Raw genomic sequence first — 56,797 nt, forward strand, 5'->3', positions numbered from 1 at the left:
GCATCGTGGCGTTCGCTCAGGCTCCTCTCGAGCCCGAGATCGGCACGGATCCGCTGCTCGCGGATGTAGCGTGGTCTTGGCTGATCGACGCGCTCGCGTCCCACGGCGCGACGCATCACTCCGCATCCGGAACCTCCACGAAGACCTTGTCCAGGGGCTTCGGCGGGCTGGCCGCGGAAGGAGACGGCGCGCAGATCGAACTCCGTGCGTCGTGGTCGCCGACCGGACCGCTCGCCCCGCATGCCGAGGCATGGGCGGAGCTGGTCGGAATGCTGGCGGGACTGCCGCCCGGCTCAGAGGACATCGCCGTGTTCGGCGCCAGGAGAAACATCCGTGACTGACTACGTCGTCATCGACAACGACGAGGACTTCGTCGCCGCGGTCCAGACTCTCGCCGCAGGAAGCGGCCCCGTCGCCGTAGACGTGGAACGCGCCTCCGGCTTCCGTTACTCACAGCGGGCCTACCTGGTGCAGGCCTTCCGACGCGACGCCGGGGCGTTCCTGTTCGATCCGATCGCGATCAGCTCGTTCGCTCCGCTGCAGGAGGCCATCGGCGGTGAGGAGTGGGTGTTCCACGCCGCCAGCCAGGATCTGCCGTCCCTGCACGAGCTGGGGCTGGAGCCCGCGAGCGTGTTCGACACCGAGCTCGCCGCGCGTCTTCTCGGCTATGAGCGCGTGGGCCTCGCGGCCGTCGTCGAGCGCGCTCTGGGCATCGTGCTGGCCAAGGAGCACTCGGCCGCGGACTGGTCGACCAGGCCGCTGCCGAACGCCTGGCTCGAATACGCCGAGCTCGATGTGCTGCACCTCGTGGATGTGCGCGACTTCATCGCCGCCGAGCTCGCAGCGGCCGACAAGACGGCGTTCGCCGCCGAGGAGTTCGAAGCGACGCGCGTGCGCCTGCCCAAGCCTCCGCGTGAGGAGCCGTGGCGGCGCCTGAGCGGCCTGCACCAGGTGCGCGGTGCGAGGAATCTCGCTGTGGCCCGCGAGCTCTGGCTGGCCAGGGAGGACTTCGCCCGCGAATCCGATGTCTCCCCCGGTCGTCTCGTCCCCGATCGCGCGCTGATCGCCGCCGTGCAGGCGAACCCGCAGAACAAGGGCGCCCTCGCCGCCGTCTCGGCGTTCACCGGTCGCGCCAGTCGCAGCCAGTTGGACCGGTGGTGGGCGGCGATCGAGCGCGGACGCGAGCGCACCGACCTGCCGCGTGAGCGGGTGCCCAGCGACGCTCCCCCGCCGCCGCGCGCGTGGGCCGATCGCAACCCCGAAGCGGACATCCGGCTGAAGGGCGCACGTGCCGCCGTCGAGGCCCGTGCGGAAGAGCTCGGGATGCCCACGGAGAACCTGCTCACCCCGGACACGCTGCGCAGGATCGCGTGGGAGCCGCCGTCGGAGATCGATGCCGCATCGATCGGTTCCGCCCTCGCCGCACGCGATGCCAGACCCTGGCAGATTGAGGAAACCGCACAGCGGATCGCGGATGCTTTTGTGGAAGCCGCGCAAACGACCGACGAGGCGCCCGGAGACGCTTCGTAGGTTCAGCCCAACCGATTCATACTCCGTTCCGTGACCCCACCTAGGCTGAGGGGACACCCCTGGAATGCGCAGACCGCGATGACACTCGGTCTCACAAAATAGGGAACCGCGTTCCTCAGGACGTGCGAAACTGTAAGTCCGGCGTGCGTTGGCTGCCGGCAGAACAACGGAGGCCTTGTCCGCGCAGCGGACGGGGCATTGGAGGCAGAGTGGCCGAGATCTCGGACGTCTTCTTCGTCGATGGAGTGCGCACCCCCTTCGGGCGCGCCGGCGAGAAGGGCATGTACTGGAACACCCGCGCGGACGACCTGGCCGTCAAGGCCACGATCGGCCTGATGGAGCGGAACACGAACGTCCCGCTGGACCGGATCGACGACGTCGCCATCGCCGCGACGTCGCAGACCGGTGACCAGGGACTCACCCTTGGCCGTTCGGTGGCGATCCTCGCCGGACTCCCCCAGACCGTGCCAGGCCTGGCCGTCGAGCGGATGTGCGCCGGCGCGATGACCAGCGTCACCACGATGGGCGCATCGATCGGCGTCGGCATGTACGACCTCGCCCTCGCGGGCGGCGTCGAGCACATGGGCCACCACCCGATCGGCGGCAACGCCGACCCCAATCCGCGGTTCGTCGCCGAGAAGATGGTCGACCCGGGAGCCCTGAACATGGGCGTCACCGCGGAGCGCATCTTCGATCGCTTCCCGCACCTCACCAAGGAGCGCTCGGACCGCTTCGGCATGCTGAGCCAGCACAAGGTGCAGGCCGCGTACGACGCCGGCAAGATCCAGCCCGACCTCGTGCCGGTCGCGATCAAGGGTGCCGACGGCGCCTGGGGTCTTGCCACCGAGGACGAGGGCCGCCGGCCGCAGACCACGATGGAGGACCTGGCAGCGCTGAAGACGCCGTTCCGCCCGCACGGGCGCGTCACGGCCGGAACCTCCTCGCCGCTCACCGACGGCGCGACCATGTCGCTGCTCGCCGGCGGCGGAGCCGTCAAGGAACTGGGTCTCACCCCGAAGATGCGCATGGTCTCGTTCGCGTTCGCCGGCGTCCAGCCGGAGATCATGGGCATCGGTCCGATCCCTTCCACCGAGAAGGCGCTCAAGAAGGCCGGCCTGACGATCTCCGACATCGGCCTCTTCGAACTGAACGAGGCGTTCGCGATCCAGGTCATCTCCCTGCTCGACCACTTCGGCATGGCCGACGACGACCCTCGTGTCAACCAGTGGGGCGGTGCGATCGCGCTCGGTCACCCGCTCGCTGCGAGTGGCGTGCGCCTGATGATCCAGCTCGCCGCGCAGTTCGCCGAGCGTCCCGACGTCCGTTACGGCCTCACCGCCATGTGCGTGGGGCTCGGCCAGGGCGGCTCGGTCATCTGGGAGAACCCCTACTTCGACGGCAAGAAGCGGAAGTGAGTGCCGGAATGACGAACTACGACGCGATCGACTTCTCGCCCATCATGGCCCTCACCGAGGGCGAGGTCGTCACGCACTCCCCCGTGCGTGACGTACGCCTGCCCTCCGGCAAGGTGCTCGCCCTCATCACGCTGGACAACGGCCGCGACCACACCCGCCCGAACACGCTGGGACCTGCCACGCTCACCGAGCTCGGCGAGACGCTCGCCGGACTGCGTGCTCGCGCAACGGCCGGCGAGATCGACGCGGTGGGCATCACCGGGAAGCAGTACATCCTCGCCGCCGGTGCCGACCTCTCCGACATCAGCCAGGTCGGATCCCGCGACAACGCGCGCCTCATCGCGCAGCTCGGCCACAAGGTGCTCGGTTCGCTGAGCACCCTCGGCGTGCCGTCGTTCGCATTCGTGAACGGCCTCGCGCTCGGCGGTGGCGTCGAGATCGCGCTGAACTCGAACTACCGCACGGTCGATTCGTCGGCCGCGGCCATCGCGCTGCCCGAGGTGTTCCTCGGAATCATCCCCGGCTGGGGCGGGGCGTACCTGCTGCCGAACCTCATCGGCATCGAGAACGCGCTCGAGGTCGTGATCTCGAACCCGCTCAAGCAGAACCGCATGCTCAAGCCGCAGCAGGCTTTCGAGATCGGCATGATGGACGCGATCTTCCCTGCCGCGAACTTCCTCGAGGATTCGCTGCGCTGGGCCGACGCGGTGCTTGGCGGCAAGAAGGTCGACCGCAAGAACGAGCCGGGCAAGATCGAGCGGCTCACCAAGTGGCCGATCGCCATCAAGATGGCCCGCGGCATGCTCGAGTCCAAGATCGGCACCGTGCCCCGTTCGCCGTATGTCGCGCTCGACCTGCTCGACAAGGCGAAGAGCGGCTCCCGCGAGGAGGGCTTCGCCCGCGAGGACGAGGCGCTCGCCGATCTCGTCACGGGCGACCAGTTCGCCGCGTCGATGTACGCCTTCGACCTCGTGCAGAAGCGTGCGAAGCGCCCGGTCGGCGCGCCCGACAAGACGCTCGCCAAGAAGGTCACCAAGGTCGGCATCATCGGTGCGGGTCTCATGGCCAGCCAGTTCGCGCTGCTGTTCGTGCGCAAGCTGCAGGTGCCGGTGCTCATCACCGATCTCGACCAGGCGCGCGTGGACAAGGGCGTCGCCTACATCCACGACGAGATCGGCAAGCTCGAGGCCAAGGGCCGCCTGGACGCGGACAGCGCGAACAAGTTGCGCGGCCTGGTCACCGGCACGACCGACAAGTCCCTCTACGCGGACTGCGACTTCGTCATCGAGGCCGTGTTCGAGGAGGTCGGCGTCAAGCAGGCGGTGTTCGGCGAGATCGAGAAGATCGTCGCCGAGGACGCGATCCTCGCGACCAACACCTCGTCGCTCTCCGTCGAGGAGATCGGCTCGAAGCTCGCGCACCCCGAGCGACTGGTCGGCTTCCACTTCTTCAACCCGGTCGCGGTCATGCCGCTCATCGAGATCGTGAAGACGCCGGCGACCACAGATGCCGCCCTGTCGACCGCTTTCGTGGTCGCGAAGGGCCTGGGCAAGAACGCCGTGCTCACCGCCGACGCCCCCGGCTTCGTGGTGAACCGCCTGCTCGCCAAGGTCATGGGCGAGGCCGCCCGTGCCGTGTACGAGGGCACACCCGTCGCCGACGTCGAGAAGGCCTTCGGTCCGCTCGGACTGCCCATGGGGCCGTTCCAGCTCATCGATCTGGTCGGCTGGAAGGTCGCCGCGCACGTGCAGGACACCATGGTGCACGCGTTCCCGGATCGCTTCTACGCGAACGAGAATTTCCATGCCCTGGCGGATCTGGCCGAGGTCGTCGAGAAGGACAAGGGCGGCCGTGTGACCGGCTTCACCAAGGCCGCGGACAAGCTCGTGAAGCAGGCCGCCGGTTCCACCCCGACGCCGGCCGCGGAGATCCTCCGGCGCGTGCAGGACGGGCTCGCGCACGAAATCAGGCTCATGCTCGACGAGGGCGTGGTGCCGGAGGTCGAGGACATCGACCTGTGCCTCATCCTCGGCGCGGGCTGGCCGTTCATCGACGGTGGGGCCTCGCCATACCTCGACCGCGAAGGCGCCTCGGAGCGCGTGTTCGGCGCGACGTTCCACACACCCGTGATCCGCGGGATCGCGAACGCCTGAGAGTTGCGCGACCGATCCGCACGACGAAGGCCGTCTCCCGAGGGAGGCGGCCTTCGTCGCTTGTTCAGGCCTGTTCCGGCCTCGGATCCGCCTCACCCCGTCGCGGCCAGTACGACATCGCGCGTTCGGCGAGGGCCGTGATCGTGAGAGACGGGTTGACGCCGGGGTTCGCCGGGACCGCAGATCCGTCCACGACCGACAGCCCGGGATGCCCCCACACGCGGTGGTACGGATCGACGACGCCGCGCTCAGGCGCATCCGAGAGCACCGCCCCGCCGAGGAAGTGAGCGGTGAGCGGGATCCCGAAGACCTCGGGCCAGGATCCGCGCGCGGACGCCGGGACGCCGGTCTCCCGCGTCATGCGGGCGGCGATCGCCTCGGCCGCGCGATGCGCCTCGGGCAGATGGCTCGGGTTCGGGGCGCCGTGGCCCTGGGCGCTCGTCAGCACATCGCGCCCGAATCGACGCCGCAGGGAGAGCGTGAGCGAGTTGTCGGCGGTCTGCATGACGAGTGCGATGATGCCGCGCTCGCTCCAGCGACGCAGCGTCCCGAGTCGGAACTGTCGGATCGGATGACCCGCGACGGCTCCGAGGAGCGCGCCCAGGCGGCGATGCAGCGGCGCGTCGCCCGGCACGAGGACGGTCGCGAGCGCCCCCATGAGGTTGGATCCGGGGCCGTACCGCACGTTCTCCACGTGCGTGCGATCGTCGACGTGGAATGACGTCGTGATGGCCACGCCGTGGGCGAAGCCGGCCTTTTCCGGCACCGCGGTCGAGACTGCGCCGTCCAGCGCCTCCGAGTTGGTGCGTGTGAGCCGGCCGAGCGCATCCGGGATCCGCGGCAGCGCGCCCGAGGCCTTCATCCGGTGCAGCAGCTGCTGCGTCCCCCAGGTGCCCGCCGCCAGCACGACCCGCTCCGCGGTCACGGTGCGCCGTCGGCCCCGACTCCAGCCGCCGCTGGGGCGAGTGGTGACCGAGAAGCCTCCTCCGGCGAGCTCGCGGACCTCGACGACCGTGCGCAGCGGCTCAATCACCGCGCCACGACGCTCCGCGAGCGCGAGGTAGTTCTTCATGAGGGTGTTCTTCGCGCCGACGCGGCAGCCCACCATGCAGTTCCCGCACAACGTGCAGCCGGTGCGTGCGGGGCCTTCGCCGCCGAAGAACGGATCCGGCACGGTCTCGCCCGGCGCGCCGAAGTACACGCCGACCGGCGCTCGGCGGAATGTCTTCGCGACGCCCAGATCCTCGGCTGCACCTGCCATGATCCGTTCGACCGGGCCGGTGTGCGGGTAGTGCTCCACGACACCGAGCATGCGCTTGGCCGTGACGTAGTGCGGCGCGAGCTCGTCCCGCCATGGCGCGATACCGGACCACTGCGGGTCCTCGAAGAAGCCGTCGCCGGGCTGATACAGCGTGTTCGCGTAGTTCAGGGATCCGCCACCGACACCGGCCCCTGCGAGGATCATGACGTGCGGCAGCCGGTGGATGCGCTGCACGCCGAAGCACCCGAACGCGGGAGCCCACAGGTAACGGCGGACGTTCCAGTTCGTCTTGGCGAAGTCCTCGTCCTCGAAGCGACGCCCCGCCTCGTATACGCGGACCCGGTACCCCTTCTCCACCAGCCGGAGCGCGGCGACGGAGCCGCCGAAGCCGGACCCGATCACGATGACGTCCTCGTCGAAGTCGCTCATGCCGCTTCTCCCTTCGGGACCATCACGGTCAGCGACGCCGGACGCACCCGGATGGTGCACTCCCGCTCCGCGATCCGCTCTCCGTCTGCGTAGACCACGAGATCCGGCGCGGAGACGGTGATCTCGCGCACCCGGCGATGCGTCACTTCCGACCGCATCAGATGCCGTCCGCGTAACAGCAGGGGGAACAGTGTGAGCAGCCGGGCGCGACGCAGCGGCGCCACGTGCACGACGTCCAGCAGGCCGTCGTCGGGGCGCGCATCGGGGCAGATCGGCATGCCGCCGCCATAGCTGACGGTGTTGCCCACGGCGACCAGTGTGCCGGGGGCGTCTCTCGGATCCTCGCCCTCGCAGGCCAGCCGGAACCGGGTCGGCCGCAGGCGGGCGACCTCGATCAGGATCGCCAGGTAGTAGCGCGCGGCACCGCGGGGCCAGCGCAGCAGGTTCGTGCGATCACTGACCTTGGCATCGAAGCCGAGCGCCGCCACCGTGAGGAACGGCGTGGTCCGGCCGGCTGCCACGATCTCGCCGACGTCGATGCGACGAGGAACTCCGTGCAGCGCGAGCAGCGCGGCGCCGCCCGGGTCGTGTCTCGGCACTCCCAGGGCGCGAGCGAGGTCGTTGCCCGTGCCGGCGGGAACGAGCACCATCGGCATCTCCGTGCCTGCGAGCTCGGGCAGGATCTCCGACACGGTGCCGTCTCCGCCGACCACGACGAGCGCCTCCGGGCGTGCCGCGACGGCGACCCCGATCAGACGGCGCGTGTCCGCGGGCGAGGATCCGATGTGCACGACGACCTCGGCACCCGCGTCCCGCAGCGCAGCGACGGCCGCATCCGCCGCGGAGGCGCCGCGCCCCTTGCCGGAGCGCGGGTTCACGATCAGCGCGATCCTCGGCATGCCTCAGGCTCCCGCGGGTGACACGGGAACCGGCGTCGCCGCGCCGAGCACGGCGCCGGGATTCATGATCCCCGCGGGATCGAGCTCGCGTTTGACAGCCGCGAGGATCCGGATGCCCGTCTGACCGATCTCGTCCGCGAGCCACGGCGCGTGATCGCGCCCCACCGCGTGGTGGTGGCTGATCGTGCCGCCGGCCGCCATGATCGCGTCACCGGCACGATGCTTGATGTCGACCCATGCCTCCAGCACATCGACGCCGCGCGGGGCCAGCACGGTGAAATACAGCGATGCCCCGCTCGGGTACACGTGCGAGACGTGGCACATCACGAACGACCTGCGCCCCGCCTCGGCGAACCCGGTCTTGAGCGCCGCCGTGACCGCATCGCGCAAGCCCGCGAGCCGGGACCACGTCGTCGCCGTCTCCAGCGTCTCGCAGAACACGCCCGCATCCAGCAGCGCATCGCGCAGGTACGGCCCGTCGAAGCGGGTGCGCAGCCAGTCCTCCGACGCGCCCTCGCCCTGCGAGGTGCCGCCGGCTGCCTGCAGCAGTGCGGCCGTGCGTGCGCGTCGTACCGCCAGGTCGTCGCCCTCGAACACGGTGACCGCGCTCGCGCCCTTGGCGAGGGCCTTGCCGATCTTCCCCACCTGGGCGAGGCTCACGCTGGTCTCGGCCTCGTCGGACAGGCGGATCACGGTGGGTCCGCCGCCGTGCTGCGCCACCGCCCGCAGGGCTGCGGCTCCGGTCGCGAAGTCGGGGAACGTCCACGACTCCATCACGCGTTCGGCCGGTATCGGGTGCACGCGAACCGTGACTTCGGTGATGACGCCGTAGATGCCCTCGGATCCGAGGAAGAGGCGGGTGAGGTCCGGCCCCGCGGCGCTGCCCGGTGACCGCCCCAGCGCGATGTCACCGGTCGGAGTGGCGACCCTGATCCCGGTGACCATCGTGTCGAACCGTCCGTGGCCGGCCGAGTTCTGCCCTGACGAGCGCGCGGCGGCGAATCCGCCGATCGTCGCGTAGCGGAAGCTTTGCGGATAATGCCCGAGCTCCATCCCGTGCTGCGCCAGGAGCCGCTCCGCCTCCGGCCCGGTGGTTCCAGCGGCGAGCACCGCCTCCGCGCTCACGGCGTCGTAGCCGAGCAGCCCGGACATCCTGCCGAGATCCAGGCTCACGACGCACCGGTGCACACCGCGCTCGGGGTCGAGTGCTCCGACGACGCTCGTCCCACCGCCGAACGGGATGACGGCGATGTCGCGCTCCGCAGCCAGCCGCAGACATGCCACGACCTCATCGTGACCGCCGGGGCGCAGCACAGCATCGGGCGCGTCCTGGTCCTCTTCGCGGCGGCGCAGCAGGTCCGGTGTGGACCGGCCGCCGGCATGCCGGATGCGGGACTCTGCATCCGCCCGGACGTTGTCGATGCCGATCGCGGCGGCGAACACCTCCGCGTCGGCCGAGGTGAAGGCGGACGCACTCAGACGCACATCGGCGAGGGCGATCGCCGTCCGCGGGCGACGAATGCGACCGAGCAGGAGCGGCAGCAGCGACCGTACGGCGAACGGCAGATCCTCGGCCTTTTCGGGATCTCCCCAGCCGTTCCAGCGCATCGGCGTCGCCGGGTCGGTCGGATCGTCGGCGCCACTGCCGCTCAGGTTGGTCATGCGTTACAGTGTGACAGATCATGACAAAACGTCAACCCGCGTTCGAAGCCGCCCTGCCGAGCTGGGACCCGACGCAGACCAGAATTCTCGAGGCCGCAGAGGCGCTCATCGCCACACGCGGCGTGCGTGGCGTGACGATCGCCGAGCTCGCCCGGCGCGCGGGGGTGAGCCGTCCTACCGTCTATCGCCACTGGTCCGACGCCGACGACGTGGTCCGCGCAGCGCTGCTGCGCCGCGTGGCCGGCATGCTCGAGCAGTTCCCCGCGCCCGCGACGACCCGCACCGCGATCGTCGACACGTGTTGCGCTTCTCCGCGCTGTTCCGCTCGGATCAGGTCTACCGGCACCTGCTGGCGGAGGAGCCGGAGGCGTTCACGCGTTACACCCTCGAACGTGTCGGATCCAGTCAGCGTGCGATCCTCGCCTGGATCGCGATGTCGATCGGCGCCGCACAGGACGAGGGATCCGTCCGCCGCGACGATCCGCAGGCGATGGCAGTGATGCTGCTGCTGATCGCACAGTCCGCGCTGCTCTCGCACGGGACCGTGAGCGAACTGATCGACGAGCGCTCCTTCGAGCGAGAACTGCGCGCCGCCATCGACGGCCTGTTGCGGCCATGAGCAGTTCTTCCGGGCTGAACGCGCGACGACGGGGCGAGGAACTGATCCGCTCCGCCGAGGATCGCGTCGACCTGCTCGTCGTCGGCGGCGGCATCACCGGGGTCGGGGTGGCCCTGGATGCGGCGAGCCGAGGGCTGTCCGTCGTTCTCATCGAGGCGGAAGACCTCGCCTTCGGCACGAGCCGGTTCAGCTCGAAGCTCGTGCACGGCGGGCTGCGCTACCTCGCGACTGGCGACGTCGCCACGGCGAGGGAGAGCGCGATCGAGCGCCATCTGCTGATGACCAGGATCGCGCCCCATCTCATCCGCCCGATGGCGCAACTGCTGCCGTTCGCCCCCGCCGTCAGTCCGAAGCAGCGACTGACGGGCGCTGTGGGGTTCGCGCTCGGAGATCTGCTCCGGCTGCGCGCCCGCACGCCGCACGCCGTGCTGCCTGCACCGCGCCTCATCACCGCGCGCACCGCGGCGCGGCTGACGCCTGCGCTGCAGACGGAGCGACTGCGAGGAGCGGTCCTCGCCGCCGACGGTCAGCTCGTCGACGACGCGCGCCTGGTCGTCGCCGTCGCGCGCACCGCTGCATCCCTCGGGGCCCGGATCCTCACGCGGGTGCGAGCGCTCGCGCTGCGCCAGGACGGCGCATCCGTCGCGGACACCCTCAGCGGAGAGCGGTTCGAGATCCGCGCCCGCGCGGTGGTGAACGCGACGGGCGTCTGGGCCGGCGAACTCGACGACACCATCCGCATGCGGCCGAGCCGGGGCACGCATCTCGTGCTCGACGCCGCGGTGCTCGGCGATCCCTCCGCGGCGCTCACGGTTCCGCATCCCGGATCCGTCAGTCGCTTCGTCTTCGCCCTGCCGCAGCAGCTCGGCCGCGTCGTGGTCGGTCTCACCGACGAGGACGCACCAGGGCCGGTGCCACGGACGGCGGTGCCCACGGAGCCGGAGATCGCGTTCCTCCTCGAGGTGCTCAACCGCGCGCTCACCACCCCGATCAGGCGCGACCAGGTGCGCGGCGCGTACGCGGGGCTGCGGCCGCTCGTCGACAGCGGCGGATCCTCCACTGCGGACATCTCTCGACGCCATCTCGTAGCCGTCTCCGAGAGCGGTTTCGTGAACGTGCTCGGAGGAAAGCTCACCACCTATCGCCGCATGGCAGAGGATGCGGTCGATCGAGCAGTCGCGATCGCAGGTCTCCCCGCGGGGCCGTGCCGCACCGCCACGCTGCCTCTCGTCGGCGCGATTGCGGCTCCTTCGCGCCCCTCGGACGATCTGGACTGGCGCTACGGAGCCGAGGCCGGCCTGGTGCTGGCCCGCGCACGTTGCGCGGATCCGCGGGAGCGCATCGCCGCACGCATCGACGTGACGCGCGGCGAGGTCGAGTTCGCAGTGCGTGCGGAGGGCGCACTCTCCGCGGACGACGTGCTGGAGCGGCGCACCCGCATCGGACTGGTGGACGACGACCGCGCCCTCGCCCAGGGCGCGGTCGAGTCCCTCGTCGCAGAGACGCTCGCGGATCCCGACTGAATCGCTCGCAGTGCGCGCCGCGGTATCGCGATGGACGCGAGCCTCTCCGCGCGCTAGTCTTTGAACATGTTCAGTTCATCCGCGGACAACGCCTCGAAACCCCTCACCCCGAAGGCCGAGGCGACGAGAGCACGGATCCGAGCGGCCGCCATGGCCTCGTTCGTCGAGCGCGGGTATCCGGACACGACCATCCGCCTGATCGCCAAGGAGGCAGGCGTCTCCGTCGGGAACGCCTACTACTACTTCCCCTCCAAGGAGCATCTGGTCCAGGAGCTCTACGACCAGCAGCAGCGGGACCACGGGGCGATGGCGCGCCCGCGGCTCGAGGGTGTGACCGGGCTCGTCGATCGCCTGCGCGTCTTCTTCGAGACCGGCCTGGAGACCGTCGGCGCGTATCGCGCTGTCGCCCCCGGATTCCTCAGCGCCATGGTCTCCCCCGACTCCCCGATCAATCCGCTCTCCGTGGAGTCGTCCCCCGCGCGTGAGATGACGATCGACCTGCTCCGCGAGGTCGTGGACGGCGCGTCGCATCGCGTGCCGGAGGACATCGCCGATCGCCTGCCCGCAGCGATCTTCCCGATGTATCTCGCGTTGATCCTGCGATGGACCTACGACGAATCGCCCGGCCAGACGAAGACAAGCCGCCTGCTGGACACCGGGCTCAAGCTGTTCGCCGTGGCCCTGCCGTTCCTCCGCGTGCCCGGCGTCCGCGGCGTCACTCGCGACCTCCTCGACCAGATCGCCGACGTGCGGCCGTGAGCGACGAGCGGGTGGCTTCGCCTCGGACCGCCGAGAAGCCCATGGCGTTCGAATCGGGAGAATTCGCCAGCGGGGCGGCACGTGCCGTTGCGCTGCACCTGGTCCTGTTCGCGATCACCTCAGTACTGTGCAGCCTCGCCATCAGCGTGACGAGGATGATCGTCGAGCCTCATCACGCAGGCTCCGGCTTCTCGGGCGCATTCGGGCTTGTGATGCTGGTCATGCTCTACGCGGTGCCTATCAGTCTCATCGCCACACTGATCGGTGTACTCCCGGCCTGCCTGCTGGGTCTCGGAATGGTGCGCATTTCGGCGTTCCGCACCCACCTTCTGGCCTGGTGCGCGTTCGGCATCGTCTTCTGCAGTGCGGTGTCCGTCGCGGTGACCCACATCCTGCACGTGGACCAATTGACACCGTTGCCTGCCTTCGTCATCGCCGGTTTCGTGTCCGGCGCGACGGCGATCCCGTTGGCCTGGGCGAGAACGGCATCGCTCGCGCTGCGCAAGGATCGCGGGCTCAAGCCGCTGCGGTGGTTCCGGCGACGGACACGGGTCTCGGTCGGTGTCGACACCGAGTCGCCAGGATCTGCTCCGTACAGCGACCGCTGACGCCGCGACCTCTGGTCTCCTTCAGAGCCGCCGGCGCTCCTCGGCACCGCGCTCTGCACGGACGCCCGTCACGATCTCGACCGTCCCTGTGTGCAGCGGCACTTCACCCGAGGGGCGCGCGATCGGCACGCGGGTGCCGAGCACCTGCGCGACCACGTCCTGCGCGATCTTGCCGGCGGTGAGACCCGCGTCCTCGAGGATCTGGTCGCGGCTGGCGTGGTCGAGGTACTCGTCGGGCAGACCCAGCTCGTCGACGGCGGTGTCGATGCCAGCCTCGCGGAGCACCTGCCGCACGCGCGTGCCGACACCGCCCACACGGATGCCGTCCTCGAGGGTGATGACGAGGCGGTGCCGGGCGGCGAGCTCGACCACTGAGGGCTGCACCGGGATCGCCCAACGAGGGTCGATCACGGTCGCGCCGATCCCCTGGGCCTTGAGCCGTTCCGCCACGTCGAGCGCCAGCGTCGCGAACGGGCCGATCCCGATGAGCAGCACGTCCTCGTCCTCATCACGGGACAACACGTCCACGCCATCGTGCAGGCGCTCGAGCGCCGGGATCTCGGGGGTCACCGCACCCTTCGGGAAGCGGATCACGGTCGGCGCGTCGTCGACGGCCACCGCCTCCTCGAGCTCCTCGCGCAGGCGCTCGGCGTCACGGGGCGCCGCGATGCGGATCCCCGGCACGATCTGCAGCATGGACAGGTCCCACAGACCGTGGTGGCTCGGGCCATCGGGCCCGGTGACGCCCGCCCGGTCCAGCACGAACGTCACCCCGGCGCGGTGCAGTCCGACGTCCATCAGCACCTGGTCGAACGCGCGGCCCATGAACGTGGCGTAGAGCGCAACCACCGGATGCAGACCGCCGTAGGCGAGCCCCGCGGCCGCGGTCACCGCGTGCTGCTCTGCGATGCCGACATCGTAGACGCGGTCGGGGAACCGCTCCGCGAACGGCGCGAGACCCGTGGGCCGCAGCATCGCCGCCGTCATCGCGATGACCTTCGGGGTGCGCGAACCGACGTCGACCAGCGCGTCGGCGAACACGTCGGTCCAGCCGGTGCCGCTCGCCGAGAGGGGGGCCCCGGTCTTCGGATCGATCTTGTTGACCGCGTGGAACTGATCCGCCTCGTCATCGAGCGCGGGCTGATAGCCCCGGCCCTTCTCGGTGATGACGTGCACGATGACCGGCGCGCCATAGTCCTTCGCGAGCTGCAGCGTCTCGAGGAGAGAGGGGATGTCATGCCCGTCGATGGGACCGAGGTACTTGATGTCGAGGTTGGAGTACAACTCCTCGTTGTTCGAGAAGCGCGAGAGGAAGCCGTGCGTCCCACCGCGCACTCCGCGGTAGAACGCGCGCCCGACCGGGCCGAACGCGCGGAAGAACCGATCCGACTTGCGGTGCAGGTCGCGGTACACCCCCGCCGTGCGCACCCGGTTCATGTATCGGGCCATACCGCCGATCGTCGGCGCGTAGGAGCGCCCGTTGTCGTTCACGACGATGACCAGGTTGCGCTCGTTGTCATCGGAGATGTTGTTGAGCGCCTCCCACGTCATGCCGCCGGTGAGCGCGCCGTCGCCGACGACCGCGACGACGTGACGGTCCCCGCGACCCGTCGCGGTGAAGGCGCGGGAGATCCCGTCGGCCCAGCTCAGCGAGCTCGAGGCGTGCGAGGACTCGACCACGTCGTGGGCGCTCTCCGAGCGCTGCGGGTAGCCGGCCAGTCCCCCGCGCGACCGCAGAGCGGAGAAGTCCTGACGCCCGGTGAGCAGCTTGTGCACGTACGACTGATGCCCGGTGTCGAAGATGATCGGGTCATCCGGGGAGGAGAACACCCGGTGCAGGGCGATGGTGAGCTCCACGACTCCGAGGTTCGGCCCCAGGTGTCCGCCGGTGCGGGCGACGTTCTCGATCAGGAATGAGCGGACCTCCGCGGCCAGCTCGACGAGCTGTTCGGGGGTGAGCCGATCGAGGTCGCGGGGACCGGAGATGCCGGAAAGGATCGCCACCGTGTCTGCCTCCTGAAGCCAATCGTGCGCGACGAGTCAGAACCCGCAGCACCGAGCCAGCCTACCGAGCAATGCTGCCGGACCGCTGGACATCCGCCGCATCCGGGCCGACGTAGCGCCCGATCGGACGCAACCGCAACGGCGCGCGCCTGTACTCGTCCAGCGCATGCCCGCACCAGCCGGCGGAGCGAGCAACAGCGAAAACGGTCTCCCCGGCGTCCGCGGGCATCTCCCAGGCCAGCGCCATCACGGCCAGCGCGAGATCGACCGTGGGATGAAGACCGGTCCGGGAATGCACGACGGCGGTGACTTGATCGGCCACGTGCAACGCCGCTTCGGCCTGCGGATCCGCCGTCTCCCGCAACAGGCGCAGCAGCAGCCTCGCCCGCGGGTCGCCGTCCGGGTAGAGCAGCTGACCGAATCCGGGGATCCCCGCTCCGCCCAGGCGTGTCGCGGTCGCCACCGCGGCCGCAGGATCCGCGCCGTCCTGCACCTGCCGCAGGAGGGCGTGCACGGCGGCGCTCACGGCGCCGTGCAGGGCCGAGTCGAGCGCACCGAACCCGGCCGCCACGACGGCGTAGGGATGGGCTCGCGCCGACGCTGCGGCCCGCGCGGCGAGGGTCGATACCGCCATGTCGTGGTCGACGAGGAGCACGAGTGCGGCGTCCAGCACCCGCACGCGGGCCGGCGTCGCCGGCAGCGCGGTGAGCCGGGGCCAGAGCCGCGCTGCCACCGGTCCACCCGTCGTCCCGCTGGTCGACGCCCCACCGTCGTTCTCCTGACCGACACCGAGCAGCGGGAGCGCATCCACGAGTCCGGCGACGAGACGCGTCGCGACGCGTGCCACGGTCTCCGCACGGAGGTCGTAGCGCTCCGGGTCCTCCGCCGCGAGAGCCGCGACCGCCGCGAGCAGTCGGCTGAACGCCCCGGCAGCGGGCGGAAGGGCTGCGACCACGCGGCTCGGCGCTGCGCTCCCGGACCCTTCCAGCGGCAACGCGTCCCGCTGCGGCAGGTCCGTGCGCGCGAAGAGCCACCGTACGATCGCGTCGAACCTCGGCGACTCGCCCTCCCCTGCGACCAGCTGGTCGATCGGGACCCCGCGGATCCAGAGCTCGCCGTCCTCGATCAGCGCGATGTCCGTGTCGATGACCGCCAGCGGGCTCCCGTCGGCCCCGGCCGGGCGTGCCGCGCCGTGCGAGGGCGATGTCGCCCGGCGGCGGGCACGGGCGAAGCGCTCGACCTCGAGCGGGTCGAACAACGAGCCGTGCGCCCCGCGCTCGCGCGCGATCAGGCCCCGAGAGACATACGCGTAGAGCGTCTCCGTCCGCACACCGAGGCGAGCCGCCGTCTGCGCCGCCGTGAGTACGTCCATCGCGGGCTCCTTCATTGATCCGATCAACATTGACGATATCCGGATCCATTAGCCATCGTGAGCGAAGAGCCGCCATCCGCGACTCGCCAGAGAGGAGCCGACATGGCCATCACCATCGATCGCAACGACACGCATCTCATCGATGTCCCGCGAGGACTCACCAACGTCGTCGTCGCGGAGACCACGATCGGCGACGTCCGCGGCGCGGAGGGCTTCTTCCAGTACCGCGGCGTCTCGGGTGTGGAGCTGGCCGCCGAAGCCCGATTCGAGGACGCCTGGAGGCTGGTCGCACTCGGCGAGCTGCCCCAGAGCGGAGCGGACGCCGCAGAATTCCGCGCCCGCACCGCCACGACGCGAACGATCCCCGAACACCTGCACGGACCGCTGTCGGCGATCGCGGTCTCGGGTCTGGATCCCATGGCCCAATTGCGCACCGCGCTCGCTCTCGTCTCCGCCGCGGACGGACGGCGCGCGCTCTACGACGAGACCGACGAGGAGCGCGTCGACGACACGATCCGTCTCGCCGCCGTCGCGCCGTCCCTGATCGCGGCACTGCACCGGTGGAGCCAGGGACAGGATCCGATCGCGCCGGACGCGGAGCTCGACCCCGTCTCCGACTACTTGCGCATGCTCACGGGCGCCGCACCCGACGCCCGCCTCTCCATTGCCCTCGCCACGTATCTGACGGCGGCGATCGATCACGGCTTCAACGCGTCAACGTTCACGGCGCGGGTCATCGCGTCCACCGGCGCCGACCTCGCCTCGTGCGTCGGCGGTGCACTCGGCGCGCTCTCCGGGCCGCTGCACGGAGGCGCACCCGCGCGCACGCTCGACATGCTGGACGAGATCGGGACACCCGATCGTGCGGACGCCTGGGTGCGCGAGCGCGTGCAGAACGGCCGGCGGATCATGGGGTTCGGGCACGCGGTGTATCGCACGGAGGATCCCCGCTCGCGCTTGCTGCGCGGCGTCGCTCAGCGGTTGCGCACCGACGGACTCGCGTCGGACCGCGTCGACCTCGCCGTGACGGTGGAGCAGACCGTGCTGCGGGTGCTGGACGAGCTCAAGCCAGGCCGCGCCCTGCGCACGAACGTCGAACTCTACGCCGCAGTCGTCATGGAGGCGTGCGGGATTCCGCGCGAGCTGTTCACTCCGACGTTCGCATCGGCACGCCTGATCGGCTGGGGCGCGCACGCCTGCGAGCAGGTGCAGGACGGCAAGATCCTCCGCCCCTCGTCCCGCTACATCGGAGCGTCGTCACACTCTCGTTGATCGCCACCGACCCCGGGTCTATGCTCGGCGGCAGGCGGGCACGGGGACGCGAGCGATCGTCCCCGTGCGCCCGAAGGACCGGACCCGAACGGCCCGCCGGTGCGCTTGGACATTCCGCGATCGTGGATCCGAGGAGACGAACGTGAACGCGCAGACACCGGCATCCCGCGGCACCGCGCGGCGAAGGACGATCGTCGTCATTGCAGGCGCTGCTGCCATCGCACTGCTCGTGGTCATCGCCTGGATCGTGTGGCGGCCGGCGGGCGGGGCCGCTCCCGCCGCGATCGCGTCGTCCGCACGTCCGGACGTCCAGAACGCACGGGTCGACTCGATCATCCGAGAGGCCATGAAGGCCGACAGTCTCAAGGCGGTGATCGTGCGGGTCACGATCGATGGCAAGGTCGTCTCGATGCAGGCGTACGGCGACTCGATGACCGGCGTCCCCGCCACCACCGACATGCATTTCCGCAACGGTGCGGTGGCGTTCGAGTACGTCTCCACGTTGTTGCTGGAGTACGTCGACGAGGGGAAGATCACCCTCGACGACACGGTCGACAAGTGGATGCCCAGCCTGCCCGAGGCGAACAAGGTCACGCTCAGGATGCTGACGAACCAGACCACCGGATATCCCGACTTCGAGACGGATCCGGAGTGGACCGCGGCCTACAACGCCGACCCGTTCCACGAGTTCACGTTCGACGAGCGATTGAAGGACGCGTTCAATCGCCCTCTGCAATTCGAGCCCGGCACAAACTGGAGCTACGCGCACACCAACTTCATGATCCTCGGCCACATCCTCTCCATGATCGGAGGAGCTCCCCTCGACCAGCTGCTGCAGAAGAAGGTCCTCGGCCCGATGGGTCTGACGCAGACGGCGGCGTACAGCACGGCGACCGTGCCGGAGCCGGTGCTGCATGCGTACAGCTCCGAACGCCGCGTGGCCCTCGGCATCCCTCCGTCGATGCCGTTCACGGAGGAGTCGACGTTCTGGAACCCCGCCTGGGGCACGCCGATCGGAGCGGCCGAGACGACCACGATCACCGACATGGCGACGACCGCGGTCGCCGTCGGCACCGGCAAGCTGCTCTCACCGAAGAGCTTCCACGAGATGACCGATTCGACGTTGATCGGTTTCGGCACACCGCTCCCGGTCTGCGCCGGGTCGTGCTTCACCCAGGTCACCGGTTACAACTACGGGCTCGGGGTGGTGCGATCCGGATCCTGGCAACTGCAGAATCCTCTGCTGAGCGGCTACAGCGCCACAGAGGCGTATCTGCCCTCGAAGAAGATCGCGATCGCGGTGGCGACGACGTTCCTGCCGGGTGCCTTTGACGCGAACGGCATCTACGACAACTCGAGCGACCGGCTGTTCCGGCAGATCGCCACAGAACTCGCCCCGGACGACCCGCCGCCGACGCTTCCGGCGAAGAAGAGCTGACGAGATACACGAACGGGGCCGGCTCCCGAAGGAACCGGCCCCGTTGTGGTGCGCGTGGATCAGACCAGCGAACGCAGCACGTACTGCAGGATGCCGCCGTTGCGGTAGTAGTCGGCCTCACCGGGGGTGTCGATGCGCACCACCGCGTCGAACTCGACCGTCTGCTTGCCCTCCGGAGAGAACTCGCTCGGGGTCGCGGTGACCTTGACAGTCTTCGGCGTGGTGCCCTCGTTGAGCTCCTCGAGGCCCGCGATCGAGACGATCTCGGTGCCGTCGAGGCCCAGCGACTCCCAGGACTCGCCCGCGGGGAACTGCAGCGGGACGACGCCCATGCCGATGAGGTTGGAGCGGTGGATGCGCTCGAAGCTCTCCGTGATGACGGCCTTCACGCCGAGGAGGTTGGTGCCCTTCGCCGCCCAGTCACGGGAGGATCCGGATCCGTACTCCTTGCCGCCGAAGATCACCAGCGGGGTGCCCTGGGCCTGGTAGTTCGTGGAGGCGTCGAAGATGTACGCCTGCGGGCCGCCGGGCTGGGTGAAGTCGCGGGTGTATCCGCCCTCGATCTGCTCGCCGCCGTTGACGGCCTTGACCAGCGCGTTCTTCAGTCGGATGTTCGCGAACGTGCCGCGGATCATGACCTCGTGGTTGCCGCGACGGGAGCCGTAGGAGTTGAAGTCCTTCTGCGCCACGCCGTGCTCGGTGAGGTACTGGGCGGCGGGCGTGCCCGCCTTGATGTTGCCGGCCGGGGAGATGTGGTCGGTGGTGACCGAGTCGCCCAGAGTCGCCAGCACACGAGCACCCGAGATGTCGGTGACCGGAGCCGGGGTCGCCTGCATGCCGTCGAAGTACGGCGCCTTGCGCACGTAGGTCGAGTCGGCGTCCCACTCGAAGACCGGACCGGTCGGCGTGGGCAGGCTCGTCCAGCGCTCGTCGCCGTCGAACACCGTGGCGTACTGCTTGATGAACTGGTCGCGCGAGATCGACGAATCGATGATCTGCTGCACCTCAGCGGGGTCGGGCCAGACGTCCTTGAGGAACACGTCGTTGCCCTCGCCGTCGGTGCCCAGCGCCTGGGTGTCGAAGTCGAAGTTCATCGACCCGGCCAGGGCGTAGGCGACGACCAGCGGCGGGCTGGCGAGGTAGTTCATCTTCACGTCGGGGCTGATCCGGCCCTCGAAGTTGCGGTTGCCGGAGAGGACGGCGGTGACGGCGAGGTCGTGCTCGTTGATCGCGGCCGAGACCTCGTCGATCAGCGGGCCCGAGTTTCCGATGCAGATCGTGCAGCCGTAGCCGACCGTGTAGAAGCCGAGGCCCTCGAGGTCCTTGTCGAGACCGGACTTCTCGTAGTAGTCGGTGACGACCTTGGAGCCCGGGCCGAGCGTGGTCTTGACCCACGGCTTCTGCTTCAGGCCCTTGGCGAGGGCGTTGCGGGCGAGAAGGCCGGCGGCGATCATGACGGACGGGTTCGAGGTGTTGGTGCACGAAGTGATCGCGGCCAGCGTCACGGCGCCGTTGTCGAGGATGTACTTCTGCCCGTCCGGCGTCTTGACCTTGACCGGCTTGGACGCGGCCTTCGGGGACCCCGAGGACAGCGTGGGGATCTCGTTGGTCTCGACCTCTTCCCCCGGGACGGATCCCGGGTCCGACGCCGGGAAGGATCCGGAGTCGTTGATGTCGATCGGACCCGTGACGTAGTTCAGGATGTCCTTCTCGAACTGCGCCTTCGACTCGGACAGCAGGATCCGGTCCTGCGGGCGCTTCGGTCCGGCGATCGAGGGCACGACCGTAGAGAGGTCGAGCTCGAGGTACTCGCTGAAGCTGGGCTCCTTGGCTGCGTCGTGCCAGAGCGACTGCTGCTTGGCGTAGGCCTCGACGAGGGCCACGGCCTGCTCGTCGCGACCGGTCAGGCGCAGGTAGTCGAGGGTGACGTCGTCGATCGGGAAGATCGCGGCGGTGGAGCCGAACTCCGGCGACATGTTGCCGATCGTGGCGCGGTTGGCGAGGGGCACCGAGGCGACGCCGGCGCCGTAGAACTCGACGAACTTGCCGACCACGCCGTGCTTGCGGAGCATGTCGGTGATCGTCAGCACGACGTCGGTCGCGGTGACGCCGGCGGGGATCGCGCCGGTCAGCTTGAAGCCGACGACGCGCGGGATCAGCATCGACACGGGCTGGCCGAGCATGGCGGCCTCGGCCTCGATGCCGCCGACGCCCCAGCCCAGCACGCCCAGGCCGTTGACCATGGTGGTGTGCGAGTCGGTGCCGACGCAGGTGTCGGGGTAGGCGCGCAGCACGCCGTCGACGGAGCGGTCGTAGACGACCTTCGCCAGGTGCTCGATGTTCACCTGGTGCACGATTCCGGTGCCCGGCGGGACGACCTTGAAGTCGTCGAAGGCGGTCTGGCCCCAGCGCAGGAACTGGTACCGCTCGCCGTTGCGCTCGTACTCGATCTCGACGTTGCGCTCGATCGCGTCCGGGCGGCCGAACAGGTCGGCGATCACGGAGTGGTCGATGACCATCTCGGCCGGGGACAGCGGGTTGATCTTGTTCGGGTCGCCGCCGAGGGCGGTGACGGCCTCGCGCATGGTGGCGAGGTCGACGATGCAGGGCACGCCGGTGAAGTCCTGCATGACCACGCGCGCCGGCGTGAACTGGATCTCGGTGTCAGGCTGGGCCGCCGGGTCCCAGGATCCGAGAGCCTCGATCTGCGCCTTCGTCACATTCGCGCCATCCTCGGTGCGAAGCAGGTTCTCCAGGAGGACCTTGAGGCTGAACGGGAGCTTCTCGTATCCGGGGACCGTGTCGATCCGGAAGATCTCGTAGTCGGTGCTGCCGACCGTCAGGGTGCTCTTGGCACCGAAGCTGTTCACCGTGGACACGGATCCGTCTCCTTCTGTTCGGATGGAAGCGACAGTCGACACCATCTTGCTCGCCCGCTCCCCCGCGCGGCTAGCAAGGCGGGCCTTACCAGTCTGCTCTCGCGGACGGGCGAGCGAAAGGTGCTGATTTATCTTGACGTCAAGATAAATCTAGCACGGTGCGGGCGGCGCCGACTCACCCCTGACGCGTGTCGGCGTCCTGCTTCGGCGGGTACAGCGCACGCACCAGCAACCACGTCACAGCGACCATCGGCGCGAACAGCGGGAGCCCCATCACGAGCTTGAGCGTGCCCAGCGCCTGCACGTTGCCGGAGAAGTACAGCGGCAGCTGCACGGCCAGGCGCGCGAAGAACAGGGCGGCCCACGCGATCGTGATCCAGAAGAAGGCGCGGCGCTTGCGCTTGTCCGTTCGCCAGCCGCGCACGTCGCCCATGAGGAATCCGGCGGCGAGGCCGATGAGCGCCCATCCGATGAGGGCCGAGACGAGCAGCACCGTGCCGTAGAGCGCGTTGGTGAAGAAGCCGGGCACGAAGTTGTCCTGGCCACGCCCCGTCCACAGTGCGAGTCCTGCGGCGACCGCGACGGCGACGAGCCCGCCGAGCGCCGAAGCGGCCGGCGAACGCTGCAGCAGGCGGACCACGGAGAAGATCGCGGCGAGCCCGACCGACACGATCAGCGAGAGCCAGAGCGGATCCGGTCGAAGTGTGTAGATGATGAGAAATGCAGCGCTGGGCAGCACGGACTCGAGCACTCCGCGCCAGCCTCCCATCGCGCTCCACACGACGTGCCCCGTGCTGGCACCGGAGTTCGGATCGATGCCGAGACGCTGCGCGGCGCCGCCGAGCGCGGCCCCGAGGCTCTGCGCGGCATCGGGCGCCGGGGGCGGCGCGTACCGATCCTCGGGAGCACCCTCGGACCCGCGCTCCGCGTCGTCCGGCCGCGACGTGCTCACGCCGTGCCGGGGGCCGCGGGCATGCGCAGGGGGATGAGATCGCGCGGGGGCATGGGGGCTCCGCCGCGCACCACGACGATCGAGCGGAACAGGTCCTCGACGGCAGCGGCCGCAGTCTCGTCGGATGCCGCGGCTCCGCCGATCACGCCCCGCAGGAACCAGCGCGGACCGTCGACGCCCACGAACCGGGCGAGACGCGTGACAGCTGCGTCGCCGGCGACAGCGGGGATCTCCGCCAGCAGTTCGGCACCCAGGGCGCCTTCACGCTCGGTGACGGTGCCGCCCTGCTGCGAGATCTGCTCCTGGATCTGCGCGCGCGTCTCGTCCCACAGCCCACTCGAGCGGGGCGCCGCGAACGGCTGCACCTGCAGGGTCGAGTCGGCGTAGTCGAGGCCCACGGCGACGATGCGCTGCGTCTGCTCCTCCACTTCGAGGCGGAGGTTCAGCCCCTCACGCGGAAGGATCTTGATGGCGCCGAGGTCGATGTAGGGACGGACCGGGTTGGCCTCGCTCTCGTCGAACGGGCCGTCGACCGCGCGGTCGCGGACGGGCGCCTCCGAGGCGTCCTCCACGGGCTCGATCCCGGACGTGGTGTCGTCGCTCATGCGTTCTCCTGGCTCTGGGTCTGATAGCCGGTGGATCCGAATCCGCCTGCTCCGCGCACCGATTCGTCCAGTGCGTCGACCGGGATGAACCGGGCTCGGGTGACGGGCATGACGATCAGCTGGGCGATCCGATCACCGACCGCGACATCGTACGCCGCATTGCTGTCGGTGTTCAGCAGGCTCACCTTGATCTCCCCGCGATAGCCGGCGTCCACGGTGCCCGGGGCGTTGACGACGGTGATGCCGTGCTTGGCCGCGAGACCGCTGCGCGGGACGACGAACGCGGCGAAACCCTCGGGAAGCGCGATGCTCACGCCGGTGCCGACCAGCGCGCGCTGCCCGGGCTCGAGCCGCAGCGCCTCGGTCGAGACGAGGTCGGCTCCGGCGTCGCCGGGGTGGGCGTAGACGGGAAGCTGGGGCGCGATAATGGGAACGTCCACGGATTCGGTCACGGAAAGAGGCTAATGCAGAACGCAGCACGCGATGCCGGGACCGCCTCGACGGCCACCCGCTACCGCGAACGTCTCGCGCCGAGTCTGTGGCTGTTCCTCGCCGCGGCCCTCGGCGGCCCCATGCTCGCGCTGGTGTTCGTGCCGGCCGGATCGGGCGTCGCGCTGATCATCGGCATCGCCGCGACCGTCGCGATCATCGTCCTGATGATCGCCGGGTCGCCGCGCGTGGCGGTGGAGAAGAACGTACTACGCGCCGGCCGGGCCTGGATCGATGCCTCCTGGCTGGGCGAGCCGGAGGTCCGCACCGGGGATGATGCGCGTCAGGCGCGCGGCCCCGGCCTTACCGCCCGCGGCTGGCATCTGATCCGCGGCGGCATCGACGGCGTGGTGATCGTGCCGAATACGGATCCGGCAGACCCGGCGCCGAGCTGGACGATCTCCTCGCGCACGCCGGACCGGTTGGCCGCTGCGATCGACGCCGCTCGCGCCGCGGCGAACCCGCAGGCCTGAGCAGAAACCCGCACGACTCCGCCGTCTCGGATCCGCTTTCGCTGACGGCGGACGCCCGTGAACGCAGAACGCGCCCGGAACCGAGAAGGTCCGGGCGCGAGCAGCGAAGGGGAATCAGGCCGCGCATTCCTTGCAGATGGGGCCTGCCTTGTCCTCGTGGTCCAGCTGCGAACGGTGCTTCACGAGGAAGCAGCTGACACAGGTGAACTCGTCCTCCTGCGGGGGCAGCACCACGACGTCGAGCTCGACGTCGGAGAGGTCGGCTCCCGGAAGGTCGAATCCGCCCGGGTTGTCCGAATCCTCAGCGTCGATCGATCCCGACAGCTTGTCGGGGACGCGCTCCTTGAGAGCCTCGATCGACTCGCTCTCGTCTTCGTTCTTGCGCGGAGCGTCGTAATCGGTTGCCATGGGTTTGGATCTCCAGTCTCATCCTGCGAGCGGCTTGGCATCCTGCGTGTGCCGGGCGCCGGGGGTGTTCGGCGGCCCATAGTTTGCATGACGCGCGTGCAAATCGCAAATGCCGCTCTGTCTGCGCATCAGAACTCACGGCACGCCCGCGATATTCCCGGCGGCGCGCACACCGCATGACACCATGAACCGACACTCATTCTGAGGGGCTGAAGCCATGGAACACGTCACGATCGTCGGCGCGGAAGACGACGTCCTCGTTCTCGCCACCGAATCGGGAGAGCGATTCGCCCTCCCGATCGACGAGGTGCTGCGCGCCGAACTGCGCCGGGCCAAGGCCGGTCGCGAGGAGAAGGCTCCTCCGCTGGCTGCGAGTCCCCGCGAGATCCAGTCGCACATCCGCGCCGGGTTGTCCGCGACTGAGGTCGCCGAACTCCTCGGGGTGGACCTGGAAGTGGTGCAGCGCTTCGAGAGCCCCGTGCTCGCCGAGCGCGAGCACATCGTCGGTCAGGCCCTCGCCGTTCCTGTGCTGATCGGCAGCGAGGTCGAGCCCGATGCACAGCCGACGTTCGGCGTCGCGATCCGCGCCAAGCTCTCGGAGCTGGCGGCTGCCGACGAGCGGTGGGCGAGCTGGAAGGACGACACCGGCTGGGTCATCAAGCTCGAGTTCACCGCGAACGACGTCGAGCACGATGCGCGATGGTCGTTCGATCCGCGCCGCAGCGCGCTGGCGCCGCTCAATGCGGACGCCACGCAGCTGTCCCGCCAGGGCGCTCTGCCGGAGGGGCTGATCCCCCGTCTGCGCGCACTCGACAAGGACCGCTCGTCGCCGTACAAGGACGACACCCGATTCGATTCGGGCGCGTTCGGCCCGCGCCTGGTGCCCGCCCCCGCCGAGCCCGTCGAGGCGGAGGAGGACGGCGCGACCGTCGCACAGGAGCCCCGGTCTGCGCGGCACCCTCAGACCGCATCCAATGCCCAGGAGGCGGCGACGCGCAGCGCGTCCTTCGCGCCTGCGACGCCATCCGACACGGCTGACCTGCTGGAGGCCCTGCGCCGCCGGCGCGGTCAGCGCGAGGTCCGTCCCACTGTCGAGTACGAGCCCGAGGAGTCCCGCCCGCTCGCCTTGTTCGAGGCCCTCGAGCCCGGATACGAGCCGGAGCCTGAGCAGTCGACGACCGCCCCCGTCTCGATCGACGGCGACTCCACCCCGCGCCGACGCCGGCGTGAGATGCCGTCCTGGGACGAGATCGTGTTCGGAGCCCGCAGCGACGACTGACCACGGCTGCACGCACTGATCGGCCCCGGTCGATCAGCGCGCGAAGGCGCCGAACCGGAGCGACGGCACGCGCAGCTCCTCCGGGCTGAGCGATCCGTGCTGACCGATCATGCCCTGTGAACGCTGATCCTCAGCGGTCCCGTCGTACAGCGCCCAAAGGCCACGGGCGGGTACCACGAGATCGCCGATCCGCTCCTGTGCCTCAGCGATCGGAGCGGATCCGAACAGGCCGCCGTCGATCGCCTGCGCGCGCGTGAGCACGTCCGCAGCGCCCTCGACCCCCGCGGCCCAGGCCGCAGCGATCTCGTCGCGCCTGGCCGGATCCTCCACGTAGACGTGCAGCATGCGCGGCTCCCCCGCGATCGCTGCGACCCCGTCATGCAGGCGGCTGCGCTCGTCGAGGATGAGATGCCTGGTGCGCGGCACGTCGACCATGCCGTGGTCGGCGGTGATCAGCATGCCCACGCCGTCGGGCGTCCCGGCGGGGATCGCCGCATCCAGCTCCTCGAGCGCGCGGACCCATTCCGCTGAGGCCATGCCGTGCTTGTGTCCGGCCTTGTCCGCCTCCGGGAGGTAGCAGTACACGAGTGACCCCTCGTGCTCCTCGGCGAGGCTCAGGGCCAATGCGACGCGCTCCGCCGCCGTGCGGGCGGAGCGGAACTCGGCACCTCGCAGGGTCGCCGCGGAGAAGCCGCTGCCGGCATACTCGGCCAGGCCCACGGCGAACGCCGGACGTCCTGCCGCGGTTGCGGTCTCGAACACGGTCGGCGTGCGCTGCCATTCGGTCGGATCGACGCGCGCCTTCTCCCAGCCTGCAAGTTGGTTGACGAGCACGCCGGTGCGCGGGTCTCTGACCTCGTAGCCGACCAGACCGTGCCGGCCCGGATCCACGCCGGTCAGCAGGCTCGTGAGGGCGGCCGCGGTCGTGGACGGGAAGACGCTGAAGAGCACGTCCTTCTTCGCCATGGCCCCTGCCAGGCGGCGGGCATGGCCCGCATGCGCGCGCAGCGGGATCGCGCCCAGCCCGTCCATGACGACCAGTACCGCCGACCGCACCCCCGGCAGCACGCCGTCGCGGCCGTCCAGAGCGTTGAACAGGTCGTGCGCCACCCCGGTGATGCTCCGGAGTGAGGGCGGGATCGCCGGTAGCATGAGGGTCATCCGAGTCAGTCTCGCACAGAGCCCGGCACGGATCCGGCGTCGAGAACCGCTCCGCCGCCGCCCGAAACCCGCAGGAAGCCCATGCCCCGCACGACCACGCCGCCCGAGCCGATCGAAGAGCGCATCCAGGACATCGATCTCTCGAGCGAGATGCAGGGATCGTTCCTGGAGTACGCCTACTCGGTCATCTACTCCCGCGCGCTGCCGGATGCGCGCGACGGCCTCAAGCCGGTGCAGCGCCGGATCCTGTTCCAGATGGCGGAGATGGGCCTGCGCCCCGACCGCGGCCACGTCAAGAGCGCCCGCGTCGTGGGCGACGTGATGGGCAAGCTGCACCCGCACGGCGACTCCGCGATCTACGACGCTCTGGTGCGTCTCGCGCAGCCCTTCGCGCTGCGCCTGCCCCTCGTGGACGGACACGGCAACTTCGGCTCCCTGGACGACGGTCCCGCCGCCTCCCGCTACACCGAGGCGCGCCTCGCCCCCTCCTCTCTCGCGTTGACCGAGAGCCTGGACGAGGACGTCGTCGACTTCGTCCCGAACTACGACGGCCAGTTCCAGCAGCCCTCCGTGCTGCCCGCCGCCTTCCCGAACCTGCTCGTCAACGGCGCGAGCGGCATCGCGGTCGGCATGGCCACCAACATGGCGCCGCACAACCTCATCGAGGTCGTCGCGGCAGCCATCCACCTCCTCGAGCACCCGGAGGCCACCACCGAGGAGCTCATGGAGTTCGTCCCGGGCCCCGACTTCCCCTCGGGCGGCATCGTGATGGGCCTCGACGGTGTCCGCGACGCCTACGCGAACGGTCGCGGCGCGTTCAAGGTGCGGGGCAAGGTCTCCATCGAGCCGCTCGGGCCGCGTCGCACCGGCATCGTGGTCACCGAGCTGCCCTACATGGTCGGGCCCGAACGGGTGATCGAGAAGATCCGCGACGCCGTGCAGGCGAAGAAGCTCCAGGGCATCAGCGATGTCAACGATCTGACCGACCGCAATCACGGTCTGCGGATCCAGATCGGCATCAAGACGGGCTTCGACCCGAATGCGGTGCTGGAGCAGCTGTACCGGCTGACGCCGATCGAGGATTCCTTCAGCATCAACAACGTCGCCCTCGTCGACGGGCAGCCGCGCACGCTCGGACTCAAGGAGCTGCTCAGCGTCTACGTGCGGCACCGTCTCGAGGTCGTCACGCGCCGCAGCCGGTACCGCCTGGCCCGCCGCGAGGAGCGCCTGCACCTCGTCGAGGGCCTCCTCATCGCGATCCTCGACATCGACGAGGTCATCCAGGTCATCCGCTCCTCCGACGACTCGGAGCAGGCCCGCAGCCGCCTGCAGAGCGTCTTCGACCTCAGCGAGCGGCAGGCCGAGTACATCCTCGAGCTGCGCCTGCGTCGGCTCACCAAGTTCTCCCGCATCGAGCTGGAGACCGAGCGCGACGCGCTCCTCGCGGAGATCGCGGCGCTGCAGGAGCTGCTCGGCAGCGAGGCCCTGCTGCGCGGCCAGGTCGCGACCGAGCTCGATGCGGCGGCCGAGGCCTACGGCACCCCGCGGCGCACCCTGCTGCTCAATGCCGCGCCGCCCAAGGCACGCGCCGCCAAGGGCCCTGTGGACACGCAGATCGCCGACGCGCCGACCGTCGTGGTCCTGTCCACCACCGGCCGCGCCGTGCGGGTGGATCTCGAGCCCGGTCAGGAGCTCTCCCCCGCCTCCCGGCGCAGCAAGCACGATGCGATCCTCGCCACTTTGGACACCACCACCCGCACCGAGATCGGTGCGGTCACCACGGCGGGCCGGGTCCTGCGCTTCACCGCGATGGACCTGCCGTCCGTGCCGTCCGCCTCGGTGCACCTCGCCGCGGGCGTGCCGCTGCGCGACTACATCGGGCTGCTCGACAAGAGTGAGCGGATCCTCGCGCTCGTGCGCTTCGACGATGACACGCCGATCGCGCTGGGCACGCGCACCGGCGTCGTGAAGCGGGTCGTGCCGTCTTCCCTCCCCGTGAAGCCCGAGCTCGAGATCATCGGCTTGAAGCCCGGCGACGCGGTCGTCGGCGCGGGCGCGGCCCCCGACGACGCCGAACTCGTGTTCGTCACGAGCGACGCCCAGCTGCTGCACTTCGCCGCGTCGGGAGTGCGCCCCCAGGGAGCACCCGCGGGTGGCATGGCCGGCATCAAGCTCGGCGCCAAGGCCGAGGTGATCGCCTTCTCCGTGCTCGCCGCCGATGCGGAGGCGATCGTGGTGACCGTGTCCGGCGCGACCGGGATGATCGCCGGCACCGACGCGGGCCGCGCGAAGTCGTCCCGGTTCTCCGAGTTCCCCGGCAAGGGGCGCGCCACCGGCGGTGTCCGCGCGCACGCCTTCCTCAAGGGCGAGGACCGGCTGATGCTGGCCTGGGTCGGCACGGAGCCCGCGCTCGCGGTCGGCCCGGACGGATCGGCCCGGGCTCTACCAGAGGCCGGCGCCAAGCGCGACGGATCCGGACAGCCCATCGACGGCGTGATCGGGTCGATCGGCGGTGTGCTCGGCGCCTGATGGCCGGGTGCCGTCGCCTACAGCCGCAGCGCGAGCGCGTTGGCCGTGAGGCCGGCCGCCGTGCCGCACAGCACGACGGTGTCGCCCGTGCCGACGCGGCCGGATTCCAGGGCACGGGTCAGCATGAACGGCACCGACGCCGACACCATGTTGCCGAACGCCTCGACCTCGTCGACGCGCCGGTCACCGGGCACGCCGATCCGGTCGAGCATCGGACCGAGCGCCGCCGACGCCTGATGCGGGATCCACAGCGCGATGTCGTCGTGGGCGAGTCCGGCCCTCCGCAGGAACCGGTCGAAGAAGTCGGGCAGCACGCGCATCATGCCGAGCAGCGCCCGTCGGCCGTCCATATCGAACAGGTAGTCGGCCGGATCCGTGACGGCGTACTGCTGGGCGGGCGAGTGCGACAACCCTCCGCGCAGCTCGGTGTCGTGCGCGTGCGCGGGCCAGGTCTGCTGCTGGCTGGCCACCACGCCCCGATCCGGCGCGGTCGCGCGGCGGAGCAGGACCGCCACGGCGGCATCGCTGAAGAGTTCGAAGCTCTCCCGCTGGTCGGGGTTGAGGAACCGCGACGCGACGTCGCCCGCCACGACCAGCACGGTCTGGTGGTCGCCGCCCTCCAGATAGCGGGAGGCGATGTCGAGAGCGGTCACGAAGCTCGTGCAGGTCGAGTTGACGTCGAAGGCGGCTGCATGGCCGGCCGAGGTGAGGCGCTCCCACACGAGCGCCGCCGTGCACGGGATCGGCTGGACGCCGGCGGCGGATGCGCCGAGCACCAGATCGATGTCATCGGTCGTCAGGCCCGCATGTTCGATGGCGCGCCGCCCGGCTTCGGCGAGCATGTCGAGGTGCGACACGTCATCCTCGACCCGATATCGCACGCTCTCGCCGAACCGTACCGTGCGGCTCGGGAGCACCCTGCCCCATCCCGCGATCTCACAGCTCCGCATCGTCACGATCCCCCCTCCAGCGCCGCTCCACGCGCCGCAGCTTCCGTCCCGGCTCCGGTGCATACGGCACGAAACGCAGCTCTGCGCGGTCGGCACCGAGACGGTCCGCCAATGTTCCCAGTTCCGCCGCGACGTTCGCCTGCACCAGGGCGAGCGGTGTGTCCGCCGCCGCTTCGATGCCGACCTCGAGCTCGCGACGGCCAGTCTGCACGATCCGGTACTCCGCCACGCCGTCCGCATACACCAGGGCGCGGGACACGAGATCGGCGAACACGTCGACGACGCCGCCGTCCTGCCCGGGCAGTCGCAGCGTGTCGCCTTCGCGTCCCTCGATCCGAGCCAACGCGGTCAAAGCGCTCCCGCAAGGACAGGGCGCCTCACGCTCGCGCAGCACGTCGCCGAGGCGATAGCGCACGATCGGCTGTGCCCGGCGGCGCAGGTCCGTCACGATGGGCGCGAACCTGTCGTCGCCCAGCGGCTCGCGCTCGATGAGCACGCCGTCTTCGTTGAGGTGCAGCACGCCCTCCTCGCACGTGTGCGCGAGGAACCCTTCGGTGCACTGATACAGCTGATGGATCCGCTCCTGCCGGAGACCGGCCGCGATCCTGCGCGCATCCGAGACCTCGAGCACCTCGGCGACGGCGTAGACCTTCTCCGGGCGCACGGCGATGGCGCCGCTCTCCGCAGCGCGTGCGATCGCCAGCAGCACCGAGGGCGGTGCGACCAGGATCGTCGGCGCGTACCGGGCCAGGCGCTCGAGGTTCTCCGTCATCTCCGCGAACACGTCGAAGTAGGAAAAGGAGACGGCGCGAGATCGGACCGCCTCGTACAGCGTGTTGTCGGCCCGAAGGAACAGCGCGATGCGGTGTCCGAGGATGCGCCCTCGCGGCAGGGTGCGCGCGAGCACCGTCCCCGCCCATGCCTCCCGCTCCGCACGGCTCACGAGGAACAGGCCGCGGTGTCCGCTCGTGCCGCTGGACAGCCCGATCGAGCAGCCCTCGAGGTCGGCCGCGAAGTCGCGGGAGCGCTCGTTCGCGAGAGCGATCCGCATCGCCTCGTCGCGATGGACGCCGACCGTGTTCAGCTCGTCGAAGCGTTCCATCATGACGCGCTTGTCCATGAGCGGCAGGTCGACGAGACCGGCGGGGTTCGCTCCGATGAGCGGGCGGAAGTACGCGGATCTGCGCCGCAGGAACCGCAGGTGACGGCGCAGCAGGCGCCGCTGCCGGCGTTCCACGGCCGCGCGCGTGCGCAACGGCCGCAGCCAGCGTGCGGCGGCGAACTCCGCAACGATGCGCAGCCGGCTCATCGCGGGAGCAGCTCTCGGTCACCGATCGGATCGTGACTGCACACCACTCTGATGCCCGCGCGCGAGAGCGCGACAAGTCGACGTGCGGTGTCGCGGTACGCATCGCCGTCGTGCTGCAGCGCTCGCGGCAGCGCTCTCATGCGCGGCTCCTCTGCGAGCAGATCCGACCCCCAGGCGGCGTCCCCGGCGAGCAGCACCCGGTCGTCCACCAGCGCCCCGATGTGCCCCTGCGCGTGCCCAGGGAGGTCGACGATCCTCAGTCCCGCCCCGGGGAACGGATCCGCGATGTGCAGCGTCACGCCCGCGACGTGCGCCTGAGTGAAGTCCGCCCGATCGAGGATGAGCGGATCGACCCCGGGGAACCATGTCGGCAGCAGTCCGGGCAGGATCGCGTCGCGCAGACGTGCCCGTCGCAGGGTCGCCAGCTGTCCGGCCGTCGCCACGATGCGCGCCGACGGGAACCGCGCGATCCCGCCGATGTGGTCGGGATGGAGGTGGGTGAGCACGACATGCGTCACGCTGTCCGGTGCGACGCCGTCGTCCGTGAGCTGGCGCGCGACGTCGTCGGGAGCGGACATCGTGGGCGGCAGGATGCGCCGGTACACGGCGCCGCGCCAGCCCGTGTCCCAGGGCTCCGGGGCATAACCCGTGTCGACAAGGATCCGGCGTCCGTCCCCGGGCTCGTACAGGAACACCCCCGAGGGGAACCCGCGCACCTCGCGTCCGCCGCCGCGGAAGAGGATGCCGATGTCGTGCACCGTGCTCCCGCACGCGTAGTGCCGCAGCCGGCGCGTCATGCGGCTGCGTCCGTGCGTGCGCGCAGGTCGGCGACGGCGCGGTCGAGCGCCTCGTCGAGCGACACCTCGGGTGCGTAGCCGAGTTCCTCCCGGGCGCGGGAGATGTCGAGGGTCTGCGCGAACGCGATGGTCGAGAGCGTGTAGCGGGTCAGCGGCGGCTCAGGACGGCCGGGAAGCACGCGGCAGACTCCCTCGAGCGCCGACGCGAGCGCCCATGCACCCCGGCGCGGCAGCCGCCGGAACCGGGGCGTCTCGCCGAGCCGCGACAGCAGTCCCTCGAGCAGCTCTCGGAACGGCCGGGGATCGCCGTTGCTGATGTTGTACACGCCGCCGGTCGGATCCCCTTCGCTCAACGCGAGGCGAAGTGCGGTGGCCACGTTCTCCACCGCAGTCACATCGATGAGGTTGCGCCCCTCATCGAAGAGCGGCACGCCGATGCGGCGATGCACGGCGAGCAGGCGCGGGAGGAGGCTCGGATCACCGGCGCCGATGAGTCCGCGCGGGCGCAGGATCACGAGTTCCCGGATCCGCCCGGCCCGCTGCGCCCGGTGCAGCAGCTGCTCGGCGGCGAGTTTCGAGCGGATGTAGTCGTTCAGGCGATTGCCCGGATCCACCTCTTCCTCACGGATGCCGATCCGATCGCGCGCGGCCGCGTACACGCTCGGCGACGACACGAAGACGAACCGGCGCGCCCCGCCCTTCTCAGCGAAACGCAGGACCGCCTCCGTTCCCTCGACGTTGGCCGCGAAGAAATCGCGCGGACGTCCCCACGGCGTCGACAGCGCCGCGCAGTGCACGACCGCGTCGACGGGGCGTACCGCGTCCGGAAGATCGGCGAGCGCAGAGACCAGGGTCTCCTCCGGGGCCGCGATCCGGGCGAGCGCCTCCGCATTGCGCCCCGAGGCCAGGACCGGAAGGCCGTGCGCCCTGAGCTCTCGCACGACGTATCCGCCGAGGAAGCCGCCGGCGCCGGTCACGAGCACGGGCCGGGCGGACGCAGACATGCCCCGATGCTATGGCACGATCGCGCCGCCGACGGGAGGTCCGGCGCACATGCGATGAGGCTCGGGGTCCGCCCTAGAGTGGGACGGTGCGCATCGCGATGGTCACGGACTACTACCTGCCCACGCTCGGCGGCGTCCAGACCGCGATCAAGGCGCAGCGCGAAGAGCTCGTGAGCGCGGGGCACGAGGTCGTCGTGTTCGCCCCTCTGAGCGAACCCTCGTCCGACCCGCCTGTCGTGCGGTTGCCGACGGCGCGCGGCTTCGCGCCCGACGGCTACCCGTTCACCTGGCCCCTGCGGGACGCCGCCGCCCAGCTCGAACGCGAACTCGCAGGCTTCGACGTCGTGCACGTGCACACCGAGATGTTCGCCGCGCTCGCCGCCTATCGCGCCGCCCGGGCGCTCGGCATCCCGCTCGTGCAGACCATGCACGGGCGCATCGACGTCTACACGCGCTCGGTGCTCCCCCTGCCGGCGATCACGACGGTGCTGCTCGCCGGCCTGCATCGCCGCGGGCTCGGCTCTGCGCCCGGTTCACGACCGCTTCCCCTCGACACGCGCGCGCACTACACCCGCACCCGCACGGCCCGTCGGATGTGGCGGCTCATGGTGAGCCAGGCGGAGCGCGCGGATCGGGTGATCGTGCCCTCCGCGCACTTCGCGGCGAAACTGGTGGCACAGGGCGTGCAGACGCCGGTGGACGTGCTCTCGAACGGGCTCGAGGCGACGGTGCTCGATGCGATCGGGACGCCCGTCCCGCGCCGGCCGGAGCCGGGAGCCGCGCTGCGGGTGCTCTGGTGCGGACGCCTGTCGCCGGAGAAGCGTCCTGAGATCTTCCTCGACGCCGTGTCCCGCACACCCGGGATCGAGGCCGTGATGCTGGGTGACGGCATCTCACGCCGGACGGTCGCGCGTGAGGCGTCCCGGATCGGATTCGGGCGGGTCGACGTGCGCGGAGCCGTGCCGCAGTCCGAGGTGCTCGACGCGATGCGCACGGCGCACGTGCTGGTGTCCAGCTCCTTCGATTTCGACAACCAGCCGATGGTGGTGCTGGAGGCCGTCGCGGCGGGGCTGCCGGTGATCGTCGCGGATCCCGAGCTGTCCGAGACCCTGCCTCGTCAGGGCCATCTGGTCGCGTCGCGGCCGGATGCCGCCGGTCTCGCAGACGCTCTCGCCGCGCTCCGCGACGATCCGGCGCGCGTCGCCGGCATGAGCGCGGCCGCGATCGCACATCGACCGCATGTCGCGCAGAGCGCCCACCGCGGTGAGCTGCTCCGCGTCTATCGTGCGGCCGGGGCCGCGCGAGCCGCGCGCTGACCCTCAGTCCTCGTCGACGGCGGTCCCGAGCTCCGCGAAGCCCTCCGCGATCACCTCGGCGAGGGTCGCCGCATGAACGCCGTCCGGATCCAGATCCGGATCGAACACCGTCACGGCAGCGCCCCATGCGTGCGGAGCGAGGTCGCGCAGCAGGCCGATCAGCTCGTCCGGAGCGAGGCCACCCGGGTCGGGGCTGTCCACGGCCGGCATGTGCAAGGGGTCGAGGACGTCGACGTCCACCTGGATCCAGTAGTCGCGCTCGAGCCCCTCGACCGCCCGCACGCGCGACGCTGCCCGCGCGGCGCCGTGCAGGATCACGTCGTCCGCGGGGACGACGAGGGCGATCGCCTCGCGCACCTCGTCGACGAACGCGTCCTCGTAGCGGTGGCCGATGTGCGCCACGCGCGCGGCTTCGAAGTACGGCCCGAGTCCGTCGATCTCGGCGAGTTCCGGCGTGTGACGGCCGATCACGATCGCCAGATCCTCGCCGGCGACGCTGCCTACCCCTGTGCTGTTGCCGGGATGGCGGAAGTCGGTGTGACCGTCGATGTGCACGAGCCCACCGCCGCCGGTCACCCGCGACGTCAGACCTGCGGCGATCGCGAGGCTGCAGTCTCCGCCGAGCAGGAGCGGCGCCTGGCCAGACTCCCTGATGTCGAACAGCCGATGGGCGAGCCGCCGGGCGTGCTCCACGATCGCCGCCTGGTTGCGCACCGTGCCCGCCGGACGGCGTCCGTCATCGTCCACGTAGCGTCCGGGCAGCACGACGCCGGCGTCGACCGCTCCCGCGGCGTACAGCCGCCGGTGCAGACCCGCCTCGCGCAGGGCTTCGGGCGCCTTCGCCGTGCCGGGCACACCGCCGCGCACCGGCGGGCGCAGTCCGAGGTTCGTGGGGGCGGAGACGATGGCGACCATCGACTCAGTCTGTCAAGACGCCGCGACGGACTCGGCAGCCGCGCGCGGATCGCGGCGCATCCAGATGTCGATGCCGTCGTTCTGCTCGACGACGAAACCATGCCGCTCGTACAGACGCCGCGCGGCGGATCCGACGAGCACCTGAAGCCGCAAAGGCCGATCAGCGGGTGCGTCGGCCAGCACGGCACGAAGAACGGACGATCCGATCCCGCGGCCCTGGTGCGGTCCGTCGAGATAGAACATCTCCAGCCACAACGCGTCATGATCGGGGCGCAGTGTGATCGTGCCTGCGGTCTCACCGTCGACGGCGATCATCCAGGTGTGCTCCGACGAGAAGTGCTCGACGACGCGGGCGCGCGAGCGCGCCGGATCCCATCCGACCAGCGGTTCCAGATCCTGCCGCAGCACCCTCTCCTTGAGCGCCGCGATCGCGTCGACGTCGCCCGGAAGCGCGGGACGCAGCGACACATCCGAGGGGAGCGCGGCCATCAGGCGTCGATCGCCTCGCGGGCCAGGCGATCGGACGAATCGATGATGAACTCGCGTCGCGGGGCGACCTCGTTGCCCATCAGCAGCTCGAACACCCGCCCCGCGGCCTCGGCGTCCTCCATGCGCACACGGCGCAGCAGGCGGCCGGAACGATCCATCGTGGTGGAGGCGAGCTGCTCGGCGTCCATCTCACCGAGACCCTTGTACCGCTGGATCGGCTCGTGCCAGCGCTTGTTCTGCTTGCGCAGCTTCGCGAGCAGGGTGTGGAGTTCGCCCTCGCTGTAGGTGTAGATCGTCTCGTTCGGCTTGGATCCCGGGTTCATCACGATGACGCGGTGCAGGGGCGGCACCGCGGCGAAGACCCGGCCGTCCTCGATGAGCGGGCGCATGTAGCGGTAGAACAGCGTCAGGAGCAGCGTGCGGATGTGCGCGCCGTCGACGTCGGCGTCGCTCATCAGGATGACCTTCCCGTAGCGCGCCGCCGCGAGGTCGAAGGAGCGACCGGATCCGGCTCCGATCACCTGGATGATGGAGGCGCACTCCAGATTCGACAGCATGTCGCTGACCGACGCCTTCTGCACGTTCAGGATCTTGCCGCGGATCGGCAGGAGTGCCTGGTACTCGCTCGTGCGGGCGTGCTTGGCCGTGCCGAGCGCGGAGTCGCCCTCCACGATGAACAGCTCGGTCTGTGCGACGTCGGTGGACCGGCAGTCGACGAGCTTCGCCGGCAGCGACGACGACTCCAGCGCGTTCTTGCGGCGCTGGGTCTCCTTATGGGCACGGGCGGAGACGCGCGCCTTCATCTCGGCGACGATCTTGTCCAGCAGCATCGACGCCTGGTTCTTGTCATCGCGCTTGGTCGAGGCGAAACGCTCGCCGAGCGCCTTGCGGACCACCTGCGCGACGATCGTACGCACGGCCGGCGTGCCGAGGACCTCCTTGGTCTGCCCCTCGAACTGCGGTTCGGGGACGTTGACGGTCAGCACGGCGGTGAGCCCCGCGAGAACGTCGTCCTTCTCGATCTTGTCGTTGCCGGCCTTCAGGCGGCGGGCGTTCTGCTCGACCTGGGCGCGCAGCACCTTGAGGAGCTCCTGCTCGAATCCCTGCTGATGCGTCCCGCCCTTGGGCGTGGCGATGATGTTCACGAACGAGCGCATGCTCGTGTCGTATCCCGTCCCCCAGCGCAGGGCGATGTCGACGGCGCAGACGCGCTCCACCTCGGTCGCGACCATGTGGCCGTCGGGCTGCAGCACCGGCACGGTCTCCTTGAACGTGCCTTCGCCCTGCACGCGCCAGGTGTCCGTGACGGGCGCGTCCGTTGCGAGGTACTCGACGAACTCCGCGATGCCGCCCTCGTAGTGGTACGAGGTCTCGTTCACCGCGTCCATGGCGCCGGTGGCCGGCTCGCCTTCGACGCCGTCCTGCGACGTCGCAGAAGTCGCCGCGCGCTCGTCCCGGACCACGAGCTCGAGTCCCGGCACGAGGAACGCGGTCTGCCGTGCACGGGTCTCGAGGTCGGCGAGCTGGAACGCGGCGTCCTTGGTGAAGATCTGCCGGTCGGCCCAGTAGCGGATCCGGGTGCCGGTGACGCCCCTCGGCGCCTTGCCGATCACGCGCAGCTCGCTGTTGTCCTGGAACGGCGTGAAAGGCGCGTCCGGCCTCTTCTCCCCCGCATCCGTGAAGATCCCGGGCTCGCCGCGACGGAACGACATCGCGTAGACCTTGCCGCCCCGGTCTACCTCGACGTCGAGACGTTCGGACAGGGCGTTCACCACCGAGGCGCCGACGCCGTGCAGGCCGCCCGATGCCGCGTACGAACCGCCGCCGAACTTGCCTCCCGCATGCAGCTTCGTGAAGACGACCTCGACGCCGGTGAGACCCGTGCGCGGTTCGACATCGACCGGGATGCCGCGCCCGCGGTCGTGCACCTCGACGCTGCCATCGGGATGAAGGATGATGTCGATCTTCGAGCCGTTGCCCGCGACGGCCTCGTCGACGGAGTTGTCGATGATCTCCCAGAGACAGTGCATGAGGCCCGGGGAGCCGTTCGAGCCGATGTACATTCCGGGCCGCTTGCGGACGGCTTCGAGACCCTCGAGGACCTGGAGATGATGGGCGGAGTACTCGGCTGTCACAATCCCCCATCGTATCGAGCAGCACGGACTTGGCCCCGACGACACTCCTGGCCGTCACCCGCTCGTCACCGGGCGCGTACGCGGTGAGCGAAACACGCCGTCTCGCGGGCATGACTCTCAGCTCTGCGTGGTTGTATTGAGCACACTCCACACAGCGGACCCGAACAACGAGGAGGCATCGAGATGAACGCGACGACCGAACGGGATAGCACAGTCATCCCCCGCCTCACGGCGATGGACCGATGCGACTCCTGCGGAGCCCAGGCCTACATCGCCGCCGAGGTCAACGGCAGCGAGCTTCTGTTCTGCGCCCACCACGGACGCAAGTACGAGGAGAAGCTCCGCGCGGTGGCCACGAGCTGGCACGACGAGACGTCGCGTCTGCTCGAAGGCTGACCCGCCCATAGACAGAAGCGCCCGGTGTCCTCGGACATCGGGCGCTTTGCTTTCTGCGGCGGGCGACTCCGAGAACGGGAACTCAGCGCGCTTCGCGCCGCACGTGCGCGGTGAGCCGGCACAGGATCTCCTCGCCCACAGTGTCGATCGCCTCCGCGAGGGTCGTCGGCGTGCAGTCCCCGTGGGCGCCACGGCCGAACAGCACCACCTCGTCGCCGACGGCGGCGTCATCCCAGCCGGCGACGCGTACCGTGTCCGCGCCGACGGCAAGGAGCGCGCGAGCTCCGGCGGGAGTGCCCACCTGCACGCGCCCGGCGAGGATGCTCGGCAGCCCGTCGAAGGATCCGACCCCGACGATGACCTCGTCGCCCTCGACCTGCAGCACCGGTGCGACGAGCTCGGCCGCGGGGGCGATCCCGGGCAGGTCGGGTCCGTCGGCGGAGCGCACGCCGAAGCAGAAGGCGCCCACACGCACGAGCGTGCCGCGCAGCTCGGGACGAGCCCAGGTGGCAGCGGACGCCGTGAGGTGCCGGTACGGCAGCTCTGCGCCGAGCTCGCCGGCACGTCGCACGGCCGCGAGGAAGAGCTCCTGCGCGGCGTCATCCTCGTCATCGCTCGCCTCGGCGAGGTGGCTCCACGCACCAACGAGCAGCACGTGCCCATCCTTCTGCGCGCGCAGTGCCGCAGCGACGCCCTCGTCCCACTCCGCGGCCGACAGTCCGTTGCGGTGCAGCCCGGTGTCGACCTTGAGATGGATGCGCGCGACGGCACCGAGTACCGCTGCCCGCGCGATCACCCGGCGCAGATACTCGAGCGTTCCCACGCCGAGGTCCACGCCGGCCCGCAGCGCCGCATCGATCTCCGCATCAGCGGAGGTCGCCCAGGCGAACAGCCGGGGCGCCGCACCGATCTCGCCACGCAGCCGGATCGCGGTGGGGATGTCGTAGGTTCCGAACCATCCGACGCCTGCGTCCGCCGCGACCCTGGCCGCCCAGACGGCGCCGAGACCGTATCCGTCGTCCTTGAGGACCATCATCAGGGTGGAGGGGGCGACGCGCGCGGTCACCGCCGCGATGTTCGCCCGCAGCACGCTCTGGTCCACCCGCAGCACGGGTCCGGTCATGCCTCCCATGCGCGCTCCGTCCGCTGCCCGACGACCGCCACCAGCTCATCGACGCCCATGCCGGTGATCCGCGCCCAGTCTGCGACCCCGGCCGACAACGGGCCGGATCCGCCGAAGTACGTCACCTCGGCGCCCACGGCGACATCGGCCTCGCCGATGTCCACGACGCAGACGTCCATCGCGATCCGGCCGACGATCGGGTGCACCACGCCGTCGATCTCGACCGCGGCCCTGCTGCCGAGCGCACGCACGACCCCCTGCGCGTAGCCACCGGTGACGAGTGCCAGACGAGAGTCCTCCGGAGCGCGATGGATGTAGCCGTAGGAGACGCCCCCTCCGGCCGCGATGTCCTTGGTCGAGAGCACCCGCCCCGCCACCCGCATCAACGGCCGGCCCGGCAGCGCACCGGTCGCATCCGGCAGGCCGTACAGCAGACGCGGATCCAACTCAGGTGCCTCCGTGCAGGTCGCGTCGATGGCTTCCGCACGCAGCAGCGCGACGTCGTCCGCATCGTCCACACGCACGGCGCGCGCACCGGCTGCGGTGACGACCCGGGCCACCTCGAGGAGGCCATGCCCCCAGGCATCACGGCGAAGATCGGCGACGCCCGCTCCCCCGGCGGCGACGGCTGCAGCCGCGCCGTCCTCGAGCGCGGATCGCGAGATCACCGAACGCAGCATCGCACTCTGCGCAAGCGTGTCGGGGAGCGGCTCGTTCACCGTTCCAGCCTACCCAGGCGGATCCGGCCGGGTCCGCCCGACGCCGGCGCCCGGGGGTTCTCGGAGGCTGGCCACCTAGAATGGACCGGTCCCCGCCCGATCTCCCCGGAGTACGCATGCCCTCGAACGGCCTCGGCCTCAAGTCCCGTCTCGGCTACCTCGCCGAGCGCGCCCGTCGCATCAACGTCGGCTCGGTGATCGAGCGCGCCAAGGAGGCGTCCGCGCAGCACGGCAAGGCCGTCCCCGCCGTCGTGGTGGACATGCTGTGGTCCGCGGGACGGCACAACGTCGGCTTCCAGGACTACATCGACTACGACTTCGCGATCCTGAACAGGGCCGAGCGCGCCACCTACATGACGCACCCTGTGTCGAACCAGATCTCGGAGCGCTACGCCCACCCCGATTACCGGCACCTGTTCCACGACAAGATCGAGTTCGACGAGAAGTTCTCCGACTTCCTCCGTCGCGAATGGATGGTCGTCAAGCCGGGCAACGCCGACGAGCTGCGCGACTTCGTGCAGCGTCAGGGCACCGTCATCGTGAAGACGCCGATGGGCCAGGCCGGATCCGGCGTGTTCCGTTACCACGCCGCCGACATCCCCGACTGGGATGCGTTCCACGCCGACCTGCTCGGCAAGGGCCGTCTGCTCGTCGAGGAGGTCATCCGACAGCACCCCGACCTCGCGGCCGTCTGCCCCGGCACCGTCAACACCACGCGCGTGACCGCGTTCTTCGACGGGGAGAAGACGCACATCCTCGCGATGGCGCAGAAGTTCGGCCGGGGCGAGGTCAGCGACCAGATGTCCTTCGGCGGCTTCTACACGATGCTCGACGACGACGGCCACGCCATCAGCGCCGGCTACGACTCGCACGGGCACGTGCACGAGCTGCACCCCGACTCCGGCTTCCGCATCGCCGACTTCCAGCTGCCGATGATCGACGAGGTCAAGGCGTTCATCGACCAGGTCGCGCGCGTGGTGCCCCAGGTGCAGTACGTCGGCTGGGACATCGTGGTCGGCCCCGACGGCCCCGTGCTCGTGGAGGGCAACTGGGGCGCCGGCGTGTACGAGAACAAGCCGAGCGTCTCGGGCATCCGCACCGGCCACAAACCGCGCTACCAGGCCGCCATCAAGTTCTGAGCGCGCCGTTCACGCGAAGAAGGCCGCCCCGTCATCATGACGGGGCGGCCTTCTTCGTGGATCCGGGTGGTCAGGCCGGGCGGATGATGCCCATCGGCGTCGACTCGGTGCCCTGGCCGAGCGGATTGTCCTTGAGGATCGCGACGAGGCGCTTCTCGGCGCCCTTCTCGAGCGTGGAGCCGAGGATGTTGCCGCCGAGGTCGTTGATGTCGACCACGGCCACATCGCACACCCCGCCGATCAGCCGCTGCATCTCGTGCGCCACCTCGCGCGGGCGCGCCGGCCCCAGCACGACCGAGCGGTCGTACGGCGGCATGGTGCCCTCCGTCGGTCCGTCGATCGCACGCGCCTTCTCGCCGGCGATCCGGTAGAAGTCGCCGCGCCGGCCGAACGCCTTGGTCACGGCGGACACCGCGGCCGCGAGCAGGATCCGGGGCGTGCCGCATTCGCGCAGCGCCATCTCCATCGTCTCGGGCATGCCGAGTCCGATCCCGTAGGGCGTGCGCGTCACGTACTTCGACAGGAAGTGCGCGAGCCGGCGCGGATGGATCTCCTCGAGCAGGAACGAGCGCCCCTGCGTGATGCCGACGATCTTCTCGGTGATGAACAGCAGGTCGCCCTTCTGCACCTCACCCGCGGCGTACTCGGTCACGACATCGCCGAGCACGTCGCCCGGCATGACGACCTTCGTGCGGATCGGGATCCGCAGCCAGCGCGTGCCCTCGACGGAGATCTCGAGGTTCTTGCCGTCGTTGGGCTTCGCCTCCGCGCTCACTCGAGGTAGTCCCGCAGCGACTGCGAACGGCTCGGGTGGCGCAGCTTCGCCATCGTCTTGGACTCGATCTGCCGGATCCGCTCGCGGGTCACACCGAACGTGTCGCCGATCTGGTCGAGCGTCTTGGGCTGGCCGTCGCCGAGGCCGAAGCGCATCCGGATCACGCCGGCCTCGCGCTCGGACAGCGAATCGAGCAGCTGCTCGAGCTGACGCTGCAGCATCGTGAAGCCGACCGCGTCCGCGGGGACCACGGCCTCGGTGTCCTCGATGAGGTCGCCGAACTCGCTGTCGCCGTCCTCGCCGAGCGGGGTGTGCAGGGAGATCGGCTCGCGGCCGTACTTCTGCACCTCGATGACCTTCTCGGGGGTCATGTCGAGCTCGCGGCTCAGCTCCTCGGGCGTGGGTTCGCGGCCCAGGTCCTGCAGCATCTGCCGCTGCACGCGGGCGAGCTTGTTGATGACCTCGACCATGTGCACGGGGATGCGGATGGTGCGGGCCTGGTCGGCCATGGCGCGGGTGATGGCCTGACGGATCCACCACGTCGCGTAGGTCGAGAACTTGAAGCCCTTGGTGTAGTCGAACTTCTCGACCGCGCGGATGAGACCGAGGTTGCCCTCCTGGATGAGGTCCAGGAACTGCATTCCACGGCCCGTGTACCGCTTCGCGAGCGAGACCACGAGTCGCAGGTTGGCGCCGAGCAGGTGGCTCTTGGCGCGCTGACCGTCGCGGGCGACCCACTGCAGGTCGAGTCCGAGCTGGCCGGTCTTCTCGGCCGCCGACATCGCCGAGAGCTTCTCCTCGGCGAACAGGCCGGCCTCGATCCGCATCGCGAGCTCGACCTCTTCGGCCGCGTTCAGCAGCGCGACCTTTCCGATCTGCTTCAGGTAGTCCTTGACCGGGTCGGCGGTGGCGCCGGTGATCTGCGTCGAGTAGACGGGGACGTCGTCCTCGTCGGTGGAGCTGATCCGGATCGCACCCGTGGGCAGCGGCTCGGTGAAGGCGGGCTTGCCGCCCTCCTCCTCGTCGCCCTCATCGTCCGCGGGGGCTTCCTCCGGAGCGGTCTCGCTCTCCGCCTCGTCCTTGCTCTTCGCCCTGGACGTCTTCTTGGCCGCCGGCTTCTTCGCCGCCGCCCTCTTCGGCGCGGCGGTCGCCGCGGCGTCGACGGCCTCGGCCGCGACCTCCTCAGGCTCGGCCTGGTCGCTCTTGGTCCGGGTGTTCTTCTTCGTGGCAGTCGTCACGTCTCGCCTTTCAACGGAGCGCTTGCGCAGGCGCCCTGTGGTTCTTGGCCTGTGGGCCTTGACAGCCCGTGCCCTTGCGGGCACTAGTAAGACCCTTGTCAAGTCCCCGACCTTGCGGAGAGGGTATTGACAACGGGTCGTCAGATAAGTATCGCACACTCTGCGGGCGGAGACACCGGATCCCGCATTCCGCCTGAATCCTCCCGGGACACTCCCGGAATCGCTCAGATCCGGCCGTTCTTGTCCTCGTCGCCACCGGGCCGGGTAGCCAGGAATCGCTCCAGCTCTGCGGCGAGCTCATCGGCGCTGGGGAGTGATCCCTCGTCGAAACGCGCAGGCGCCTCGTCCTCCAGCTCGAGCCCGGACATGTAGGCGTCATACCGGTGCTCAAGGGTCTGCACCATCTGACCGAGCTCCTCGTTGTCACGCACCTGCTCGTCGACCCGCTCGAGATACTCCGCGCGCTTCTCCCGCAGCGCATCCGTGAGCAGCACCAATCCCGTGGCCGCCATGACCTTCTCAGCGGCGGTGAGAACGGCATCCGGGTACTCGGTGTCGGCGAGATAGTGCGGCACGAGCAGGACGAAGCTCGCGACACTGCGCTCCGCCTGCACGAAGCGGTACTCCAGCAGATGGCCCGCCGTGCCGGGCACCTGGGTGCGCGGGCGCCACACCGAATGCGCCGCCGTGAGCTCGGCCCGGTTGCCGCTCGCGGTGACGCCGATCGGCCGGGTGTGCGGAACCGGCATCGCGATGGAGTGGACCCACGTGACGGTGGATACGTCGTATTCCGCGGCGAAGTCGAGGACCACATCGGCGAACGCGTTCCACGCGAAGTCGGGTTCGTAGCCGGCGAGAAGCAGGAACGGCCGCCCCAGCGCGTCGTGCGCCAAGGACAGCTCGAGCCGCGCGGGCTTCAGTTCCGCGATGTGGTCCTGATCGAAGGTGAGCACCGGGCGGCGCGCACGGTAGTCCAGCAGCATGTCGTTGTCGAAGACCAGCACAGGCTGCGGATCCGTCGTCTCAGAGAGGTGATCGATGAGACCCGACACCGCGGATCCCGCGTCCGTGAAGCCGGTCAGCAGGATGACGAGCGGCAGGCCGGACGGCACGCCGCCGGGGTAGGCGACGCGTTCGTGGATCTCTCCGGAGATGGGCATGCCTCCATGCTACGAGTCGCCCCGCCCCGCGGATCCGCTGAGCGCTGACAGCGAACACGCGGGCGGGGCCATCCTCTCTTCGTGCACGGCACCGAACCTAGGATGGAACCCATGACGTCACCTGCGCTCGAGCTGCACACAGGCGCTCCGGCGGACGCGAACGCTGATGCGGTCGTGCTCGTCGTCGCCGGTCTCACGGACACCCCGGAAGACCTGTCCCCCTTCTCCACCACCCACGCCGCGTTGACCGCGGTCGGCTTCACCGGGAAGGCGGGCGCGTACGCGCGCATCCCCGCTCCCGAGGTCGCGGACGTCCCGGTCGCCGTCGTGAGCGCAGGATCCGCGCCGGATGCGGATGCCGTGCGCGAGGCCGTCGGTGCCGCGCTGCGCACACTCACCGGGTTCGAGCGCGTCTTGGTGCTGCTCGGCGACGCTGTAGCCGAGTTCGCGACGGCTGCGGCCGAAGGCGCGCTGCTCGGCGGCTACCGCTTCGACGACTACCGCTCCGGCGAGCAGCCGAAGCGCGCCGGGACGGTCGTGCTGCATGCCGACCTCTCCCCCGACGACGTCGCGCACGCGACGGCGCTCGCCGGCGCTGTCGCGCTGACCCGCGATCTGGTCACCACCCCGGCCGAGTGGCTGGGGCCGGCAGATCTGGCGGCGCGTGCCGTCGACGAGCTCTCCGGACTCGACGTCGCCGTCGAGGTGCTCGACGAGGCCGCTCTCGCCGCCGGGGGCTTCGGAGGCATCCTCGGTGTCGGTCAGGGATCCGACCGCCCGCCGCGCCTCGTGCGCCTCGACTACTCCCCCGCCGATGCGGTCAGCCACATCGCCCTCGTGGGCAAGGGCATCACCTTCGACACCGGAGGCCTGTCGCTCAAGCCGCCGGCGAGCATGGTCGGCATGAAGACGGACATGGCGGGTGCGGCCAGCATCCTCGCCGCGACCAAGGCCGTCGCGGCTCTCGGCGTGCCCGTCCGCGTGACCGCCTGGATGTGCATCGCGGACAACATGCCGTCCGGCTCGGCGATCCGCCCTGGCGATGTGCTGCGCTTCGCCGACGGGCAGACCGTGGAGGTGCTCAACACCGATGCGGAGGGGCGTCTCGTCCTCGCGGACGGGCTCGTCGCGGCGAGCCGTGAGCACCCCGACGTGATCCTCGACGTCGCGACTCTCACCGGCGCCATCATCGTCGCCCTCGGGATGCGCCACACCGGCATCTTCGGCGACGACGACACCGTGCAGGAGGTGCTGACCGCGGCGGCCTCGACCGGTGAGGCCGCCTGGCACATGCCGCTCCCCGAGCACATGGAGGACGAGCTGAAGTCGCCGATCGCCGACCTGGTGAACGCCAAGATCGGCGACCCTGCCGGCGGCGCCCTCTTCGCCGGCCTGTTCCTGCGCCGCATGGTCGGACGCACCTCCGACGAAGCCGACGCACCGCGCATCCCCTGGGCGCACCTCGACATCGCCGGATCGTCCGAGCACAAGGGCGCCCCGTACGGCTTCACCGACAAGGGCGCCACAGGCGCGATCGTGCGCACGCTGATCGCCTTCGCCGAGGCCCGCGCGAACGGAGTACACGCATGACCGCTCACGCCTTCGACATCGTGATCCTCGGCGGCGGCAGCGGCGGATACGCCGCGGCGCTCCGCGCCGCCGAACTGGGCAAGTCCGTCGCGCTGATCGAGAAGGACAAGGTCGGCGGCACCTGCCTGCACCGCGGATGCATTCCCACCAAGGCGCTGCTGCACTCGGCGGAGATCGCCGAGAACGTCCGCGATGCCGCGAAGTACGGCGTCGGCGCTTCCTTCGACGGGATCGACCCGGCCGGTGTCCGCTCCTATCGGGAGGGGATCGTCGCCAAGAAATACAAGGGCCTCGAGGGCCTCATCAAGGCGCGCGGCATCACCGTCGTCGGCGGCGAGGGCGTTCTGCGTCCGGACCGGACCATCGCGGTCGGGGACGACGTGTACACCGGATCCGATGTCATCCTCGCGACCGGGTCGTACAGCCGCTCGCTGCCCGGCCTGGAGATCGGCGGACGGATCCTCGCCAGTGAGCAGGCCCTCGCACTCGAAGAGGTGCCTCAGCGCGTCGTCATCCTCGGCGGCGGTGTCATCGGCGTCGAGTTCGCGAGCGTCTGGCGCTCCTTCGGCGCCGAGGTCACGATCGTCGAGGCGCTCGACCACCTCGCCCCCAACGAGGACATCGCGCTGAGCAAGGGGCTCGAGCGCGCGTTCCGCCGGCGGGGCATCACCTACTCGCTGGGCGTGCGGTTCGCGAGCGCCGCCCAGACCGAGCACGCCGTCACCGTGACTCTGGAGAACGGCACCGCCTACGAGGCTGACTACCTGCTCGTGGCCGTCGGCCGAGGCCCGGCCACGGCGGGCCTCGGCTTCGAGGAGGCCGGCGTCGCCATGGACCGCGGTTTCGTGCTCACTGACCCCGAGCTGCGCACGAACGTCGACCACGTCTGGGCGGTCGGCGACATCGTGCCAGGGCTTCAGCTCGCGCACCGCGGGTTCCTGCAGGGCATCGCCGTCGCCGAGCGCATCGCGGGGCTGAGCCCTGCAGTGATCCCGGATGCGCAGATCCCCCGCGTCACGTACTGCAGCCCGGAGGTCGCCTCGGTCGGGGTGACCGAGGCTGCGGCGATCGAGGCGCTGGGCGCCGATGGGGTCGTCGCCTACGAGTACAACCTCGCCGGCAACGGCAAGAGCGAGATCATCGGCACGGGCGGGCTCGTCAAGGTCGTGCGCCAGAAGGACGGCCCCATCCTGGGCGTCCACCTGCTGGGGGACCGCGTCGGAGAGCTCATCACCGAGGGGCAACTCGCGGTGAGCTGGGATGCGCACCCCGAGGACATCGCCCCGCTGATCCACGCCCACCCGACGCAGAGCGAGGCTCTCGGCGAGGCGTTCCTCGCCCTCGCCGGCAAGCCACTTCACGCATTGTGAAAGATTTCTTGCGCATCGTGGAATTCAGGGCTGGGCTGAACGCCCTGTTGCCCACTAAGCTGAACACCATCACGAACTTCCTTAAGGAGACTCCGTCATGAGCACACCCGTGGTCCTTCCCGCCCTCGGCGAAAGCGTCACCGAGGGCACTGTGACCCGTTGGCTCAAGCAGGTGGGCGACACCGTCCAGGCCGACGAGGGCCTGCTCGAGATCTCGACCGACAAGGTCGACACCGAGATCCCCTCGCCGGTCAGCGGCGTGATCGAGGAGATCCTCGTCGCCGAGGACGACACCGTCGAGATCGGTGCGATCCTCGCCCGTATCGGTGACGGCTCGGGCGCATCGGCTCCCGCCGCTCCCGCTGCCGAGGCCGCTCCCGCCGCCGAGGCGCCGGCTGCCGCGGCGCCCGCACCTGCCGCCGAGCCCGCACCTGCCGCTCCGGCTGCCGCCCCCGCCGCGTCTTCGGACGCCACCGACGTGCGCCTCCCCGAGCTGGGCGAGAGCGTCACCGAGGGCACCGTGACCCGCTGGCTGAAGCAGGTCGGCGATGACGTGGCCGTGGACGAGCCGCTGCTGGAGATCTCGACCGACAAGGTCGACACCGAGATCCCCTCGCCCGTCGCCGGCACGCTGCAGGAGATCCTGGCCGCCGAGGATGAGACCGTCGCCGTCGGCGCGGTGCTCGCTCGCATCGGCAGCGGCGCTCCGGCTGCTGCCGCCCCGGCAGCCGAGCCGACCCCGGCAGCCGCAGCCGCTGCACCGGCGCCTGCCCCCGCCGCTCCCGCAGCTGCGCCGGCACCTGCCCCCGCTGCACCCGCCGCTGCTCCCGCACCCGCCGCTGCACCCGCCGCTGCTCCCGCACCCGCCGCTGCACCCGCACCGAGCGCCGCGACGCCGGCACCGGCAGCTCCTGCTGCCACCGACGCCGGCTCCGACTCGGTCTACGTGACGCCGCTCGTGCGCCGTCTCGCCGCCGAGAAGGGCGTCGACCTGGCGTCGATCACCGGCACCGGCGTGGGCGGACGCATCCGCAAGGAGGATGTGCTGAATGCCTCCGCGACCCCGGCTGCGGCACCCGCTGCAGCCGCCGCACCGGCGAAGGCCCGTGAGATCTCGCCGCTGCGCGGGACCACCCAGCCGATGTCGCGTCTGCGCAAGGTGCTCGCCGAGCGTGCTGTCGCATCCATGCAGCAGACCGCTCAGCTGACCACGGTGGTCGAGGTCGACGTCACGAAGCTCGCCGCGTACCGCGACGAGGTCAAGGGCTCGTTCCAGCAGAAGACCGGCGACAAGCTCTCGTTCCTGCCGTTCTTCGCCCTCGCTGCCGCCGAGGCTCTGCAGGAGTTCCCGATCGTGAACGCCACGGTGGACGGCACGGACATCGTGTACCCCGCGTCGGAGAACATCTCGATCGCGGTGGACACCGAGCGCGGCCTGCTCACGCCCGTGCTGCGCGATGCCGGATCGAAGAACATCGCGCAGATCGCCCGGGAGATCGCCGATCTCGCGGCGCGCACCCGCGACAACAAGCTGAAGCCCGACGAGTTGGCCGGCGGCACCTTCACGCTGACCAACACGGGTTCGCGCGGCGCGCTGTTCGACACCCCTGTGGTGTTCCTGCCGCAGTCGGCGATCCTCGGCACCGGCATCGTGGCGAAGCGCCCCGGGGTGATCACGGTGGACGGCCAGCAGGCCATCGCGGTGCGGTCCTACGTCTACCTCGCTCTGTCGTACGACCACCGCACGGTCGACGGGGCCGACGCCGCACGGTTCCTGTCGTCGGTGAAGGCGCGCCTGGAAGCGGCGGACTTCGCCGCTCAGCTCGGCGCCTGACCACGCTCACGGGGCTCCGGTCCCTTCGGATGGCGGGTTCGCGATGTCGTACACATCGCGGATCCGCCATTCGGCGTCCCGGCGGATGATCACGACCATCTGCGCTCCCTCTTCGGAGGCGTTCCTGATCGCGGCGATATCGCCGTAGTCCTCGATCAGCACCGGCGGTTCGTCTGCCTCCCGCAGGTGCCGGGATGTGGTCGCACCGCCGTCCCACACCTCCGCGCACTCCGGCTGCGGGTGCACCTCGCAGTTCCGGCCCGCAGCGATCAGCTCTTCGCCGGCGGCCCGTGGATCCGATTGCGCCGACGCACCGAGGGTGCGGGTCCGTACAGGAGCGGCCGGCGTCGCTCCCCCGCGGTCAGGCAGCGTAGGAGACGGGGACGGCAAGGGCGGCCGTCCGGTCGACGATGGAACGGCCGGAGTCGCCGTGGACGGACGGTCGGCCGCGTCAGCACTGCCCGTGCCGGACGGCCACAATGCGCCGACCACAGCGATCACGGCGGCCGCCGACACGGCGACAAGAACTGGCCCCCTCCACCGCTTGCGTTCGACCGACCGATCCGGCCGCGATGCGGGGAGCCGGGACTGCACCCGGGCCGTTCTCCGGAACGGCATGACGCGCCCGGTACGTTCCCGCACATGGCCCAGGGCGTCGCGCAGCCGCGGCATCAGCAGCGGCCCGGGGGCGGAAGAGCGCCTGCCGCGTGCGTGGCGCCCCTTCGCCCCCGCGGGGCGATTCCGCTGCGCCACAACCTCCCGTCGCCCGTCGTCTCGTGCGGCGGTACGCAGGTCTCTCCGTCGCGGAGGACGGTCGCCTCCATGCGGCGACGTCCGCAAGGTGTCCCTCCTCTGGCTCCCGTCGTCAGGTTCCGGGACCCCGCCGACGTCCAGTCGCAACGCTCGCGGGGCGGCGATCTCGAGCAGTTCGCTTTCCCACCGCGCGGCTTCGACGCGGAGGCGGCGCGGATCATCCAGCGCGTCGGCGAGGCGTGTCAGCACGCGACGGAGCGCACGGTCCTCGATCCGCGCCTCGAGATCACGCAGCAGCCGTTCTCCGGTCTCGCGCGGCGATCCCCCGGCACCCGGCGAGTCGGCCGCTCCGATCGCGAACAGTGGACGCGCCTCATCGGTCAGCCACCAGCCGCCGTCCAGGCCTCCTTCGGCCTCATCGTCCGCACTCGAACGTGCGCCTGCACTCCGCTCGCCGGACGGCGCGTCCTGCGGGACCTCCAGCTCGAGCACACCGCGCAGCACGCTGACCGCGAGGGTCACCGCTTCACCGTGTCCGATCCCGCCGGTGTCCGCCGATTGCGCGAGGTGCGCACGCACGGTGCGCACGCACCACGGCAGCAGCACGTCCTGCCCATCCGGCCTCAGCGCGACATCGAGCGGCGCGGCCACGTGCTCGGCGCCGGCGAACACCCATCCGGCCCAGCCGTGCAGCTGCGCCGCATCGACCCGCACAGCCATGCCGTTCCTGCACGTGACGAGCTCGCCGTCATACGGACCCTCACCCTCCGCGAGCACACGGACGGTGCGATGCGCACCCGTCACGGCGATGCCTCTGCTTCGTTCCGTCATGCCCCCATCCCAACGCGCCGGGATCCCTCACAACGGGGGCATCACGCAATCCGTGCACATTCCGGATCGCGAGCCCTCTGTGCAGGACGATGCTGTTCGCCCACCGCGTGTCCATCCGGGCCGTCACGGCCTCGCAGAATCGGTAGGCTGGAGGGTATGGCAAAAAGTCCCTCCGCGACGGAGAAGCAGCCCGGCTTCTTCTCGCAGCTGCGCTCGCTCTTCCGCTTCACCCGGGAGATCTACCCGTGGCTGCCCTGGGCGCAGATCGCGCTCCTGGTCGTCGGCGTCCTCATCGGCCTGATCGTCGGCTACCTGATTCCCCCGTTCCAGATCTGGAGCCTCGTACTGTGGGGCATCACCGGCCTGCTGCTGGGTGTGCTGGGCGCCATGTTCCTGATGACGCGCCTGTCCACGACCGCGATGTACCGCAAGATCGACGGCATGCCCGGCGCGGCCGGCCATGTCCTCAGCACTTCGCTGGGCCGCAGCTGGCAGGGTTCCGAGGTCCCGGTCGGCGTGAACCCGAAGACGCAGGACGCGGTCTACCGCGCGATCGGTCGCGGCGGCATCGTGGTCGTCGCCGAGGGCGCGCGCGGCCGGCTCACCCGGCTCGTCAAGGATGAGAAGACGAAGGCGATGCGCGTTGCCCAGGGCGTGCCCGTGAACGTGTTCTACGTCGGTCACGGCGAGGACGAGGTCTCGATCGACAAGCTCTCCAAGACCATCAAGAAGCTGCCCAAGGCCATCGACAACGCGACCATGGCCGCCGTGATCAAGCGCATGGAGTCGGTCTCCCAGTCCGTCGCCTCGCTGCCGATCCCCAAGGGCATCGACCCGCTCAAGACGCGCGCACCGCGTCCGCGCTGAACCTGCTCCTGACGCGACGAGCGCCCGGTCCCCTTTCGGGGCCGGGCGCTCGTCGTATGGCCGATGGGACTCGCTCAGCCCGTGGTGTCCGGCATGTGCTCCTTCTGGAGCTTGCGCACCTTGGCCCGCCGGCGACGGCGCTCCGGGATCATCGAGCGCATCTCGTCGAGCTTGCCGAAGCACAGCAACCGGTCCTCGTCCTCGAGCACGACGTGCTTGCGCGGATTCGGGATCACCGTGACGCCGCGGTGCAGGGTGAGGACGGTGATGTCGCGATCCCACAGACCGAGGTCGCCGAGCTGCTTGCCGACCTGCTCCGCGCCGGCGTGGATCACGAGCTCGGCCACGCCGTAGCCGGTCGAGACGCTCAGGCGCTGGCGCACGTCGATCTCGGGGAAGTTCACCTGGTTGGCGATGAAGTCGATGATCGCGCCGGCCACGTCCAGCCCGGTCGCCGCCTCGATGCCCTGCAGGCCCGGCGAGGAGTTGACCTCCATGACCAGGGGCCCGTCCTCCCCCTCGAGCATGTCCACACCCGCCACGCGCAGCCCCATGATCTGCGCGGCCCGCACGGCCGTCTGCTCGTAGATCGGGTCGAGGTGCACGGCCTCGACGGTGCCCCCGCGGTGCACGTTCGAACGGAACTCGTCGCCGTTCGCCACGCGCCGCATGGCCGCGACCACCCGATCACCGACGACGAGGGCCCGGATGTCGCGGCCCCGGCTCTCCGAGATGAACTTCTGGATCAGCACGTTCTGCTTGGTGGAGTGCAACGTCTCGATGATCGCCTCGGCGACCTTGACCTGCGGGGCGAGGATGACGCCGATCCCCTGCGTGCCCTCGAGCAGCTTGATGACGACCGGCGCCCCGCCGACGCGTTCGATCGCAGGACGCACGTCGGCCCGGTTGCGCACGAACGCCGTGGGCGGCATCGCGATGTTGTGCCGGGAGAGGATCTGGTTCGCGCGGAGCTTGTCCCGCGCGCTGGAGATGCCGTTCGCGGTGTTCGGCGTGTAGACGTCCATCTGCTCGAACTGACGGACCACCGCCGTGCCGAAGTACGTGATCGAGTTGCCGATGCGCGGGAGGATCGCGTCGTAGTCGCTGAGACGGCGCCCGCGGAAGTGCAGATCCGGTTCGTCCGCCGTGAGGTCGATCGCGAAGCGCAGCGTGTTCAGCACCTTGATCTGGTGACCGCGCTGCGTCGCGGCGGCACGGAGGCGCTGGGTCGAGTAGGACTGCGGGGCGCGCGAGAGCACGGCGAGCTTCACGGTGATTTCCTGCCAGGATGTGTGTTGTGGACCGACCTACTCATTCAAGCACCCTAATCGGGTGGCGGGAGTGGGTGTCGCTCCCCGACGTCGGAATCCCCTGGATCAAGGCGAAGGTCGACACCGGGGCGCGAAGCTCATCGCTGCACGCCCAGCACATCCGCGAGTTCGAACGCGACGGCGCCCCGTGGGTGCGGTTCGACGTGCGCCCCTGGCAGGGCGCGCACGAACTGGTCCCGGTGGAGCTGCCGGTGTTCGACCGCCGCGACGTGCGCTCCTCATCCGGGCACGCGCAGAGCCGCCTGGTGGTGCTGCTCGATCTCGTGCTGGTCGACCACAGGGTCACCGCAGAGGTCACTCTCAGCAATCGCAGCGAGATGGGATTCCGGATGCTGATCGGCCGCGAGGCGCTGCGACAGGGCTTCACGATCGACCCGGCGCGCTCCTTCGTCGGAGGCAAGGCCCCGAAGACGTTCCGCCGCCTCAACCGCGGTCACGCCGCCGCCTGAAGGCTCTGCGGAGCCTTGCGCATCTCCTGCGCGATCGCGTCGTAGCTCGGCGCGTCAGGCGCGGATGAGCACCGTTCCGACCGCCTTGTCGTGCAGCCCGCGCTGATCCGCATCGAAGATCACGGCCGGGATCACGAAGACGAGCAGCAGGGTGCGCACGATCGGACGCCACAGGCCCACCCAGGAACCGTTCATCATGACCAGGCGCAGGCCCACGATCCGGTGCCCCGGGCTGCCGCCGATAGTCGGGATGAACACGATCTGCAGCACGGCGAACACGATCATCGGCGCGAACTGGGTGATGCCCGCCTCCTTCGGCAGGGCGAACTGCTGGAAGCCGAGGAACGCGCTCGCGATGATCGATGCCGCGGCGTAGTCGATCACGAGAGCGGCGATCCGTCGTCCGATCCGGCCGACGCCGCCCGGGCCGGTCTTCGGGAGACCGAGTCGTTCTCCGGGGTAGCGCTGCGCGGTGTCGGACATCCCTCCAGCCTAGGCGAGCGCGCTCCCTGATCCCGCCGCGGACGCCTCAGCCGCAGGCAGACCCGTAACACGCCGGAAACATTCCAGACACGGCCGCGTCATCCCCTGCTCGTAACCTGCTTGCAGGTCGCTCGACCGCACCCGTTCCTCCAGGAGTTGATGCATGTTCACCACCCCCGCCGACGTGCTCGCGTACATCCGCGACAACGACGTCAAGTTCCTCGACATCCGCTTCACCGACCTGCCCGGCGTGCAGCAGCACTTCAACATCCCTGCCGCGACGGTCGACGAGGACTTCTTCGCCAACGGCCAGCTGTTCGACGGCTCCTCGATCCGCGGCTTCGCGTCGATCCACGAGTCCGACATGCAGCTCATCCCCGACGTGACCACGGCCTACGTCGACCCGTTCCGCGAGGCCAGCACGCTCGTCATGGTCTTCGACATCTACAACCCGCGCACGGGTGAGATCTACAGCAAGGACCCGCGTCAGGTCGCCAAGAAGGCCGAGAAGTACCTCGCCTCGACCGGCATCGCCGACACCGCGTACTTCGCCCCCGAGGCCGAGTTCTACATCTTCGACGACGTGCGCTACTCGGTCACCGCCGGTGAGAGCTTCTACAAGGTCGACTCCGAGGAGGCCGCGTGGAACAGCGGCCGCGAGGAGGAGGGCGGCAACCTCGGCAACAAGACGCCGTTCAAGGGCGGCTACTTCCCCGTGGCGCCGGTGGACAAGACCGCCGACCTGCGCGACAACATGACGCTGAACCTCATCGACGCGGGGTTCCACCTCGAGCGCTCGCACCACGAGGTCGGCACGGCCGGTCAGCAGGAGATCAACTATCGCTTCGACACCATGGTGCACGCGGCGGACGACATCCTGAAGTTCAAGTACATCATCAAGAACACCGCTGAGGAGTGGGGCAAGACGGTCACGTTCATGCCGAAGCCGCTGTTCGGCGACAACGGATCCGGCATGCACACGCACCAGTCGCTCTGGCTGGACGGCAAGCCCCTGTTCTTCGACGAGAACGGCTACGGCCAGCTCAGCGACACCGCCCGCTGGTACATCGGCGGCCTTCTCAAGCACGCGCACGCGGTACTCGCCTTCACCAACCCGACCCTGAACAGCTACCACCGCCTGGTGAAGCACTTCGAGGCGCCGGTCAACCTGGCCTACTCCGCCGGCAACCGCTCCGCCGCGATCCGCATCCCGCTCACGGGCTCCAACCCGAAGGCCAAGCGCATCGAGTTCCGCGTTCCGGACGCCTCGGGCAACCCGTACCTCGCCTTCGCCGCGCAGCTCATGGCCGGCCTGGACGGCATCCGCAACCGCATCGAGCCGCTCGAGCCCATCGACAAGGACCTCTACGAGCTTCCCCCTGAGGAGGCCAAGAACATCCCGCAGGTGCCGAACTCCCTGCTGGACTCGCTCGAGGCTCTCCGCGCCGACCACGCCTTCCTGCTCGAGGGCGGCGTGTTCACCGAGGAGCTCATCGAGACCTGGATCTCCTACAAGTACAACAACGAGATCCTGCCGATGGCCCAGCGCCCGCACCCGTACGAGTACGAGCTGTACTTCGGCGTCTGACCCCCGATCCGACGAACGCCCTCGACCTTCATGGTCGGGGGCGTTCGTCGTTCCGCCCGGCACGGCGTGGTTCGTCGCGGCGGATTCACGGATATGCCAAGGTGAGGCCAGTCACCCCGGTGACTGGCCTCACCGGCCCGCAGAGGAGTCAGCATGCTCACCCCCACCACCGTCAAGATCTCATTCTGGATCTTCCTGATCGGCATCATCCTCGACGTCGTCGGCGCCGTCCTGATCATCATCGCGGGAACGGCCGTCACCACGACCGGCGACTCGGCCACTGTCGCGGGCACCAGCGTCAACGGGACCGTCCTCATCGCCACGGGTGCCATCGCACTCGTGTTCGCGATCATCGAGCTGTTCATCCTCCGGAGGATGAAGGCAGGTAGGAACTGGGCACGCATCGTGCTGACGGTCCTGGAGATCCTCTCGATCGGCTCACTGTTCAGCGGCACCAACGGCATCGGGATCCTCGCCCTCCTTCTCGGCATCGTCGCAGTCGTGCTCCTGTGGCTGC

Annotated in this window: 49 protein-coding genes and 1 pseudogene (2 of these 50 running past the window's edge); 24 read left to right on the forward strand and 26 right to left on the reverse strand. The window is 69.9% G+C overall.

Features of this window, described 5'->3' with window-relative positions:
• The 4 genes from AC1DCT_RS02740 to AC1DCT_RS02755 all read left to right on the forward strand — a co-directional run.
• Positions 1–341: the 3' portion of a DUF3000 domain-containing protein gene (locus AC1DCT_RS02740; protein ID WP_477427321.1), read on the forward strand. 241 nt of this gene lie to the left of the window's left edge; only the last 341 of its 582 coding nucleotides appear in the window; the start codon falls outside the window, past its left edge; its stop codon occupies positions 339–341.
• Positions 334–1,530, forward strand: a complete 1,197-nt coding sequence (locus AC1DCT_RS02745; RefSeq protein WP_477427323.1) for an HRDC domain-containing protein — start codon at positions 334–336, stop codon at positions 1,528–1,530. The genes AC1DCT_RS02740 and AC1DCT_RS02745 overlap by 8 nt, the downstream gene beginning before the upstream one ends.
• Positions 1,531–1,739: 209 nt before the next feature.
• The gene (locus tag AC1DCT_RS02750) at positions 1,740–2,945 is read left to right on the forward strand and encodes a thiolase family protein (RefSeq protein ID WP_477427325.1); all 1,206 of its coding nucleotides are present in this window, start codon (positions 1,740–1,742) and stop codon (positions 2,943–2,945) included.
• Positions 2,946–2,953: 8 nt separating this feature from the next.
• Positions 2,954–5,098, forward strand: a complete 2,145-nt coding sequence (locus AC1DCT_RS02755) for a 3-hydroxyacyl-CoA dehydrogenase NAD-binding domain-containing protein (protein ID WP_477427747.1) — start codon at positions 2,954–2,956, stop codon at positions 5,096–5,098.
• A 64-nt stretch (positions 5,099–5,162) separates the two neighbouring features.
• Here AC1DCT_RS02755 and AC1DCT_RS02760 read toward each other — a convergent pair whose 3' ends face one another.
• The 3 genes from AC1DCT_RS02760 to AC1DCT_RS02770 are packed head-to-tail and all read right to left on the reverse strand — an operon-like array spanning position 5,163 to position 9,349.
• Positions 5,163–6,788, reverse strand: a complete 1,626-nt coding sequence (locus tag AC1DCT_RS02760) for a GMC oxidoreductase (RefSeq protein ID WP_477427327.1) — start codon at positions 6,786–6,788, stop codon at positions 5,163–5,165.
• The gene (locus AC1DCT_RS02765; RefSeq protein WP_477427329.1) at positions 6,785–7,687 is read right to left on the reverse strand and encodes a diacylglycerol/lipid kinase family protein; all 903 of its coding nucleotides are present in this window, start codon (positions 7,685–7,687) and stop codon (positions 6,785–6,787) included. Before AC1DCT_RS02765 ends, AC1DCT_RS02760 begins: the two co-directional genes overlap by 4 nt.
• Positions 7,688–7,690: 3 nt before the next feature.
• The gene (locus tag AC1DCT_RS02770) at positions 7,691–9,349 is read right to left on the reverse strand and encodes an FAD-binding oxidoreductase (RefSeq protein ID WP_477427331.1); all 1,659 of its coding nucleotides are present in this window, start codon (positions 9,347–9,349) and stop codon (positions 7,691–7,693) included.
• Positions 9,350–9,369: 20 nt separating this feature from the next.
• On the opposite strand from AC1DCT_RS02770, the pseudogene AC1DCT_RS02775 reads away from it, so the two are divergent.
• From AC1DCT_RS02775 to AC1DCT_RS02795, 5 genes and pseudogenes are all read left to right on the forward strand, one after another.
• Positions 9,370–9,510, forward strand: a pseudogene (locus AC1DCT_RS02775) (TetR family transcriptional regulator); the annotation flags it as partial.
• A 137-nt stretch (positions 9,511–9,647) separates the two neighbouring features.
• Positions 9,648–9,968 (forward strand): hypothetical protein, encoded by a 321-nt coding sequence (locus AC1DCT_RS02780; protein WP_477427759.1) that lies wholly within the window; start codon positions 9,648–9,650, stop codon positions 9,966–9,968.
• Positions 9,965–11,491: a glycerol-3-phosphate dehydrogenase/oxidase gene (locus AC1DCT_RS02785; protein WP_477427333.1), complete on the forward strand. Its 1,527-nt coding sequence runs from the start codon at positions 9,965–9,967 to the stop codon at positions 11,489–11,491. The genes AC1DCT_RS02780 and AC1DCT_RS02785 overlap by 4 nt, the downstream gene beginning before the upstream one ends.
• Before the next feature lie 66 nt (positions 11,492–11,557).
• Entirely contained in the window at positions 11,558–12,250 is a 693-nt protein-coding gene (locus AC1DCT_RS02790) for a TetR/AcrR family transcriptional regulator (RefSeq protein ID WP_477427335.1), read from the forward strand.
• Complete coding sequence (locus tag AC1DCT_RS02795; protein ID WP_477427337.1) at positions 12,247–12,858, forward strand: hypothetical protein; 612 nt, start codon at positions 12,247–12,249, stop codon at positions 12,856–12,858. Before AC1DCT_RS02790 ends, AC1DCT_RS02795 begins: the two co-directional genes overlap by 4 nt.
• A 21-nt stretch (positions 12,859–12,879) precedes the next feature.
• Here AC1DCT_RS02795 and dxs read toward each other — a convergent pair whose 3' ends face one another.
• Together dxs and AC1DCT_RS02805 are read right to left on the reverse strand one after the other, a co-directional pair.
• Entirely contained in the window at positions 12,880–14,862 is a 1,983-nt protein-coding gene (dxs, locus tag AC1DCT_RS02800) for a 1-deoxy-D-xylulose-5-phosphate synthase (protein WP_477427339.1), read from the reverse strand.
• Positions 14,863–14,923: 61 nt separating this feature from the next.
• On the reverse strand, positions 14,924–16,234 hold the full coding sequence (locus tag AC1DCT_RS02805; protein ID WP_477427341.1) for a citrate/2-methylcitrate synthase: 1,311 nt from the start codon (positions 16,232–16,234) through the stop codon (positions 14,924–14,926).
• A gap of 102 nt (positions 16,235–16,336) precedes the next feature.
• Between AC1DCT_RS02805 and AC1DCT_RS02810 the strand changes: the two genes are divergently transcribed.
• The gene (locus AC1DCT_RS02810) at positions 16,337–17,506 is read left to right on the forward strand and encodes a citrate synthase (RefSeq protein WP_477427343.1); all 1,170 of its coding nucleotides are present in this window, start codon (positions 16,337–16,339) and stop codon (positions 17,504–17,506) included.
• 142 nt (positions 17,507–17,648) lie between these two features.
• Positions 17,649–18,944, forward strand: a complete 1,296-nt coding sequence (locus AC1DCT_RS02815; protein WP_477427345.1) for a serine hydrolase domain-containing protein — start codon at positions 17,649–17,651, stop codon at positions 18,942–18,944.
• 59 nt (positions 18,945–19,003) lie between these two features.
• Here AC1DCT_RS02815 and acnA read toward each other — a convergent pair whose 3' ends face one another.
• From acnA to dut, 4 genes are all read right to left on the reverse strand, one after another.
• The gene (gene acnA, locus AC1DCT_RS02820) at positions 19,004–21,823 is read right to left on the reverse strand and encodes an aconitate hydratase AcnA (protein WP_477427347.1); all 2,820 of its coding nucleotides are present in this window, start codon (positions 21,821–21,823) and stop codon (positions 19,004–19,006) included.
• Between the two features lie 175 nt (positions 21,824–21,998).
• Complete coding sequence (locus AC1DCT_RS02825; protein WP_477427349.1) at positions 21,999–22,775, reverse strand: DUF3159 domain-containing protein; 777 nt, start codon at positions 22,773–22,775, stop codon at positions 21,999–22,001.
• Positions 22,772–23,380, reverse strand: a complete 609-nt coding sequence (locus AC1DCT_RS02830; RefSeq protein WP_440731853.1) for a DUF3710 domain-containing protein — start codon at positions 23,378–23,380, stop codon at positions 22,772–22,774. The genes AC1DCT_RS02825 and AC1DCT_RS02830 overlap by 4 nt, the downstream gene beginning before the upstream one ends.
• The gene (dut, locus tag AC1DCT_RS02835; RefSeq protein WP_440731854.1) at positions 23,377–23,832 is read right to left on the reverse strand and encodes a dUTP diphosphatase; all 456 of its coding nucleotides are present in this window, start codon (positions 23,830–23,832) and stop codon (positions 23,377–23,379) included. The genes AC1DCT_RS02830 and dut overlap by 4 nt, the downstream gene beginning before the upstream one ends.
• Positions 23,833–23,844: 12 nt before the next feature.
• Between dut and AC1DCT_RS02840 the strand changes: the two genes are divergently transcribed.
• The gene (locus AC1DCT_RS02840; protein WP_477427351.1) at positions 23,845–24,342 is read left to right on the forward strand and encodes a DUF3093 domain-containing protein; all 498 of its coding nucleotides are present in this window, start codon (positions 23,845–23,847) and stop codon (positions 24,340–24,342) included.
• A 114-nt stretch (positions 24,343–24,456) separates the two neighbouring features.
• Here the strand turns inward: AC1DCT_RS02840 and AC1DCT_RS02845 are convergent, their stop codons facing one another.
• Complete coding sequence (locus AC1DCT_RS02845) at positions 24,457–24,750, reverse strand: DUF4193 domain-containing protein (RefSeq protein WP_440731856.1); 294 nt, start codon at positions 24,748–24,750, stop codon at positions 24,457–24,459.
• A gap of 217 nt (positions 24,751–24,967) precedes the next feature.
• Between AC1DCT_RS02845 and sepH the strand changes: the two genes are divergently transcribed.
• Positions 24,968–26,029 (forward strand): septation protein SepH, encoded by a 1,062-nt coding sequence (sepH, locus tag AC1DCT_RS02850; protein WP_477427353.1) that lies wholly within the window; start codon positions 24,968–24,970, stop codon positions 26,027–26,029.
• Positions 26,030–26,062: 33 nt separating this feature from the next.
• On the opposite strand, the gene AC1DCT_RS02855 is transcribed toward sepH, so the two are convergent.
• Positions 26,063–27,190 carry an alkaline phosphatase family protein gene (locus AC1DCT_RS02855; protein WP_477427354.1) on the reverse strand — a complete coding sequence of 376 codons (1,128 nt, stop codon included), beginning with the start codon at positions 27,188–27,190 and terminating at the stop codon, positions 26,063–26,065.
• 81 nt (positions 27,191–27,271) lie between these two features.
• Here AC1DCT_RS02855 and AC1DCT_RS02860 point away from each other — a divergent pair, with 81 nt between their 5' ends.
• Complete coding sequence (locus tag AC1DCT_RS02860) at positions 27,272–29,719, forward strand: DNA gyrase/topoisomerase IV subunit A (RefSeq protein ID WP_477427356.1); 2,448 nt, start codon at positions 27,272–27,274, stop codon at positions 29,717–29,719.
• Between the two features lie 17 nt (positions 29,720–29,736).
• Here the strand turns inward: AC1DCT_RS02860 and AC1DCT_RS02865 are convergent, their stop codons facing one another.
• The 4 genes from AC1DCT_RS02865 to AC1DCT_RS02880 all read right to left on the reverse strand — a co-directional run bounded on the left by AC1DCT_RS02865 (position 29,737) and on the right by AC1DCT_RS02880 (position 33,779).
• Complete coding sequence (locus AC1DCT_RS02865; protein ID WP_440731860.1) at positions 29,737–30,576, reverse strand: 3-oxoacyl-ACP synthase III family protein; 840 nt, start codon at positions 30,574–30,576, stop codon at positions 29,737–29,739.
• A 79-nt stretch (positions 30,577–30,655) separates the two neighbouring features.
• On the reverse strand, positions 30,656–31,978 hold the full coding sequence (locus tag AC1DCT_RS02870) for a F390 synthetase-related protein (protein ID WP_477427358.1): 1,323 nt from the start codon (positions 31,976–31,978) through the stop codon (positions 30,656–30,658).
• Entirely contained in the window at positions 31,975–32,775 is an 801-nt protein-coding gene (locus AC1DCT_RS02875; protein WP_477427360.1) for an MBL fold metallo-hydrolase, read from the reverse strand. Before AC1DCT_RS02875 ends, AC1DCT_RS02870 begins: the two co-directional genes overlap by 4 nt.
• Positions 32,772–33,779, reverse strand: a complete 1,008-nt coding sequence (locus AC1DCT_RS02880) for an NAD-dependent epimerase/dehydratase family protein (protein WP_477427362.1) — start codon at positions 33,777–33,779, stop codon at positions 32,772–32,774. The genes AC1DCT_RS02875 and AC1DCT_RS02880 overlap by 4 nt, the downstream gene beginning before the upstream one ends.
• A gap of 86 nt (positions 33,780–33,865) precedes the next feature.
• Between AC1DCT_RS02880 and AC1DCT_RS02885 the strand changes: the two genes are divergently transcribed.
• Positions 33,866–35,095 (forward strand): glycosyltransferase, encoded by a 1,230-nt coding sequence (locus AC1DCT_RS02885; protein ID WP_477427364.1) that lies wholly within the window; start codon positions 33,866–33,868, stop codon positions 35,093–35,095.
• 3 nt (positions 35,096–35,098) lie between these two features.
• On the opposite strand, the gene AC1DCT_RS02890 is transcribed toward AC1DCT_RS02885, so the two are convergent.
• From AC1DCT_RS02890 to AC1DCT_RS02900, 3 genes are read right to left on the reverse strand one after another with little or no spacing between them, the layout of a single operon-like run.
• Positions 35,099–36,010, reverse strand: coding sequence for an arginase family protein (locus AC1DCT_RS02890; RefSeq protein ID WP_477427366.1), 912 nt, complete (start codon positions 36,008–36,010; stop codon positions 35,099–35,101).
• A gap of 12 nt (positions 36,011–36,022) precedes the next feature.
• Positions 36,023–36,499: a GNAT family N-acetyltransferase gene (locus tag AC1DCT_RS02895; protein WP_477427368.1), complete on the reverse strand. Its 477-nt coding sequence runs from the start codon at positions 36,497–36,499 to the stop codon at positions 36,023–36,025.
• Positions 36,499–38,634, reverse strand: coding sequence for a DNA gyrase/topoisomerase IV subunit B (locus tag AC1DCT_RS02900; protein ID WP_441977812.1), 2,136 nt, complete (start codon positions 38,632–38,634; stop codon positions 36,499–36,501). Before AC1DCT_RS02900 ends, AC1DCT_RS02895 begins: the two co-directional genes overlap by 1 nt.
• A gap of 183 nt (positions 38,635–38,817) precedes the next feature.
• Between AC1DCT_RS02900 and AC1DCT_RS02905 the strand changes: the two genes are divergently transcribed.
• Positions 38,818–39,030, forward strand: a complete 213-nt coding sequence (locus tag AC1DCT_RS02905) for a DUF7455 domain-containing protein (protein WP_440731868.1) — start codon at positions 38,818–38,820, stop codon at positions 39,028–39,030.
• Between the two features lie 82 nt (positions 39,031–39,112).
• Here AC1DCT_RS02905 and AC1DCT_RS02910 read toward each other — a convergent pair whose 3' ends face one another.
• Both AC1DCT_RS02910 and AC1DCT_RS02915 read right to left on the reverse strand, forming a co-directional pair.
• A complete protein-coding gene (locus AC1DCT_RS02910; RefSeq protein ID WP_477427370.1) occupies positions 39,113–40,153 on the reverse strand; it encodes an alanine racemase in 1,041 nt (346 codons plus the stop codon).
• Positions 40,150–40,872 carry an alanine racemase gene (locus AC1DCT_RS02915; protein ID WP_477427372.1) on the reverse strand — a complete coding sequence of 241 codons (723 nt, stop codon included), beginning with the start codon at positions 40,870–40,872 and terminating at the stop codon, positions 40,150–40,152. The genes AC1DCT_RS02910 and AC1DCT_RS02915 overlap by 4 nt, the downstream gene beginning before the upstream one ends.
• Before the next feature lie 116 nt (positions 40,873–40,988).
• Here AC1DCT_RS02915 and AC1DCT_RS02920 point away from each other — a divergent pair, with 116 nt between their 5' ends.
• Positions 40,989–42,011 (forward strand): sugar-transfer associated ATP-grasp domain-containing protein, encoded by a 1,023-nt coding sequence (locus AC1DCT_RS02920; RefSeq protein ID WP_477427374.1) that lies wholly within the window; start codon positions 40,989–40,991, stop codon positions 42,009–42,011.
• A gap of 70 nt (positions 42,012–42,081) precedes the next feature.
• Here the strand turns inward: AC1DCT_RS02920 and AC1DCT_RS02925 are convergent, their stop codons facing one another.
• The 3 genes from AC1DCT_RS02925 to AC1DCT_RS02935 form a co-directional block, all read right to left on the reverse strand.
• Complete coding sequence (locus tag AC1DCT_RS02925; protein WP_441977816.1) at positions 42,082–42,786, reverse strand: coenzyme F420-0:L-glutamate ligase; 705 nt, start codon at positions 42,784–42,786, stop codon at positions 42,082–42,084.
• On the reverse strand, positions 42,783–44,024 hold the full coding sequence (locus AC1DCT_RS02930; RefSeq protein ID WP_441977817.1) for an RNA polymerase sigma factor: 1,242 nt from the start codon (positions 44,022–44,024) through the stop codon (positions 42,783–42,785). Before AC1DCT_RS02930 ends, AC1DCT_RS02925 begins: the two co-directional genes overlap by 4 nt.
• Positions 44,025–44,248: 224 nt before the next feature.
• The gene (locus AC1DCT_RS02935) at positions 44,249–45,184 is read right to left on the reverse strand and encodes a proteasome assembly chaperone family protein (RefSeq protein ID WP_477427376.1); all 936 of its coding nucleotides are present in this window, start codon (positions 45,182–45,184) and stop codon (positions 44,249–44,251) included.
• A gap of 111 nt (positions 45,185–45,295) precedes the next feature.
• Here AC1DCT_RS02935 and AC1DCT_RS02940 point away from each other — a divergent pair, with 111 nt between their 5' ends.
• From AC1DCT_RS02940 to sucB, 3 genes are all read left to right on the forward strand, one after another.
• Positions 45,296–46,774 carry a leucyl aminopeptidase gene (locus AC1DCT_RS02940; protein WP_477427378.1) on the forward strand — a complete coding sequence of 493 codons (1,479 nt, stop codon included), beginning with the start codon at positions 45,296–45,298 and terminating at the stop codon, positions 46,772–46,774.
• Complete coding sequence (gene lpdA, locus AC1DCT_RS02945; RefSeq protein ID WP_477427380.1) at positions 46,771–48,144, forward strand: dihydrolipoyl dehydrogenase; 1,374 nt, start codon at positions 46,771–46,773, stop codon at positions 48,142–48,144. Before AC1DCT_RS02940 ends, lpdA begins: the two co-directional genes overlap by 4 nt.
• A gap of 97 nt (positions 48,145–48,241) precedes the next feature.
• Positions 48,242–49,978: a 2-oxoglutarate dehydrogenase, E2 component, dihydrolipoamide succinyltransferase gene (gene sucB, locus AC1DCT_RS02950; protein ID WP_477427382.1), complete on the forward strand. Its 1,737-nt coding sequence runs from the start codon at positions 48,242–48,244 to the stop codon at positions 49,976–49,978.
• Between the two features lie 6 nt (positions 49,979–49,984).
• Here sucB and AC1DCT_RS02955 read toward each other — a convergent pair whose 3' ends face one another.
• Complete coding sequence (locus tag AC1DCT_RS02955; RefSeq protein WP_477427384.1) at positions 49,985–51,562, reverse strand: hypothetical protein; 1,578 nt, start codon at positions 51,560–51,562, stop codon at positions 49,985–49,987.
• A gap of 156 nt (positions 51,563–51,718) precedes the next feature.
• Between AC1DCT_RS02955 and AC1DCT_RS02960 the strand changes: the two genes are divergently transcribed.
• Positions 51,719–52,429, forward strand: coding sequence for a DUF4191 domain-containing protein (locus AC1DCT_RS02960; protein WP_441977823.1), 711 nt, complete (start codon positions 51,719–51,721; stop codon positions 52,427–52,429).
• Between the two features lie 74 nt (positions 52,430–52,503).
• Here the strand turns inward: AC1DCT_RS02960 and AC1DCT_RS02965 are convergent, their stop codons facing one another.
• On the reverse strand, positions 52,504–53,700 hold the full coding sequence (locus AC1DCT_RS02965; RefSeq protein ID WP_440731880.1) for a RimK family alpha-L-glutamate ligase: 1,197 nt from the start codon (positions 53,698–53,700) through the stop codon (positions 52,504–52,506).
• A 17-nt stretch (positions 53,701–53,717) separates the two neighbouring features.
• Between AC1DCT_RS02965 and AC1DCT_RS02970 the strand changes: the two genes are divergently transcribed.
• Positions 53,718–54,209, forward strand: a complete 492-nt coding sequence (locus tag AC1DCT_RS02970; RefSeq protein WP_440731881.1) for an ATP-dependent zinc protease family protein — start codon at positions 53,718–53,720, stop codon at positions 54,207–54,209.
• A 54-nt stretch (positions 54,210–54,263) separates the two neighbouring features.
• Here AC1DCT_RS02970 and AC1DCT_RS02975 read toward each other — a convergent pair whose 3' ends face one another.
• Complete coding sequence (locus AC1DCT_RS02975; RefSeq protein WP_477427386.1) at positions 54,264–54,692, reverse strand: RDD family protein; 429 nt, start codon at positions 54,690–54,692, stop codon at positions 54,264–54,266.
• A 163-nt stretch (positions 54,693–54,855) separates the two neighbouring features.
• Between AC1DCT_RS02975 and glnA the strand changes: the two genes are divergently transcribed.
• On the forward strand, positions 54,856–56,280 hold the full coding sequence (glnA, locus tag AC1DCT_RS02980) for a type I glutamate--ammonia ligase (protein ID WP_441977825.1): 1,425 nt from the start codon (positions 54,856–54,858) through the stop codon (positions 56,278–56,280).
• A 153-nt stretch (positions 56,281–56,433) separates the two neighbouring features.
• Positions 56,434–56,797: the 5' portion of a hypothetical protein gene (locus tag AC1DCT_RS02985; RefSeq protein ID WP_441977826.1), read on the forward strand. It continues 32 nt past the right edge of the window; 364 of the gene's 396 nt are visible here — the first part of the coding sequence; the start codon lies at positions 56,434–56,436; the stop codon falls past the right edge of the window.

This window comes from Microbacterium sp. 10L49, from assembly GCF_056395125.1.

Excerpts from the sequence above, each read along its gene's own strand:
- AC1DCT_RS02755 (WP_477427747.1), top strand. The coding sequence starts at position 2,954 with ATGACGAACTACGACGCGATCGACTTCTCGCCCATCATGGCCCTCACC.
- AC1DCT_RS02760 (WP_477427327.1), bottom strand. The coding sequence starts at position 6,788 with ATGAGCGACTTCGACGAGGACGTCATCGTGATCGGGTCCGGCTTCGGC.
- AC1DCT_RS02765 (WP_477427329.1), bottom strand. The coding sequence starts at position 7,687 with ATGCCGAGGATCGCGCTGATCGTGAACCCGCGCTCCGGCAAGGGGCGC.
- AC1DCT_RS02770 (WP_477427331.1), bottom strand. The coding sequence starts at position 9,349 with ATGACCAACCTGAGCGGCAGTGGCGCCGACGATCCGACCGACCCGGCG.
- AC1DCT_RS02785 (WP_477427333.1), top strand. The coding sequence starts at position 9,965 with ATGAGCAGTTCTTCCGGGCTGAACGCGCGACGACGGGGCGAGGAACTG.
- AC1DCT_RS02790 (WP_477427335.1), top strand. The coding sequence starts at position 11,558 with ATGTTCAGTTCATCCGCGGACAACGCCTCGAAACCCCTCACCCCGAAG.
- AC1DCT_RS02805 (WP_477427341.1), bottom strand. The coding sequence starts at position 16,234 with ATGGACGTACTCACGGCGGCGCAGACGGCGGCTCGCCTCGGTGTGCGG.
- AC1DCT_RS02810 (WP_477427343.1), top strand. The coding sequence starts at position 16,337 with ATGGCCATCACCATCGATCGCAACGACACGCATCTCATCGATGTCCCG.
- AC1DCT_RS02830 (WP_440731853.1), bottom strand. The coding sequence starts at position 23,380 with ATGAGCGACGACACCACGTCCGGGATCGAGCCCGTGGAGGACGCCTCG.
- AC1DCT_RS02840 (WP_477427351.1), top strand. The coding sequence starts at position 23,845 with ATGCAGAACGCAGCACGCGATGCCGGGACCGCCTCGACGGCCACCCGC.
- AC1DCT_RS02845 (WP_440731856.1), bottom strand. The coding sequence starts at position 24,750 with ATGGCAACCGATTACGACGCTCCGCGCAAGAACGAAGACGAGAGCGAG.
- sepH (WP_477427353.1), top strand. The coding sequence starts at position 24,968 with ATGGAACACGTCACGATCGTCGGCGCGGAAGACGACGTCCTCGTTCTC.
- AC1DCT_RS02855 (WP_477427354.1), bottom strand. The coding sequence starts at position 27,190 with ATGACCCTCATGCTACCGGCGATCCCGCCCTCACTCCGGAGCATCACC.
- AC1DCT_RS02860 (WP_477427356.1), top strand. The coding sequence starts at position 27,272 with ATGCCCCGCACGACCACGCCGCCCGAGCCGATCGAAGAGCGCATCCAG.
- AC1DCT_RS02870 (WP_477427358.1), bottom strand. The coding sequence starts at position 31,978 with ATGAGCCGGCTGCGCATCGTTGCGGAGTTCGCCGCCGCACGCTGGCTG.
- AC1DCT_RS02875 (WP_477427360.1), bottom strand. The coding sequence starts at position 32,775 with ATGACGCGCCGGCTGCGGCACTACGCGTGCGGGAGCACGGTGCACGAC.
- AC1DCT_RS02880 (WP_477427362.1), bottom strand. The coding sequence starts at position 33,779 with ATGTCTGCGTCCGCCCGGCCCGTGCTCGTGACCGGCGCCGGCGGCTTC.
- AC1DCT_RS02890 (WP_477427366.1), bottom strand. The coding sequence starts at position 36,010 with ATGGTCGCCATCGTCTCCGCCCCCACGAACCTCGGACTGCGCCCGCCG.
- AC1DCT_RS02895 (WP_477427368.1), bottom strand. The coding sequence starts at position 36,499 with ATGGCCGCGCTCCCCTCGGATGTGTCGCTGCGTCCCGCGCTTCCGGGC.
- AC1DCT_RS02905 (WP_440731868.1), top strand. The coding sequence starts at position 38,818 with ATGAACGCGACGACCGAACGGGATAGCACAGTCATCCCCCGCCTCACG.
- AC1DCT_RS02910 (WP_477427370.1), bottom strand. The coding sequence starts at position 40,153 with ATGACCGGACCCGTGCTGCGGGTGGACCAGAGCGTGCTGCGGGCGAAC.
- AC1DCT_RS02920 (WP_477427374.1), top strand. The coding sequence starts at position 40,989 with ATGCCCTCGAACGGCCTCGGCCTCAAGTCCCGTCTCGGCTACCTCGCC.
- AC1DCT_RS02935 (WP_477427376.1), bottom strand. The coding sequence starts at position 45,184 with ATGCCCATCTCCGGAGAGATCCACGAACGCGTCGCCTACCCCGGCGGC.
- AC1DCT_RS02940 (WP_477427378.1), top strand. The coding sequence starts at position 45,296 with ATGACGTCACCTGCGCTCGAGCTGCACACAGGCGCTCCGGCGGACGCG.
- lpdA (WP_477427380.1), top strand. The coding sequence starts at position 46,771 with ATGACCGCTCACGCCTTCGACATCGTGATCCTCGGCGGCGGCAGCGGC.
- sucB (WP_477427382.1), top strand. The coding sequence starts at position 48,242 with ATGAGCACACCCGTGGTCCTTCCCGCCCTCGGCGAAAGCGTCACCGAG.
- AC1DCT_RS02955 (WP_477427384.1), bottom strand. The coding sequence starts at position 51,562 with ATGACGGAACGAAGCAGAGGCATCGCCGTGACGGGTGCGCATCGCACC.
- AC1DCT_RS02960 (WP_441977823.1), top strand. The coding sequence starts at position 51,719 with ATGGCAAAAAGTCCCTCCGCGACGGAGAAGCAGCCCGGCTTCTTCTCG.
- AC1DCT_RS02970 (WP_440731881.1), top strand. The coding sequence starts at position 53,718 with ATGTGTGTTGTGGACCGACCTACTCATTCAAGCACCCTAATCGGGTGG.
- AC1DCT_RS02975 (WP_477427386.1), bottom strand. The coding sequence starts at position 54,692 with ATGTCCGACACCGCGCAGCGCTACCCCGGAGAACGACTCGGTCTCCCG.
- glnA (WP_441977825.1), top strand. The coding sequence starts at position 54,856 with ATGTTCACCACCCCCGCCGACGTGCTCGCGTACATCCGCGACAACGAC.